The sequence below is a fragment of the Bradyrhizobium sp. A5 genome, assembly GCF_042076515.1.
Taxonomy (GTDB): Bacteria; Pseudomonadota; Alphaproteobacteria; order Rhizobiales; family Xanthobacteraceae; genus Bradyrhizobium; species Bradyrhizobium cosmicum.
Genome location: NZ_CP148990.1, coordinates 5,138,085 through 5,195,755, shown reverse-complemented (window position 1 = coordinate 5,195,755; position 57,671 = coordinate 5,138,085). Strand labels below are relative to the sequence as shown.

General features: G+C 64.9%; 48 protein-coding genes and 2 pseudogenes (2 of these 50 cut by a window edge). 31 read left to right on the top strand and 19 right to left on the bottom strand.

The window, feature by feature from the left end; all coding sequences use genetic code 11:
- Window positions 1-534 carry the 5' portion of a thermonuclease family protein gene (locus tag WHZ77_RS24725; protein ID WP_375310339.1) on the bottom strand. It extends 255 nt beyond the left edge of the window, so 534 of the gene's 789 nt are visible here — the first part of the coding sequence; the start codon lies at window positions 532-534; the stop codon falls past the left edge of the window.
- Window positions 535-737: 203 nt separating this feature from the next.
- Between WHZ77_RS24725 and WHZ77_RS24720 the strand changes: the two genes are divergently transcribed.
- The 4 genes from WHZ77_RS24720 (at window position 738) to WHZ77_RS24705 (ending at window position 5,688) form a co-directional block, all read left to right on the top strand.
- Window positions 738-2,336, top strand: coding sequence for a GMC family oxidoreductase (locus WHZ77_RS24720; protein ID WP_375310338.1), 1,599 nt, complete (start codon window positions 738-740; stop codon window positions 2,334-2,336).
- A 7-nt stretch (window positions 2,337-2,343) separates the two neighbouring features.
- Window positions 2,344-2,793, top strand: a complete 450-nt coding sequence (locus tag WHZ77_RS24715; RefSeq protein WP_375310337.1) for a hypothetical protein — start codon at window positions 2,344-2,346, stop codon at window positions 2,791-2,793.
- 91 nt (window positions 2,794-2,884) lie between these two features.
- Window positions 2,885-3,904, top strand: a complete 1,020-nt coding sequence (locus WHZ77_RS24710; RefSeq protein WP_375310336.1) for a S1C family serine protease — start codon at window positions 2,885-2,887, stop codon at window positions 3,902-3,904.
- Between the two features lie 59 nt (window positions 3,905-3,963).
- The gene (locus tag WHZ77_RS24705; protein WP_375310335.1) at window positions 3,964-5,688 is read left to right on the top strand and encodes an FAD-dependent oxidoreductase; all 1,725 of its coding nucleotides are present in this window, start codon (window positions 3,964-3,966) and stop codon (window positions 5,686-5,688) included.
- A 144-nt stretch (window positions 5,689-5,832) separates the two neighbouring features.
- Here the strand turns inward: WHZ77_RS24705 and WHZ77_RS24700 are convergent, their stop codons facing one another.
- A complete protein-coding gene (locus WHZ77_RS24700) occupies window positions 5,833-9,309 on the bottom strand; it encodes an indolepyruvate ferredoxin oxidoreductase family protein (protein ID WP_375310334.1) in 3,477 nt (1,158 codons plus the stop codon).
- Between the two features lie 151 nt (window positions 9,310-9,460).
- Here WHZ77_RS24700 and WHZ77_RS24695 point away from each other — a divergent pair, with 151 nt between their 5' ends.
- The 3 genes from WHZ77_RS24695 (at window position 9,461) to WHZ77_RS24685 (ending at window position 12,371) form a co-directional block, all read left to right on the top strand.
- Complete coding sequence (locus tag WHZ77_RS24695; protein ID WP_375310333.1) at window positions 9,461-9,598, top strand: hypothetical protein; 138 nt, start codon at window positions 9,461-9,463, stop codon at window positions 9,596-9,598.
- 396 nt (window positions 9,599-9,994) lie between these two features.
- Window positions 9,995-10,693, top strand: a complete 699-nt coding sequence (locus WHZ77_RS24690; protein ID WP_375310332.1) for a cysteine hydrolase family protein — start codon at window positions 9,995-9,997, stop codon at window positions 10,691-10,693.
- 10 nt (window positions 10,694-10,703) lie between these two features.
- On the top strand, window positions 10,704-12,371 hold the full coding sequence (locus tag WHZ77_RS24685; protein WP_375310331.1) for a regulator: 1,668 nt from the start codon (window positions 10,704-10,706) through the stop codon (window positions 12,369-12,371).
- A gap of 77 nt (window positions 12,372-12,448) precedes the next feature.
- On the opposite strand, the gene WHZ77_RS24680 is transcribed toward WHZ77_RS24685, so the two are convergent.
- Window positions 12,449-13,459, bottom strand: coding sequence for an AraC family transcriptional regulator (locus tag WHZ77_RS24680; RefSeq protein ID WP_375310330.1), 1,011 nt, complete (start codon window positions 13,457-13,459; stop codon window positions 12,449-12,451).
- Window positions 13,460-13,621: 162 nt separating this feature from the next.
- Here WHZ77_RS24680 and WHZ77_RS24675 point away from each other — a divergent pair, with 162 nt between their 5' ends.
- Entirely contained in the window at window positions 13,622-15,217 is a 1,596-nt protein-coding gene (locus tag WHZ77_RS24675; protein ID WP_375310329.1) for a hypothetical protein, read from the top strand.
- Window positions 15,218-15,338: 121 nt separating this feature from the next.
- Here the strand turns inward: WHZ77_RS24675 and soxA are convergent, their stop codons facing one another.
- From soxA to WHZ77_RS24640, 7 genes are read right to left on the bottom strand one after another with little or no spacing between them, the layout of a single operon-like run.
- A complete protein-coding gene (soxA, locus tag WHZ77_RS24670; protein ID WP_375310328.1) occupies window positions 15,339-16,118 on the bottom strand; it encodes a sulfur oxidation c-type cytochrome SoxA in 780 nt (259 codons plus the stop codon).
- Window positions 16,115-16,432: a thiosulfate oxidation carrier complex protein SoxZ gene (soxZ, locus tag WHZ77_RS24665; protein ID WP_375310327.1), complete on the bottom strand. Its 318-nt coding sequence runs from the start codon at window positions 16,430-16,432 to the stop codon at window positions 16,115-16,117. Before soxZ ends, soxA begins: the two co-directional genes overlap by 4 nt.
- Window positions 16,432-16,899: a SoxY-related AACIE arm protein gene (locus WHZ77_RS24660; protein ID WP_375310326.1), complete on the bottom strand. Its 468-nt coding sequence runs from the start codon at window positions 16,897-16,899 to the stop codon at window positions 16,432-16,434. Before WHZ77_RS24660 ends, soxZ begins: the two co-directional genes overlap by 1 nt.
- A gap of 8 nt (window positions 16,900-16,907) precedes the next feature.
- Window positions 16,908-17,354, bottom strand: coding sequence for a sulfur oxidation c-type cytochrome SoxX (soxX, locus tag WHZ77_RS24655; RefSeq protein WP_375310325.1), 447 nt, complete (start codon window positions 17,352-17,354; stop codon window positions 16,908-16,910).
- A complete protein-coding gene (locus WHZ77_RS24650; RefSeq protein ID WP_375310324.1) occupies window positions 17,347-18,618 on the bottom strand; it encodes an FCSD flavin-binding domain-containing protein in 1,272 nt (423 codons plus the stop codon). Before WHZ77_RS24650 ends, soxX begins: the two co-directional genes overlap by 8 nt.
- A 52-nt stretch (window positions 18,619-18,670) precedes the next feature.
- Complete coding sequence (locus WHZ77_RS24645; RefSeq protein WP_375310323.1) at window positions 18,671-20,857, bottom strand: molybdopterin cofactor-binding domain-containing protein; 2,187 nt, start codon at window positions 20,855-20,857, stop codon at window positions 18,671-18,673.
- 11 nt (window positions 20,858-20,868) lie between these two features.
- The gene (locus tag WHZ77_RS24640; RefSeq protein ID WP_151642905.1) at window positions 20,869-21,318 is read right to left on the bottom strand and encodes a (2Fe-2S)-binding protein; all 450 of its coding nucleotides are present in this window, start codon (window positions 21,316-21,318) and stop codon (window positions 20,869-20,871) included.
- Window positions 21,319-21,633: 315 nt separating this feature from the next.
- On the opposite strand from WHZ77_RS24640, the gene WHZ77_RS24635 reads away from it, so the two are divergent.
- Entirely contained in the window at window positions 21,634-23,253 is a 1,620-nt protein-coding gene (locus WHZ77_RS24635; RefSeq protein WP_375310322.1) for a B12-binding domain-containing radical SAM protein, read from the top strand.
- A gap of 5 nt (window positions 23,254-23,258) precedes the next feature.
- On the opposite strand, the pseudogene WHZ77_RS24630 reads toward WHZ77_RS24635, so the two are convergent.
- A pseudogene (locus tag WHZ77_RS24630) lies at window positions 23,259-24,646 on the bottom strand (MFS transporter).
- A gap of 171 nt (window positions 24,647-24,817) precedes the next feature.
- Here WHZ77_RS24630 and WHZ77_RS24625 point away from each other — a divergent pair.
- Together WHZ77_RS24625 and WHZ77_RS24620 are read left to right on the top strand one after the other, a co-directional pair.
- Entirely contained in the window at window positions 24,818-25,879 is a 1,062-nt protein-coding gene (locus WHZ77_RS24625; protein WP_375310321.1) for an isocitrate/isopropylmalate dehydrogenase family protein, read from the top strand.
- A 1,745-nt stretch (window positions 25,880-27,624) separates the two neighbouring features.
- Window positions 27,625-27,978, top strand: a complete 354-nt coding sequence (locus WHZ77_RS24620; RefSeq protein WP_375310320.1) for a UBP-type zinc finger domain-containing protein — start codon at window positions 27,625-27,627, stop codon at window positions 27,976-27,978.
- Window positions 27,979-28,310: 332 nt separating this feature from the next.
- Here WHZ77_RS24620 and arr read toward each other — a convergent pair whose 3' ends face one another.
- Together arr and WHZ77_RS24610 are read right to left on the bottom strand one after the other, a co-directional pair.
- A complete protein-coding gene (gene arr / locus WHZ77_RS24615) occupies window positions 28,311-28,724 on the bottom strand; it encodes an NAD(+)--rifampin ADP-ribosyltransferase (protein ID WP_375310319.1) in 414 nt (137 codons plus the stop codon).
- 107 nt (window positions 28,725-28,831) lie between these two features.
- The gene (locus tag WHZ77_RS24610; protein ID WP_375314808.1) at window positions 28,832-29,575 is read right to left on the bottom strand and encodes an SDR family NAD(P)-dependent oxidoreductase; all 744 of its coding nucleotides are present in this window, start codon (window positions 29,573-29,575) and stop codon (window positions 28,832-28,834) included.
- 155 nt (window positions 29,576-29,730) lie between these two features.
- On the opposite strand from WHZ77_RS24610, the gene WHZ77_RS24605 reads away from it, so the two are divergent.
- The 6 genes and pseudogenes from WHZ77_RS24605 to WHZ77_RS24580 all read left to right on the top strand — a co-directional run bounded on the left by WHZ77_RS24605 (window position 29,731) and on the right by WHZ77_RS24580 (window position 37,290).
- Window positions 29,731-30,501 (top strand): methyltransferase domain-containing protein, encoded by a 771-nt coding sequence (locus WHZ77_RS24605; RefSeq protein ID WP_375310318.1) that lies wholly within the window; start codon window positions 29,731-29,733, stop codon window positions 30,499-30,501.
- A gap of 363 nt (window positions 30,502-30,864) precedes the next feature.
- Window positions 30,865-31,878, top strand: a complete 1,014-nt coding sequence (locus WHZ77_RS24600) for a DctP family TRAP transporter solute-binding subunit (RefSeq protein ID WP_375310317.1) — start codon at window positions 30,865-30,867, stop codon at window positions 31,876-31,878.
- Between the two features lie 237 nt (window positions 31,879-32,115).
- Window positions 32,116-32,436: pseudogene (locus WHZ77_RS24595) on the top strand (TRAP transporter small permease); the annotation flags it as partial.
- Window positions 32,437-32,724: 288 nt separating this feature from the next.
- Window positions 32,725-34,011: a TRAP transporter large permease gene (locus WHZ77_RS24590; protein ID WP_375314807.1), complete on the top strand. Its 1,287-nt coding sequence runs from the start codon at window positions 32,725-32,727 to the stop codon at window positions 34,009-34,011.
- 119 nt (window positions 34,012-34,130) lie between these two features.
- Window positions 34,131-35,288, top strand: coding sequence for a diguanylate cyclase domain-containing protein (locus tag WHZ77_RS24585; protein WP_375310316.1), 1,158 nt, complete (start codon window positions 34,131-34,133; stop codon window positions 35,286-35,288).
- Window positions 35,289-35,358: 70 nt separating this feature from the next.
- Window positions 35,359-37,290 carry an alkyl/aryl-sulfatase gene (locus WHZ77_RS24580; RefSeq protein ID WP_375310315.1) on the top strand — a complete coding sequence of 644 codons (1,932 nt, stop codon included), beginning with the start codon at window positions 35,359-35,361 and terminating at the stop codon, window positions 37,288-37,290.
- 67 nt (window positions 37,291-37,357) lie between these two features.
- Here the strand turns inward: WHZ77_RS24580 and WHZ77_RS24575 are convergent, their stop codons facing one another.
- Window positions 37,358-38,428: a glycosyltransferase family 4 protein gene (locus tag WHZ77_RS24575; RefSeq protein ID WP_375310314.1), complete on the bottom strand. Its 1,071-nt coding sequence runs from the start codon at window positions 38,426-38,428 to the stop codon at window positions 37,358-37,360.
- 269 nt (window positions 38,429-38,697) lie between these two features.
- On the opposite strand from WHZ77_RS24575, the gene WHZ77_RS24570 reads away from it, so the two are divergent.
- From WHZ77_RS24570 to WHZ77_RS24555, 4 genes are read left to right on the top strand one after another with little or no spacing between them, the layout of a single operon-like run.
- The gene (locus WHZ77_RS24570; RefSeq protein WP_375310313.1) at window positions 38,698-40,461 is read left to right on the top strand and encodes an ABC transporter ATP-binding protein; all 1,764 of its coding nucleotides are present in this window, start codon (window positions 38,698-38,700) and stop codon (window positions 40,459-40,461) included.
- 56 nt (window positions 40,462-40,517) lie between these two features.
- Entirely contained in the window at window positions 40,518-42,722 is a 2,205-nt protein-coding gene (locus WHZ77_RS24565; RefSeq protein WP_375310312.1) for a glycogen debranching N-terminal domain-containing protein, read from the top strand.
- Between the two features lie 21 nt (window positions 42,723-42,743).
- Window positions 42,744-43,265, top strand: a complete 522-nt coding sequence (locus tag WHZ77_RS24560; protein ID WP_375310311.1) for a PRC-barrel domain-containing protein — start codon at window positions 42,744-42,746, stop codon at window positions 43,263-43,265.
- Between the two features lie 23 nt (window positions 43,266-43,288).
- Entirely contained in the window at window positions 43,289-44,602 is a 1,314-nt protein-coding gene (locus WHZ77_RS24555; RefSeq protein ID WP_375310310.1) for an MFS transporter, read from the top strand.
- Window positions 44,603-44,637: 35 nt separating this feature from the next.
- On the opposite strand, the gene WHZ77_RS24550 is transcribed toward WHZ77_RS24555, so the two are convergent.
- The 4 genes from WHZ77_RS24550 to fixL form a co-directional block, all read right to left on the bottom strand.
- Window positions 44,638-45,336: a helix-turn-helix domain-containing protein gene (locus WHZ77_RS24550; RefSeq protein ID WP_375310309.1), complete on the bottom strand. Its 699-nt coding sequence runs from the start codon at window positions 45,334-45,336 to the stop codon at window positions 44,638-44,640.
- 103 nt (window positions 45,337-45,439) lie between these two features.
- The gene (locus WHZ77_RS24545; RefSeq protein WP_375310308.1) at window positions 45,440-45,826 is read right to left on the bottom strand and encodes a response regulator; all 387 of its coding nucleotides are present in this window, start codon (window positions 45,824-45,826) and stop codon (window positions 45,440-45,442) included.
- Window positions 45,827-45,907: 81 nt separating this feature from the next.
- The gene (fixJ, locus tag WHZ77_RS24540; protein WP_015687710.1) at window positions 45,908-46,525 is read right to left on the bottom strand and encodes a response regulator FixJ; all 618 of its coding nucleotides are present in this window, start codon (window positions 46,523-46,525) and stop codon (window positions 45,908-45,910) included.
- 3 nt (window positions 46,526-46,528) lie between these two features.
- Entirely contained in the window at window positions 46,529-48,046 is a 1,518-nt protein-coding gene (gene fixL / locus WHZ77_RS24535) for a sensor protein FixL (RefSeq protein WP_375310307.1), read from the bottom strand.
- Window positions 48,047-48,254: 208 nt separating this feature from the next.
- Here fixL and WHZ77_RS24530 point away from each other — a divergent pair, with 208 nt between their 5' ends.
- The 10 genes from WHZ77_RS24530 (at window position 48,255) to ccoS (ending at window position 57,658) form a co-directional block, all read left to right on the top strand.
- Entirely contained in the window at window positions 48,255-49,088 is an 834-nt protein-coding gene (locus WHZ77_RS24530) for a universal stress protein (RefSeq protein WP_375310306.1), read from the top strand.
- Between the two features lie 34 nt (window positions 49,089-49,122).
- A complete protein-coding gene (locus WHZ77_RS24525; protein ID WP_375310305.1) occupies window positions 49,123-49,548 on the top strand; it encodes an HPP family protein in 426 nt (141 codons plus the stop codon).
- 210 nt (window positions 49,549-49,758) lie between these two features.
- Window positions 49,759-51,408 (top strand): cytochrome-c oxidase, cbb3-type subunit I, encoded by a 1,650-nt coding sequence (gene ccoN / locus WHZ77_RS24520; protein WP_375310304.1) that lies wholly within the window; start codon window positions 49,759-49,761, stop codon window positions 51,406-51,408.
- 11 nt (window positions 51,409-51,419) lie between these two features.
- Window positions 51,420-52,154, top strand: coding sequence for a cytochrome-c oxidase, cbb3-type subunit II (gene ccoO / locus WHZ77_RS24515; RefSeq protein ID WP_375310303.1), 735 nt, complete (start codon window positions 51,420-51,422; stop codon window positions 52,152-52,154).
- Between the two features lie 13 nt (window positions 52,155-52,167).
- Window positions 52,168-52,332, top strand: coding sequence for a CcoQ/FixQ family Cbb3-type cytochrome c oxidase assembly chaperone (locus WHZ77_RS24510; protein WP_015687703.1), 165 nt, complete (start codon window positions 52,168-52,170; stop codon window positions 52,330-52,332).
- Window positions 52,333-52,338: 6 nt separating this feature from the next.
- Complete coding sequence (gene ccoP, locus WHZ77_RS24505) at window positions 52,339-53,211, top strand: cytochrome-c oxidase, cbb3-type subunit III (RefSeq protein ID WP_375310302.1); 873 nt, start codon at window positions 52,339-52,341, stop codon at window positions 53,209-53,211.
- A gap of 111 nt (window positions 53,212-53,322) precedes the next feature.
- Window positions 53,323-54,789, top strand: a complete 1,467-nt coding sequence (gene ccoG, locus WHZ77_RS24500) for a cytochrome c oxidase accessory protein CcoG (RefSeq protein WP_375310301.1) — start codon at window positions 53,323-53,325, stop codon at window positions 54,787-54,789.
- Window positions 54,790-54,804: 15 nt separating this feature from the next.
- Window positions 54,805-55,290, top strand: a complete 486-nt coding sequence (locus WHZ77_RS24495) for a FixH family protein (protein ID WP_375310300.1) — start codon at window positions 54,805-54,807, stop codon at window positions 55,288-55,290.
- An 11-nt stretch (window positions 55,291-55,301) separates the two neighbouring features.
- Complete coding sequence (locus WHZ77_RS24490; RefSeq protein ID WP_375310299.1) at window positions 55,302-57,491, top strand: cation-translocating P-type ATPase; 2,190 nt, start codon at window positions 55,302-55,304, stop codon at window positions 57,489-57,491.
- A complete protein-coding gene (gene ccoS, locus WHZ77_RS24485) occupies window positions 57,491-57,658 on the top strand; it encodes a cbb3-type cytochrome oxidase assembly protein CcoS (protein WP_015687698.1) in 168 nt (55 codons plus the stop codon). The genes WHZ77_RS24490 and ccoS overlap by 1 nt, the downstream gene beginning before the upstream one ends.
- Here ccoS and WHZ77_RS24480 read toward each other — a convergent pair.
- Window positions 57,655-57,671: the final stretch of an MFS transporter gene (locus tag WHZ77_RS24480; protein ID WP_375310298.1), read on the bottom strand. 1,186 nt of this gene lie beyond the right edge of the window; 17 of the gene's 1,203 nt are visible here — the last part of the coding sequence; its start codon lies off the right edge, out of view; it ends in the stop codon at window positions 57,655-57,657. The genes ccoS and WHZ77_RS24480 overlap by 4 nt on opposite strands.

Sequence of the window (57,671 nt, the reverse complement as noted above, 5' to 3'; positions counted from 1 at the left end):
GCCGAGCAGCGCGCCGTCCTTCTTGCCCATGCGGAATTCTTGCGGTGCAACAAAACAGCCTTTCCAGAGGCCGGCCGATGCCGCCTTGGCTTCGGCGGCTGCCGGCTTGACGTTGGCCTTGATCGGTTCGCGGGCGATGGCGTAGCCGAGCTTGATCAGTTGCTCGTTCAGGGTGACCTTGTCGCCCTCGGCCGTGCAGATCGCGCGATGCCGCTTGCCAAAGCTCTTCTCCGGTCCGACGTCGTCGCAGCGCACGGAGCGCTTGTTGATCAGCTTCGCCAGCTGGTCGCGGGCCTCGATGCCGCAGGTCCAGGGATCGGCGTGATCGTCGATGCAGACCTGGTCCAGCTCGGGCGCGTCGACGCCGTCCAGCCGGTAGGTGACGTCGCCGAGCTGGATGGAATTGGCATCCCGCACGGTCGCGGCCGCGGTCAGGGCGGAGGCCGGTCCCGAAAGCGCCGAAATTCCCGACAGAGCGAGAAATAGAACCAGCGCGAATGCGCGGACGGCGGCAAATGAATTCTCGAAGGGCATAATTTCTCGCTATCGATGGCTCTTGCGCCTCGTTCCTAGCATCCGGGCGTGGCAACACCAATGGTCTGCGCCCTGCGAAGTGCGACATTCCCCGCCTGTGGCTTTACTCAGCCGCGGCTCTGATCCTATCGTTTGCGCAGGCCTTGCGAGCCGTGATGGCCGAATCGCCCGGGAAGCGGCGAGGGCGGGAGGACGATGTTTCGATGAAAGACCCCGTGGACGTCCTGATCATCGGCGCCGGCGCTTCAGGCGCGGCAGTGGCGTGGTCGCTGGCCGAGACCAAGATGCATATCCTGTGTCTGGAGCAGGGCGGCTGGATGAACCCGGCGGAATATCCGAGCACCGGCCGCGATTGGGAGGCCAAATTTTACGGCGAGTGGGCGACCAGCCCGAACATCCGCGGCCGGCCCGAGGACTATCCGATCAACGACGACAATTCGCCGATCAAGGTCGTCAACTACAATGCCGTGGGTGGCTCGACCGTGATGTACACCGCGCACTGGCCGCGGCTGCATCCGTCCGATTTCAAGGTGAAGACGCTCGACGGCGTTGCCGACGACTGGCCGATCGACTATGACGCACTGACGCCGTTCTTCGAAGAGAACGACCGCATCATGGGGACGTCAGGCCTGTCGGGCGACCCGCTGTCGCCGCTGACGCATCCGCCGATGCCGCAGCAGCCGCTCGGATTGTCCGGTGCGATCCTCGGCAAGGCCATGAACAAGCTCGGCTGGCACTGGTGGCCGTCGGACACAACGGTCGCGACGACGGACTACGAGGGCCGCGCGCGCTGCATCAACCTCGGCCATTGCACGCCGGCATGTGCGCAAGGCGCAAAGTCCTCCACCGACATCACCTATTGGCCGCAGGCGGTCCGCGCCGGCGTCGAGCTGCGCACGCATTGCCGGGTGCGCGAGATCACCGCCGACGAGAACGGCATGGCCACGGGCGTGGTCTACTACGACAAGGACGGCGTCGAGCAGTTTCAGCCGGCGCATGTCGTCATCATCGCTTGCAACGGTGTCGGCACGCCGCGTCTGTTGCTGAACTCGGCGTCGAGCCGCTTTCCGAATGGCCTCGCCAATTCGTCGGGCCTCGTCGGCAAGAACCTGATGTTCCATCCCTATGCGCAGATCTACGGCTATGTGAAGGAGCCGACCGACAGCAACCGCGCGCCGCCGACCTGCCTGTGGAGCAAGGAGTGGTACGACACGGACCTGTCGCGCGGCTTCGTGCGCGGCTACGGCGTCCAGTTCGTGCGCGGTGCCGGGCCGGTGTTCGAGGCCGTCGTCAGCGAGCAGAAGGGCATTTTGCCGTGGGGCGCCGATCATCACCGCGTGTTCCGCAAGCTCAACGGCCACCGGCTGGGCTTCTCCGCGATCTGCGAGGATTTGCCGGAGGAGCACAATTGCGTCACGCTCGATCCGATGCTGAAGGACAGCCACGGCATTCCCGCGCCGAAGATCAACTACACGATCAGCGAGAACAGCCAGAAGATGATGGACCACGCGCTCGCGCGCGGCCGCGAGGTCCTGGAAATGGCGGGCGCGACTGACCTCTGCATCAACTCGCCGATCCCATGGGGCGGCTGGCACTTGCTCGGCACTGCGCGCATGGGCACCGACCCCGAACGCTCCGTCGTCAACGAATGGGGCCGCACGCATGACGTGAAGAACCTCTTCATCGTCGACGGTAGCATCTTCGTCACCTCGGGCGGCGTGAACCCGACGTCCACCATCCAGGCCCTCGCGCTCTACATCGCCGACCAGATGAAGCAGCGCCTCGCCAATCTGTTCGATTGAGGCCGTCATGTCCGAAAGCTATCAACTCACGCGCGCCCAACGCGACGACCTTCGCACCATCGCCGCGATGATCGTCCCCGCCAGCGACGAGTACAAGGTGCCGGGCGCCGACGATCCCGCGATCCTGGCCGACATGCTGGCGACGCTCGGCCGCGACACCAAATTGGTAGTCGCTGCGCTGGATCATCTGGCGCGGCTGGCAGGTCAGCCGCTCGCCGCGCTCGATGCCGCCAGGCGCGATGCGGTGGCGCAGGAGTTTCGCAAGAACGGCGGCGCGGCGTCTGCAACGCTCGTTCGCGTCGTCCTTCAATGCTACTACCGCGACGACCGTGTGCTGCGCTCGCTCGGGCTCGAGCTGCGTGCACCGTTCCCGAAGGGCTACGTCCTCCCCGATGGCGATTGGTCGCTGCTCGACCCGGTCAAGGCGAAGGCGGGCACGCTGCGGCGGGCGCCCTAGCCATCTGGGTAGCCCAGCCCTGTGCCCGGGTGGGCCCACTTGCGCAGGCAGGAGCAGGCCACCATCTGTGTGAGCCTCAAGGACTCCTATCATGCTGGATTTCACCTCAGACATCGTCGATGACGCCTCGTCATCGCGGGCGGTGACGGCTGCCCCGGACAATGACCGGGCTCTGCTGGACGCCTATTCCAATGCCGTGATTGACGTCACTGACCGTGTCGGCCCTGCGGTCGTGCGCGTCGAGACCGGACCGAAGGTGCCGAACGGCCGCGAACGCGGTGGGCTCGGCTCCGGCATCGTGATCTCGCCGGACGGGCTCGTGCTCACCAACAGCCACGTGGTCGGCGCCTCCAGGGAGATCCGGCTGCGCGACGTCGAAGGGAATGTCGGCGATGCCCGGGTGCTCGGCGTCGATCCCGATACGGATCTGGCGCTGCTGCGCGCCAACGGCGTTCGCGACTTGCCTTATGCTGCGCTCGGCAACTCCCAAAGCCTGAAGCGCGGCCAGCTCGTGATTGCGATCGGCAATCCGCTCGGCTTTGAATCGACCGTGACCGCCGGCGTGGTCTCGGCGCTCGGACGTTCGATCCGCTCGGTGAGCGGGCGCACCATCGAGGACGTGATCCAGACCGATGCCGCGCTCAATCCCGGCAATTCCGGCGGCCCGCTGGTGTCGTCGAATGCCGAGGTGATCGGCATCAACACCGCGATCATCAGTGGCGCGCAGGGCATCTGCTTCGCGGTTGCCAGCAACACCGCGCAATTCGTGCTGTCGGAGATCATCCGCCACGGCTATGTGCGCCGTGCCTATATCGGCGTCGCCGGACAGACTGCGCCGATCCCGCGGCGGCATGCGGTGCTGGCCGGCGTCGACAACAAGATGGGTGCGCTGCTGGCGCAGATCGAGCCGGACGGGCCGGCGGCGAAGGCGGGCTTGTTGCCCGGCGACGTCGTGATCAGGCTCGACGGCGTCGCGATCAACGGCGTCGACGATCTGATCCGCGTGCTCGACCGTGACCGGATCGGCCGACGGCTCGCCATGGACGTGCTGCGGCTCGGCCGTCTGCGGGCGATCGACATCGATCCGATCGAGCGCAAGCCGGCCCGCTAGCGCTGGGCAGGCGGGGCGAGGTATGACGGTGTCATGCCTTGTCCCGGGAAACCCGCCGTATGATGCCGGCGCACGAGACCTACGACGTCATTGTCATCGGTGCGGGTGCCGGTGGCATGACGGCGGCGTCGGTGGCCGCCGCCGAAGGGCTGCGCGTGCTGGTGATCGAGAAGACCGCCTTCGTCGGCGGGACCACCGCCTGGTCGGGCGGCATGGTCTGGATCCCCGCCAATCCGAAGATGAAAGAGGCGGGACTTTCGGACAGCGTCACGGATGCCGTCCAGTACCTCGCGAGTACCGTGCCGGAGCCCGCCAATGCCGGCTTGCGCGCTGCCTTCCTTGCGCGCGGGCCGGAGGCGGTCGCCTATCTCGAAGCCAACACGGAGGTTCGTCTTCAGCCGGTCAAGGCCTATCCGGACTATTATCCGGAGCGGCTCGGCGCGACATCAGGCGGGCGCGTGCTGGAGCCGGTCGCGTTCGACGGCACCCGGCTCGGCGCGCATTTCGTGCGGCTGCGCGCTCCGCTGCCGGAGTTCACGCTGTTCGGCGGCATGATGGTCAACCGTCTCGATATCCCGCATCTGCGCCGGGTCGGAAAGTCAGTGCGTTCGACCCTGCGCGCGGCGCGTCTGGTCTCTGAATACGCGTTGCAACGGATCCGCAGTCCGCGCGGGACCACGTTGCATCTCGGCAATGCGCTTGTGGCGTGGCTCTATGCGTCGCTGTTGGCGCGGCATGTCGAGATCCTGTTCAGCGCCGACGTCGAGGATCTGTCGATGCAGGGCGATCGCGTCGCTGGCGTGGCGATCCGCCATGGCTCCCGCGATCGCCTGATTGTCGCGCGCCGCGGCGTGGTGGTCGCGACCGGCGGCTTTTCGCACGATGCCGCTTTGCGCAAACGCTATTTCCCCGCGGCAGCCGGTTTCGTCTCGGCGACCAGCACATCCGGCACAGGCGACGGAATTCGGCTTGCGGCAACAGTCGGTGCTGCGCTCAATGCGGATGCGACGAGTCCGGCCTATTGGGTGCCGGCCTCGCTGTTCCGCCGCGCCGACGGCAGTCGCGGTGTCTTCCCGCACACGGTGACGGACCGCGCCAAGCCCGGCGTGATAGCCGTCAATGCCGCGGGCCGGCGCTTCGTCAACGAGGCGCTGTCCCACCACGAGTTCGTGCTTGCCATGCTGCGTGACGGCAAGGGTGAGCCGGACCGTCCGTTCTATCTGGTCTGCGACCGCCAATTTCTGTGGAGCTACGGCCTCGGCCGCATCAAGCCGTTCACGCGCGGGATTCGGCGCTATGTGGCGAGCGGTGAGTTGATTGAGGCTCCGGATATCGCGCAGCTCGCGGCGCAGATCGGCATCAAGCCCGCCGTGCTTGCCGCGACGATCACGACCTACAACGACGACGCGAAGGAGGGCCGCGATCCCGAATTCGGCCGTGGCAGTACCGTCTATCAGCGCCATCTCGGTGATATCAGCCACAAGCCCAACCCCTGCGTCGCGCCGATCGTGCGTGCGCCGTTCTTCGCGATGCGCATCTATCCCGCAGATCTCGGCACCGCGATCGGCATGAAGGTCGACGCCCAGGCCCGCGTGCTGCGCGAGGACGGCACGCCGATCGCCGGCCTCTACGCCTGCGGCAACGACATGGGCTCGATCATGAACGGCAATTATCCGGGGCCGGGCATTACGTTGGGGCCGGCGCTGACGTTCGGGTATATCGCAGGGAGGCATCTGGCGGAGGGCGGGGTAACGACACCGAGTGCTGCGAAGGCATCTGTCTAGTCTAGTCGTTGTCCCCGCTATATCCACGATCTCCGTCATTGCGAGCGTAGCGAAGCAATCCGTAAATCTTTCTGCGTTGGCAGTCTGGATTGCGTCGCAGGGGCTCCTCGCCATGACGAGGAGAGGCCTTTTCTCTCTTAACTGCTACTCCGCCGCGGCCGCGAACTGGCTGTTCTCCAGCTCCGCTTCCAGCCGCGCCTTCTCGGCCGCCGCCAGCTTGATATTGGCTTCCTTGACGTAGCCGAAACCGCGGATCTTTTCCGGCACGCGCGCGAGCCTTGCGAGCAGCGGTATCTGCTCCGCTTTCAGCCCTGCCATCCGCTGGTCGATCATGCCGAGATAATCCGCGACCAGTTTTCGCTCGGTTTTCCGCTCTTCAGTACGGCCGAATGGGTCGAACACGCCACCGCGCAGGAACTTGAGTTTTGCCAGTACGCGGAACGCATGGATCATCCAGCCACCGAATTCTTTCTTCTGGAGATGGCCCGTTACCTTGTCGCGCTGTGCGAAGATCGGCGGCGCTAGATAGAACTTCAGCGAAAAGTCGCCGTCGAACTTCTCCGACACCTTCTTCGCAAAGTTACCGTCGGTGTAGAGCCGCGCGACCTCGTACTCGTCCTTGTAGGACATCAGCTTGAACAGGTTCTTCGCCACGGCCTCGCTCAGCTCCGTCGACGCGGGCGACGCGGAGCTCTCCGCCTTGCGCACCTTGGCGACCGCCGCGAGATAGCGATCTGCATAGGCTTTGTCCTGATAGCCGGTCAGGAACTCCGCGCGGGTGGCGATGATGTCGTCGAGAGACCTCGTCGGCGCACTCGCCCGGCTCTTGAACTGAACCACGCTGCGCACCCGCGACATGTCGTGGGCGGCCAGGCGTCCCCAGGTGAAGGCGAGCTTGTTCATCTCGATCGCGGCGCCGTTGATCTCGATGGCGCGGAGCAGGGCCTCCAGCGACAGCGGAATCGCGCCCTTCTGGAAGGCGAAGCCGAGCATGAAGGGATTGGTTGCGATGCTGTCGCCCATCAGAGCGGCGGCAATGCCTGTCGCGTCGATGATGTCCAGGTTCTTCTCGCCGATCGCGTCGCGCAGCACGGTCTGCATCGTGCCCATCTCGAAATCGAGATCGGGGTTTTGCACGAAGCTCGCGGTCGGCTGCAGGTCGGCGTTGATGTAAGCCTTGGTGACCCCGCGTTCGGCGCGGCTGAGAGCGGAGGGACCTGCCGACACGATCATGTCGCACCCGAGAATGACGTCGGCGCCGCCCGTGGTGATGCGGACGGCGGAGATGTCCTCCGGCTTCGGAGCGATGCGGACATGGCTCATCACCGCGCCGTTCTTCTGCGACAGGCCGGTGAAGTCCAGCGCCGAGCAGCCGCGGCCGTCGACATGGGCAGCCATGCCGAGCAGGGCGCCGATGGTGATGACGCCAGTGCCGCCGATGCCGGTGACGAGGATGTTGTAGGGACCGTCCAACTCGCGCGCCGGCGGCAGCGGCAGGTCGGCGAACAGCTGCCCTGAATCGACTGACGAGGTCTTGATGCGCTTCAGCGTGCCGCCATGCACGGTGACAAAGCTCGGGCAGAAGCCTTCGACGCAGGAGAAGTCCTTGTTGCAGTTCGACTGGTCGATCTGGCGCTTGCGGCCGAACTCGGTTTCCAGTGGCTGCACCGAGACGCAGTTGGAGGCCTGCGAGCAATCACCGCAGCCTTCGCAGACGAGCTCGTTGATGAAGGCGCGCTTGGCGGGATCGGGATAGAGCCCGCGCTTCCGGCGGCGGCGCTTTTCCGCCGCGCAAGTCTGGTCGTAGATGACGACGGTGAGACCCTTGATGTCGCGCAGCTCGCGCTGCACGGCGTCGAGTTCGCGGCGGTGATGGATGGTCGCGCCCTGCGGGAAGTAATTGCCTTCCGGGTACTTGCCCGGATCGTCGGAGACGATCGCGAGCCGCTTGACGCCCTCGGCCCAGACCTGATGCGCGATCTGCGCGACGTTGAAGGCGCCCTCGGCCGGCTGGCCGCCGGTCATCGCGACGGCGTCGTTGTAGAGGATCTTGTAGGTGATGTTGATGCCGGCGGCGGAGGCCGCGCGCAGTGCGAGCAGCCCGGAATGCGTGTAGGTGCCGTCGCCGAGATTCTGGAAGATGTGCTGCTCGGTGGTGAAGGGCGACTGGCCGATCCAGTTCACGCCCTCGGCGCCCATGTGCGAGATCAGATCGGTTCGGCGGGTCGGCATGCTCAGGGCCATGCCGTGGCAGCCGATGCCGGCCATGGCGCGGCTGCCTTCGGGCACTTTCGTCGAAGAGTTGTGAGGGCAGCCCGAGCAGAAGAACGGCGTGCGCGCGAGCTTGATCTGCGTGGTGGCAGTGACGGGGTGGTCGAACGCCTCGAGCCGGGCGAGACGCTGCTCCAGCACCGGGCTGTGATGGCCGAGCCTGCGAAGTCGCGCCACCAGCGCGGATGCAACGATGGTCGGCGTCAGTTCGCCTTCGCTCGGCAGCAGCGGCGCGCCGCTCTCGTCGCGCTTGCCGGTGACGGTCGGGCGCCGGGACGCATCGATGTTGTAGAGGATTCGCATCAGCTGGTCTTCGATGAAGCCGCGCTTCTCCTCGACCACGAGCACGTCCTGCAGACCTTCGGCGAAGCGCTTCGCGCCGCTCTCTTCCAGCGGCCAGGTCATCGCGACCTTGTAGATGCGAAGGCCGAGGTCCTGCGCGTCCTTGTCGGTAATGCCGAGATCGGCCAGCGCCTGGCGCAAATCGAGATAGGCCTTGCCGGTCGCGACGATGCCGAGCCGTGCCGGCCTGGAATCCAGCACGATGCGGTCGAGCTGGTTGGCGCGCGCAAAAGCCTGCACCGCGGCCATCTTCGGGCCGAACAGGCGCCGCTCGGCATCCAGCGGCGGATCGGGCCAGCGGATGTTGAGACCGCCGGGCGGCATCTCGAAATCATCGGGCAGCTTGATCTGGATGCGCTCGGGGTCGCTGTAGATCGAGGCCGAGCTCTCCACGGTCTCGCTGATCGCCTTGAAGCCGACCCAGCAGCCGGAGAAGCGCGACAGCGCGAAGCCGTAGAGGCCGAGATCGAGATAATCCTGCAGCGTCGCCGGATTGATCACGGGGATCAGCGCTGCCGCGAACACCTGCTCGCTCTGATGCGCCAGCGTCGAGGACTGGCAGCCATGGTCGTCACCCGCGAGCGCCAGCACGCCGCCATTGAGCGAGGTGCCGGCCGCATTTGCGTGCTTGAGCGCATCGACCGAGCGGTCGACGCCGGGGCCTTTGCCGTACCAGATGCCAAACACGCCATCGACCTTGGCGCCGGGAAACAGGCCGACCTGCTGGCTGCCCCAGACGGCGGTCGCGGCCAGATCCTCGTTGAGGCCGGGCACGAAGGCGATGTCGTGCTGCTGGAGGTGCGACTTCGCGCGCCACAACGCGTGGTCGTACATGCCGAGCGGGGAACCGCGATAGCCGGAGATGAAGCCGCCGGTGTTGAGCCCCTGGAGCCGGTCGCGTTCGCGCTGCAGCATGGGCAATCGAACCAGGGCCTGCGTGCCGGACAGGAAGATCCGCTTCGATTCGAGCCGGTATTTGTCGTCCAGCTCGACCTGCATCAGCGTCATTTCGGAAGTCCTTGTCTTTCGTTCGGCGTGGGGTTTGCGCTGCGGGAGGGATTGCGGCTGCGCGACGCGAATTACGACAGTCAAGAGCATGGGCCAGCGAAGTCAATACGGCTAGCCGCATCCGTGGCGCTACCGCCAGTCATGGCTTCCAGTGGATCAGGTTGATCCGGTGCCGCTGTTCGTCGCGCTCTCCGGCAACCGCCGCACCGAGAGTGCATGGGTGAAGACGCCCGTGTTCGATAAGTGGGGCGCGGCGGTGGCGAAGATGCTGCTGAACAGGCGACGCTGAAGGATCCGTATGCGCCGCACGAGGAGGTGTATCGGCAACTGTATGGGGCGGGGCGGTAGAGGTAAGGCGTCGCAGCACACTCTCCTCGTCATTCCGGGGCGCGCGTAGCGCGAGCCCGGAATCCATCGGGCCACGAGCCATGACGTGAAATGGATTCCGGGCTCGACGCTTGCACGTCGCCCCGGAATGACGGCGAGTGACACGCCGCCTCGCCGCCCATCCTTTAAGCAAATGCACGTCGCAAAGCCGTCGCACAGGGAATAAGCAGCGACCGGTTACGGGCGTAAGTTTTTGAGCACGCAACGAATTCCCTCACGCCCTATGCTCCAAAGCTATTGTACACAATGGCACGGCGTTTGCAGAACTCCCGGAGAGTTCTCGCGGGGGCCTTGAGTCATGTTGAACTCAACCAAGCCGACACCGGGCGTCATCAGCGCCGAGCCCGAGCCGATCAAGCTCGATTGGGCGAGTACCGCGCTCGTGATCATCGACATGCAGCGCGATTTCATGGAGCCCGGCGGGTTCGGCGAGACCCTCGGCAATGACGTCAGCCAGCTTGCGCGCGCCGTGAAGCCGATCGGTGCGCTGCTGAACGCGGCGCGCGACAGCGGCATGCTGGTGGTCCACACCCGCGAGGGGCATCTGCCTGATCTTTCCGATGCGCCGCTGGCAAAAGTCGAGCGCGGCGCGCCGAGCCTTCGCATCGGAGATCCCGGCCCGATGGGGCGCATTCTCATTCGCGGCGAGGCCGGTCACGACATCATTCCAGAACTCTATCCGCTCGACAGCGAAGTCGTGATCGACAAGCCCGGCAAGGGTGCGTTCTACGCCACCGAACTCACCGATGTGCTGGAGAAATACGGCATCGAGAATCTTCTGGTGTGTGGCGTCACCACGGAGGTCTGCGTCAACACCACGGTGCGCGAAGCCAATGACCGCGGCTATCGCTGCGTCGTCATCTCGGACGGCTGCGCATCCTACTTCCCCGAATTTCACGAGATGGGCCTGAAGATGATCAAGGCCCAGGGCGGCATCTTCGGCTGGGTCGCGGACTCAGCCGCGGTTTTGGAGGCAATGAAGGTTTCGGCCACATAGGGGAAATATCATGAGCGCATTGACGGGGACGGCTGGCAAATCTGAGAGCAATACGTCCGAGTTCAAGCCGGCACTATGGACACCGGGCGACTGGAACGCATTTTTCGGTTTCGGCACCAACATTCTCGTCAACATGCTGGTGCTCACGGGGCTGTTGCGCTTCGTCTTGAAGATGCCGGATAGTCTGGTGTTCGGCCGCATCCTGCCCGCGCTCGGGCTGATGATGTGCCTGTCGACCTTCTACTACGCGTATCTCGCCTATCGACTAGCGCAGAAGACCGGCCGCACCGACGTCTGCGCGCTGCCCTCCGGCGTCAGCGTGCCGCACATGTTCATCGTCACCTTCGTGATCATGCTGCCGATCACGATCAAGACCGGTGATCCGCTGAAGGGCTGGTCGGCCGGCCTCGTCTGGGTGTTCTTCCAGAGCTTCATTCTCATGATCGGTGGCTTCATCGCGCCGTTCATTCGCAGGATCACGCCGCGCGCGGCGCTGCTCGGCACGCTCGCAGGCGTCTCCGTCACCTTCATCTCGATGCGGCCCGCACTCGAAATGTACATGACGCCGCAGATCGGCCTGGTCTGCTTCGCCATCATCCTGGTGAGCTGGTTCGGCGGCGTGAGATATTGGCGCGGCATTCCCGCCGGTCTTGTCGCGATCGCGGTCGGCATGGTCATCGCCTGGGGCTCGAACCTGTTCGGCCTCGGTCTTGGCGGCTTGAGCGTCAAGGGCGTCGGTGACGCCTTCGCAAACTTCGGCTTCTCGGTGCCGATCCCGGCGGTGGGTTACGTCTTCTCCGGCTTCGAATTCCTCGGCATCATCCTGGTCACCGCCATTCCCTTCGGCATCTACGACCTCGTCGAGGCCATGGACAATGTCGAGAGCGCGGAAGCGGCCGGCGACGAATATCCGACCACGCGCGTGCTGACCGCCGACGGCGTCGTCAGCCTGATCGGCTGCCTGATGGGCAACCCCTTCATCAACGCCGTCTATATCGGTCATCCCGGCTGGAAGGCGATGGGTGGCCGCATCGGCTATTCGGCTGCGACCGGCATCATGGTGGTCGTGTTGGCGTGGTTCGGCATCATCTCGGTACTGCTGGCACTCGTGCCCGTCGTCGCGATCTCGCCGATCCTGCTCTATATCGGCATGCTGATCGGCGCGCAGGCGTTCCAGACGACACCGGTCAAGCACGCGCCGGCGATCGTGCTGGCCCTGACGCCGCATCTGGCCGCCTGGGCCAAGCTCCAGATCGATACGATGCTGGGCTCGACCATGATGGCGGCGACCTCGGTCGGTGGTCTCGCCGCCGACAAGGCCGACGCGGTCAAGGCCGCGGCGATCGCAGCGCTGCCGCAGCAGGGCGTGTTCTATCGCGGACTCGAAGTCATGGGCGGCGGCTCCATCCTCGGCGGCCTGATCCTCGGCGCGATCGGAGTGTTCATCATCGAGCGCGACTTCGAGAAGGCATCAAGCTTCGCCCTGGTCGGCGCCGTGCTCACCTACTTCGGCTTCATGCACGGTGAAGCCGTCGGCATCGGCGGCGGCTTCGGCGTCACGCCCGCGGTGGCACTCGCCTATGCGGCGATGGCGGCCGGCCTGTTCGCGGCCAGCAAGCTCGGCGCCACCGAGCACTATGCCGCGCATCCGGAGCTGCACGCCGCACCGGCGGAGTAGGCTGGGCGAGGCCTGTCGATCGCGGTCGGGCGACGAGGAGTCGTCCGGCCGTTTGCTTTTCGGCTCTGCGGGGTAACTCAGCCGAGCCGGCCGATCCACTCGCGGAATAGCTCCGGGCCGGCTTCGACTGCTGCTGCAAGATCTTGCAGCCGGGCGTCGCGCGCGGCGCGCGGCGAGTAGCCGAAGCGTTGCCGGAAGCTGCGGCTGAAATGGGCCTGGCTCAGGAAGCCGAATTCGGCGGCGATCTCTGCATTCCAGCGATCCTCGCCCGAGTCGTCGAGCAGCACATGGATCGCCTCGAGCCGTCGTCCGCGGATGTAGTCGGCGACGCCTGCGAGTGGCGCAAAGACGCGATAGAGCACTGAGCGCGACACACCGATCTCGCGGCAGATGGTCGCCACCGACAGGTCGCTGTGGCCCAAATTCTGGTCGATGAAACGGCTGGCGCGATGCAGGATCCCGACGTCACGCCGGTCAAGTCCTTGCTCGCGCGGCCGCGCGGCCACGCCAAAGCATCCGCGCAGCAGCCCGAGCGTCGTTCGGACCGCTTCGGGCGCGTCGGTCTCGTCCATCGCCGGAAGCCTTCGCCGCAGCAGCGTCATCTGGTCGGCGAGAACCCGGCCCGCGGCACCATCAAGAACGAGCCCGTGCAGATCGAGGCCATCGGGCGCGGCGCTGACGATAGGATCACGCTCGACGTCCAGGCTGATGGTGTCGGTCGCCGTTGCGATGCCGTCGAAGGGCCGCGTCAGATCCAGCACTAGCACTTGACCGGGGCCGGCCGAAATCGGCTCGCCGTCGACCTCGCCGCTCCAGGCGCCGCGCCGGAGCAGCAAGAGCGCGAATGAATTGCGGCCGTCGGCCTTTGCCAGCGCGGCGGAGCGGGTGAAGCGCACCGGTCCCATCCGGGTGGCCGCGGCGACCAGGCCTCCGAGCAGCCACGCCTCGGCATGGACTTCGAAATCATCCCGATCCGTGCCGTCGGGGAGTGACACTTCATAGTGCGTGAGAATCGCGCGGTAGCGGTCGAGGCGCTCGGCGGAAGGCAGCTCCGCAGTATCAAAGCGCAGATACGGAATTCTCGTCATGCCAGGCCGCTCCCTCCGGCAGTTGGTCTGCAAATTGGGACGATCAGGCAAGTTTCCGCACCGTCGAACCGCAGTCTCCGGACACGAATATTCATATTATTGCGCGCGGGCCAGACGTGTGTTTCGCGGCTCCACAATTTGCAATGACGTGAAGGCAGAGCGATGAAGACGCTGGGGATCGGTTTTGCGGCGCGGCTGGCCGAGGGAAGGATCGGCGAGACGACGGCACGGACGGGGAGAGGTGCGGCGTGGCGCCGAACGCGGCCAGCCTCGATCTGCGTAGCGGCGGCGATCGTGCTTGGCGCCTTGCTCGATGCTCGATCCGCGCAGGCACAGTTCGTCTGCGTCGACTCCAGCAACGGCACCGGCGGCGCGGGTGCCGGCTCCGCCGGAAGCACGGCTTGCGGCACCGGCAGCACGGCCGGCGGCGCATCAGCCTCGTCCTACGGCGCGTCCAGCAACGCCTTTGGCAATTTCAGCCTTGCTGCCGGCGCCTTGAGCCAGGCGACCAACGAGCAAACCGTCGCGGTGGGCTATGGCGCCACCGCGGCCGGCCGGTACACCTCCGCCACCGGGGCGCAGAGCGCCGCCAGCGGCTACGAGAGCTCAGCTTACGGCTATGTGAGCAATGCGAGCGGCGACTTCGCCGTGGCCGTTGGCTCCAACAGCAGTGCCGCCGGCTGGATGTCCTCGGCGGTGGGGACCAGCTCCCATGCCTCCGCCGACTACGCGACCGCAGCCGGCGGCTGGAGCACTGCGACCGGCATGTCCAGCTCGGCCTACGGCACGAGCAGCTACGCGGCCGGCGATAGTTCGCTGGCGGTCGGCGCCTGGGCGGTTGCTAATGTAGGCAGCACGAACGGGACGGCTGTCGGCTCCAACAGTGTGGTCACCGGCGCCAACAGCACCGCGGTCGGCGCGAGCAATAGCGTCACCGGCAACAGCAGCGGCGCGTTCGGCACCGGCCAGGTCGTCCGCGGCAATGGCAGCTTCGTGCTGGGCGCCAACAACACGGTCAACGGCGCCATCCTGGCCGGCCGCGGCGACAACATCAACGTGGTCGGCTCCAACAACGCTGTGGCCGCAACGGCGAGCGCCGCTGGGTCCTCGGTGTTCGGCTCCGGCAACGCCGTCAATGCGCCCAATGCGCTGGTCATGGCGAACGCGGCGACCGTGTCCGGCTCAGGCGCCATCGCAATCGGCAGCACCGTATCGGTTGCCGGCGCCAATGCCGTTGCCGTCGGCAACAATGCCAGCGCGGATTTCGCCAACTCTGCCGCCATCGGCAATGGCGCTACAGCGACGCGCGCTAACCAGCAGACGTTCGGCACGGCGAGCAACACCTACACCATGGCCGGCATCACCTCGTCGGCAAGCAAGGCCGCGCAAAGCGGCGCGACACAGCTTGTAACGTCCGATGGCGCCGGCAACCTCGCGACCACGACCCTCGGCGCGCTCGGTATAGCCTCGACGGGTGATCTCAGCGCCATCAACGGTCGTCTCGACGACCTCAACAGCCGGACCAGCAAGGCGACCAGCGGCGTCGCCATGGCTTTTGCGATGGCCGGCGTGCCGACGCTGCTGCCGAACGAGCGCTTCGCCATGTCGATGAACTACGGAACCTTCGAGCGAGCCAACGGTCTGGCGTTCAACGCGGCAGTTCGCCTCAACGGAAACATGCAGTTCAACGGCGGCATCGGCTATGGGCCCGACGAGAAGGTCGCCGGCGGGCGGGTCAGCCTGCGCATTGGCTGGTGATGCCGGCGCAATCGTATCCGCGCACGAGCTCCGCGAAACGAGCGATCGCGGGCGGACGATCATCCGCCCTTGACGTCGCCTGCCAGCGACCGTGCCGAGCCTGTCTAGCCCCAATCGACCATCAGGGCCGGACGGCCGGCGTTTCCATCGGCAAGCCGCGCGCCCGCGACATCAAATAGAGCTCGAGCGCGACCAGTTCGGGCGAGCCGTAATCAAAGGCCTGGGCGCGAACGCCGGTCACGCAGCTGCGCAAGCGCCGTTCCAGCGATCCCAGCGTCTGCCATTCCAGCCGGTAGAGCGGATAGCCGGTCGGCTGCGCCTGCGTGATCGGTGCGCCGGCGAGGCGCTTGTCGAAATTGTCGTCGTGGCAATTGGCGCAGGCGAGGTTGAGCTGACCCTCGCGCTGCATGAAGAGGTCGCGGCCCTGCGCAACGAACGGTTTCAATTCGGGGGCATCGCCAGCCGTGATCGCGACGCCGCGGGACTGGTGGGCGACGAAGGCGGACAGTGCCAAGAGGTCGCGGCTCTCGTAAGGCAGCGGCGCTGCCTGCTGATGATCAGCGCGGCAGAGATTGATGCGCTGGTCGAGCGTGACGGGGCGGCTGAGCGGTTTGTCGAAGGCGGGGTAGCGCGCCGCGACGCCCTTCATGCTGGTGCGCGCGTCGCCATGGCAGTCGGCACAGGATTTGTCGGCGCCGCCGGTCTTCCTTCCCCACAGTGCTTCGCCGTCGAGCACGAACAGCATGCCCGGATTGGACGTGTCGTCGTCCTGCATGGCGCGCGTCTCGGACCCCATGAAGGAATAGCCGGAGCGGCGCGCCTCGGGCGGGATTTCGCCGGCGAGCAGGGCGGGGGTCACGGTCAGCAGTGCCGCCGCCGCTATCGCGCGCCAAAAAATCATTCGACCGTGATCGATGTCGATGCGGTGGATGAATAGCCGTTGTCGCCGATCCATTCGAACTCGAACTTGCCGCTCTCGTGCACAACTGTGAAGAAGGACAGATATGGGTTGGCGGCGATCGCCGGAAACAGATCGGCACGAAAGATCTCGGTGCCGTTGTAGCGGCAGGTAAAGCTGGTGATGATGTCGCGCGGCACCAGCGCGCCGTCCATGGTGTGGCGAAAGCCGGTTTCCATGATGTGCGAGGTCAGCATGCGGATCTCGATGACGTCGCCGCGCCTCGCCTTGGCGGGAACGTTGATGAGGGCGGCCATCAGTTCACCTCCTCGGTGCAGGCGGCCAGGGTCACGACCACGTCGGCTGTTACCTGCCAGAACGTGTCGTCGGAGAGCCGGGCGATCGCCACCACCTTCTGGGTGTCGGCGAGCCGGATCCTGGTCGAGACCTGGGCACGTCCGGAGGAGGGGTTGAGATAGAAATTGCCGATGTTCGGCTGCGGGTTCTTCTCGTTGAAGACGTGGATGCTCTTGACGTAGTCGGTCGCCGTCATCGGGCTCGCGACGCTCACCGTCATCGGCACCGTGTTGCCGTTCTCGACCAGCGGCGGAATATCGAGCTTCACCTTGCCGTTGCGGATCGACGCTTCACCGACGACATTCCGGATTGCGGTGCTGAGCATTGCCGGTGTCGCGTCGAGCGGCCGCAGCGTGACGATCGGGATCGTCCCGACCACCGTCACGCTCCCGGCAAGGCTCAAGAATTGTCGTCGCGTGGCTGGCATGAACAGTCCTAGTCCCGAAGCGTTGCAAGAAAGGCCACGATGTCCTCGATTTCCGCAGCCGACAATATCGGCTTGCCGTCGAAATTGCGCCCGACGCGGACGAGGCCGGCGTTGCGATAATAGGACGGCATCATCGTCTCCGCGTTGAAGCGCGAGGCGTCAACCAGCCGAAGCCGCAACTGGCTCGCCGTCCAGCGGTTCCCGGTGCCGGCAAGATCGGGCGCGAGGTCGCCCTGGAACCGCGCTTCCGGAAACGGGCCGGAATGGCAGAGGATACAGGTCGTCGTGCGCGCCAGCACCAATGCGCGGCCGCGTGCGGCATCACCGGTCGAGCCTGTGAGCGACTCTGCGATGCCGTCGCCGGCGATCCTGTAAGGCACAAGCTCGTTCGCGTTCGCAGCGCAGGCAACACTGGCGGCAATCAGCGCTGCGATATGGACGGATGCTCTAGCCAAAAGTGTCCGCCGTGATGGTGTGAAACCAGCGCTCGGCCTCCGCCGCCTCGCGGGCGCGCGTTTCGCGCGGCGCATCGACCGGGCTGGTCGCGCCGCCCTCGACCTCGGCAAAGATATCGCCTTTGGGCTGGTAGTTGCCTGCAAGCGAGAAGCCGTAACCGGGGGCGACGATGTTGTAGCAGACGCCGTTCAGGCGCGGCGTTTCCGGTGCACGGCCCGCGAGCAGGCTGACGATGGTGGCCGCGCAGGCCTTGCCTTGCGCGCTCGCGGCGGAGGCCGATTTGGGGATGCCGCCGCCGAGACAGGCGTCGCCGATGACGTGGATGTTGGGGACGAGTTTTGACTCGAAGGTCACAGGATCAATCGGGCACCAGCCGGTCGCATCCGCAGCGCCCGCGACCTCGGCGATGTGCCCGGCACGCTGCGGCGGGATGACATTGGCGACGTCGGGCGTGTAGTTGCCGAACTCGGTGATGATGGTCCGGGTCGAAGGATCGACCGAGGTGACACGACCGCCCTGCGACAGTCCCACGCGCTCGATCATGTCGCCGTAGAGCTCTTTCCAGGCCTGCTCGAACAGCCGCTGCTGCGAAAAACTGTCCTTGGCATCGAGGATCAGCACCTTCGAGCGCGGCTTCTTCATTTTCAGGTAGTGGGCGATCAGGCTGGCGCGCTCGTAAGGTGCCGGCGGACAGCGTGAGGGATTGGCAGGGATCGCGATGGCGACCGTGCCGCCATCGTCCATCGCCTCCAGTTGCCGGCGCAGCAGCAGTGTCTGCGGGCCGGCCTTCCAGGCGTGCGGCATCTTCTCCGAGGTGGTCCCGTCGTAGCCGGGCAGGGCTTCGAAGTTGAAGTCGATGCCGGGAGAGAGCACGAGACGGTCGTAGGGCAGTGCAACGCCATCAGCCGTCATGACGCTGCGCTGCTGCGATCCGATCGTGGTCACGGCCTCGCCGATCACGATGATGCCCTCCGCGGCGAGCCTGTCATAGTCAAACTGTTGGGCGTGAATATCGCGCAAGCCAGCGACCACCTCGTTGCTGAAAGGGCAGGAGGTGAAGACCGCGTTGGGTTCGATCAGGATGACCTGCAAGTTGGCCTGCGCACGCTTGAGCGCACGCGCACAGGCTGCGCCGCCAAAGCCGCCGCCGACCACGACGATGCGGCCCGCCGATTGTGCGCGCAGGATCGAAGGTGTGGCGAGCGATGTGGCTACAGCGGTGATGCCGAGGAGGGCATTCCGCCGTGTCACCGGCACATTCATGAGCGTTGTCCAGAAAATGCCGCGGCGGCCGATGTGGCCGCCGCGGCGTCTCTTAGGCGAAGGTGATGTTCTGGTCGCGCAGCGGCACCGAGCGGATGCGCTTGCCCGTCGCCGCGAAATAGGCGTTGAGCACCGCAGGTGCCGCTACTCCGATGGTCGGCTCGCCGACGCCGCCCCAGAATCCGCCGCTCGGCACCATCACCGATTCCACCTTCGGCATCTCGTTGATGCGCATCGAATTGTAGGTGTCGAAGTTGGTTTGCTCGATCTTGCCGTCCTTGACGGTGCAGCCGCCGTAGAACAGCCCGGATAGGCCGTAGACGAAGGAGCCGGCGATCTGCCGCTCCACCTGCGCCGGGTTGACGACGTAGCCCGGATCAGTGGAGGCGACGATGCGATGCACCTTGATCTTGTTGCCGTCGGTCACCGAGATTTCGGCGGCGCCGGCCACATAGCTGCCATAGCCCATGACCTGCGCGATGCCGCGATAGATGCCTTTCGGCGCCGGTGTGGTCCAGCCGATCTTCTCGGCCACGGCATTGAGCACCGCCAGATGCTTGGGATGGTTGCCCATCAGCTTGCGGCGGAATTCGAGCGGGTCCTGACCTGCGGCCTGGGCCAGTTCGTCCATGAAGCATTCCATGTAGATCGCGTTGTGGTTGACGTTCACGCCGCGCCAGAAGCCGGGCGGAACGTGCGGGTTGCGCATCGCATGCTCGACCAGGAGATTGGGCACCGAGTAACCGAACGCGGCCTCGCCGGACTGGGCGACGCCCTGGAATGCGGCCGGATCCATGCCGTTCTGCAGCGCTTCGGGACGCAGCGAGAACAGGATCGACTGTCCGGACAGGCGGTAGTGCAACGCGACCAGATTGTTGTTGGCGTCGAATGCGCCGGTCATCTTGCACTGGGTGATCGGGTGATACCTGCCGTGCGCCATGTCCTCTTCGCGCGACCACACCAGCTTGATCGGCGTGCCCGGCATCTGCTTGGCGATCATGACCGCCTGGCGGACATAGTCGGTCTGACCGCGCCGGCCGAAGCCGCCGCCGGGCATCACCTTGTGCACGTCGCACTTCTCTGCCGGCAGGCCCGAGGCTTCGAGCGTGGCCGCGAAGGCCGCCTCGCCATTCTGCGTGCCGCACCAGACCTCGCACTTGTCCGCCGTGTAGAGCGCAGTAGCGTTCATCGGCTCCATGGTGGCGTGGTTCTGGTAGGGGTAGCTGTAGACGGCCTCGACCTTCTTGGCGGCGCCGGCGATCGCCGCTTTCGCGTCACCGTTCTTGTTGCCGACATAGGCCGGCTGGTCGTTGTCGAGGCCCTCGGCCAGCCACTTCGCGATCGACTCGCTGGAGACCTTGGCGTTGTCGCCTTCGTCCCAGACGATCGGCAGCGCGTCGAGCGCGGTCTTGGCGTGCCACCAGGTGTCGGCAACGACCGCGACCGCGGTATCGCCGACCTTGACGACCTTCTTGACGCCCTTCATGCCGGCGACCTTCGCTTCGTCATAGCTCTTCAGCTTGCCGCCGAACACCGGGCAGTCCTTGATCGCGGCGTTCAGCATGCCCGGCAGCTTGACGTCGATGCCGTAGACCATCGTGCCGGTGGTCTTGTCGGCGGTGTCGAGCCGCAGCAGACCCTTGCCGATGATTGTCCAGTCCTTGGGATCCTTGAGCTTGACCTCGGCCGGCGGTGTCAGCTTGGCGGCCGCTTCGGCGACCTTGCCGTAAGTCGTCGTCTTGCCCGATGCCTTGTGCGTGATGATGCCCCTGGCGACGGTGCATTCGGAGGCCGGCACCTTCCACTCGTTCGCGGCAGCCTCGATCAGCATCATGCGCGCGGTGGCGCCGCCCTTGCGGACATAGTCTTGCGAAGAGCGGATGCCGCGGCTGCCGCCGGTCGAGAAATCGCCCCAGACCCGCTTGCGGGCGACGCTCTGGCCGGGTGTCGGATATTCGGTCGTCACCTTCGACCAGTCGCATTCGAGTTCTTCGGCGACGAGCTGAGCGAGGCCGGTGAGCGAGCCCTGGCCCATCTCGGAGCGAGCAATGCGGATCACCACGGTGTCGTCGGGCCGGACCACGACCCAGGCGTTGACCTCGGGCGAGCCGTCGGCCGCGCGGACCACGGCGGGTCCGCCGAAGGGCAGGTCGAGGCCGATTGCGAGGCCGGTGCCAACAGCGGCGGTGCCGACGACGAAGGCGCGGCGGTTCATCCTGGGAGAGATGTGCTTGTTCATGTGACGGCTCCTTATGCGCTGGCGATCGTGTGGATCGCTTCGCGCACCTGCTGGAAGGTGCCGCAGCGGCAGATATTGGTGATGGCCTCGTCGATGTCGGCGTCGGTCGGCTTCGGCTTCTCATTGAGGAGCGCCGCCACGGCCATGATCATGCCGCTCTGGCAATAGCCGCATTGCGGAACGTCCTTGGCGATCCAGGCTGCCTGCACCTTGTGCAGCGTGTCGCCGGACGCGAGCCCCTCGATCGTGGTGATCTTCTTGCCCTCGGCCTCGCCGACCGAAATGCCGCAGGAGCGGGTGGCGACGCCGTCCATGTGAACGGTGCAGGCGCCGCATTGTGCAATGCCGCAGCCATATTTGGTTCCGGTCAGGCCGGCATTCTCACGGATCGCCCAGAGCAGCGGCGTATCCGGCTCGACGTCGAGCGTGAAGGTTTTTCCGTTGATTGTTAGGTTTGCCATCGCAAGTCCCCTGATTGGCCCAATCCACCGAATGGACTCAGGGGCGCAATGTGTCCGGCATATTGGAACTGTTCAAATCAATAGTCCGCGGGGTGGCTATCGAAGATTCGCGTGGCTGAGGGAAGATTATGGGGATTGCGGTGTATGGCCTCGCCCGGGGCTCGAAGGGATGTGCGACCTCTCTCCGGGCGCCAATGCCCGGCTTGGGACGACGTCCGGGGTGTTCCGCTGCGTTGCGGCGACAGATTGTCCGGATTTGCCGGGGTGCAAGAACGAAACGCTTTGCTACACTGCAGCCGAGTCAGAAGGAGTTCCATGAACGTGGCGAGCCCTTGCAATGTGCTGATGCTCTATCCGCTGTTCACGGCGGAATCTTTCTGGAGCTTTGGCGAGTCCTGCAAATTGATGGGCGTGAAGCGCCCCGCCGCGCCCCTCGGCCTGATCACGGTCGCCGCGATGTTGCCCGAGGACTGGACTGTCCGGCTGATCGATTGCAACACGGCGTCCTTCGGTGAGGACGATCTCGCCTGGGCCGACGTCGTCTTCACCGGCGGGATGATGCCGCAGCAAGCCGACACGCTGCGCCTGATCGACCAGTGCCGCGCCGCGGGCAAGCCGGTGGTGGTCGGCGGCCCCGATCCCACCTCCAGCCCGCACGTCTACGAGAAGGCGGACTTCCGGGTGCTCGGCGAGGCCGAAAGCGTCATCGACGAATTCATCGCGGCCTGGGAGGGCGGTGCACGCGCCGGCGTTTTCATCGCGCCGAAGTTCCAGGCCGACGTCACCACGACGCCGGTGCCGCGGTTCGACCTGCTCAAATTCGAGGACTATCTCTATCTCGGTGTGCAGTATTCGCGCGGCTGCCCGTTCACCTGCGAGTTCTGCGACATCATCGAGCTCTACGGACGCGTGCCGCGCACCAAGACGAACGAGCAGACGCTGGCCGAGCTCGAGAGACTCTACCAGATGGGCTATCGCGGCCATCTCGACTTCGTCGACGACAATTTCATCGGCAACAAGAAGTCGCTGCGGCTGTTCCTACCGCAGCTGGCCGAATGGCAGCGTGCGCACGGCTACCCCTTCGAATTGTCGACTGAAGCCTCGGTCAATCTCGCCGACGATCCAGAATTGCTCGACCTGATGGGGGCCGCCAATTTCTTCGCTGTCTTCGTCGGTATCGAAAGTCCGGATCCCGCAACCTTGGTCTCGATGCGGAAGAAGCAGAACACACGGCGCAATATCGCCGAGAGCATCCACAAGATCTACGCCGCCGGAATGCTGGTCACCGCGGGTTTCATCGTCGGCTTCGACAACGAGAAGTTCTCTATGGCCGATGCCATGATCGACTTCATCGAGGAGGCCGCGATCCCGGTCGCGATGGTCGGCCTGCTCTATGCGTTGCCGAACACGCAGCTCACGCGGCGTCTCGCCAAGGAAGGCCGGCTGCACGCGGGCCACGATATTGCCCCGGCCACGGGCGGCGATCAGTGCACCGGCGGTATCAATTTCGATCCGGTCCGGCCGTTGCGCGATATCCTGACCGACTACAAGACGGTGCTGGAGCGTATCTACAGCCCCGCGGCCTATGCCGGCCGTGTCGATAAGTTGATGACGCTGCTCGATCGCTCCAGGCAGCGCGACGAGCTCGTCGAGGGTGATATTCGCTCCAAGATCGGCGCGATGGAGACCGTGCACCGCGTGGTCACCGCGCTTCCCGAGGCGCGCGGGCCGCTGTGGCAAACCTTCATGAACTGCGCCAAGCGCGACACGTCATCGGCGCGCATCGCGGTGCAGATGATCGCGGCCTATGCGCATCTCGGGCCGTTCTCGCGCAAGGTCATCGAGGCCATCGACGTGCGTTTGGCCGAGTTGGACGATCAGACCGTGATCCCGGCGGCGACGATCGACGTGGCGGCGGCCCGGCATCTGGCCTGAGAGCCTTACTTCACGGCCAGCCGTAGGAAGCTCATCACGCTGCCGAGCGCGGCAAAGCCGGCGCCGAGCGCGAGCGCCACTGTTGCACCCTCGTGGCCGGCGAGGCCGAAGCATGCCGCTGCGAGTGCCGCGCCCGTCGTCTGTCCCGTCAGGCGCGCGGTGGCGACGATGCCGGAAGCGCTGCCGCTGCGGTGGGGCGGTGCGCTCGACATCACCGCCTTCATGTTGGCGCCTGGAAGAAGCCGAACCCCATGCCGCAGATCACCATCCGCCAGATGATGTCGGGGATGGTCGGATTGGCCGGAAGCATCGCGAGCAGCGCCATGCCGAGGCCGAGCAGCACGAGGCCGATGCCACCGAGCAGGCCGACGGCATAGCGGTCCGAGAGGCGCCCGGCGATCGGCGCCATGATGCCGACCACCAGCGGCCACGGCGTCATGAAGAATCCTGTCTCGACCTGCGAGCGGCCCAGCACGTCCTCGAAATAGAACGGCAGCGAGACGAAGGCGAGGCCTTGAACCGCGAAGGAGCACACCGCGGTCGCCGCCGACAGTGCGAACATCGGCCGGCTGAACAAATCGATCGGAAGCATCGGCGCGGGATGGTCGGCATGGCGGCGCGTCAGGATGAAGCCGAGCACGAGAGCCGCGACCAGCTCGATGCCCACGATAACAGGCGACAGATTGTGCGCGGCGCTGCCGATGCCGGTGATGAACAGGCCGAGGCAGGCCGACGCCAGCAGCGCGCCGAGAAAATCGAAGCCGTGATCGGCGCGCGGCGTCTTCGGCAGCATCGCAAAGCCGATGCCGGTGGCGACGAGGCCGAACGGGATGTTGACGGCGAACAGCCACGGCCACGGGCCGAGCGCGAGAATGGCCGAAGCGACCGAAGGCCCGAAGGTGAACGCGGTCGCGACCACCAGCGCGTTGTGGCCGAAGCCGCGGCCGAGCATCCGTCCGGGATAGACGAAGCGCACCAGCGCCGTGTTGACGCTCATGATGCCGCTGGCCCCCAGGCCCTGCAGCGTGCGTGCGACCAGCAGGCTGTCGAGCGACCATGCCACCGCGCAGAACAGCGAGGCGATGGTGAACAGGATCAGGCCGCCGAGATAGATGCGCTGGTGCCCGACGATCTCGCCGAGCGCGCCGAGCGGCAGCAGCGTCGCCACCAGTGCGATCTGGTAGACGTTGACCACCCAGACCGACTGCTCCGGGCTGACATGCAGGTCGGCGGCAATGGCGGGCAGGGCGATGTTGGCGATCGCGGTGTCGAGCGAGGCCATCGCCAGCGCGGTGAAGATGGCCGCGATCGCCCAGCGTCGCTGCGCGGGCGGCAGGCCATCGGCAACGGTGTGGTCGAGCTCGCGCGCGGCGGCAGGTAACGTGATTGTCATTGCGTTCGCGCATTGCTCCGGCGGCGTGGCGATAGCGGGCTTTGGCATGTACTACGGCGGGGCCTGCTTCCACAGGCATATGCTTGCATGCTGTGTATGCGCGAAGGTCGGGCGATGCGGCCCGGTGCTGACGTATGATCGCGCCAGCTGCTGCAATTTTGGGGAAACGCCATGCAACTCGTCGTTCTGCCCGGTGACGGCATTGGACCAGAGATCACGACCGCGACATCGGGCGTGCTGCGCGCGGCCTCCGAGCGCTTCCAGCTCAATCTGCGGCTGGAGGAGCACGCGGTCGGCCATGCGAGCCTCGAGCAATTCGGCACGACCGTGCGCCCCGAGCTGCTCGACATCGTCCGCGCCGCCGACGGCCTGATCCTCGGGCCGACCGCGACCTTCGACTTCAAGGACGAGGCGCATGGCGAGATCAATCCGTCCAGGCATTTCCGCAAGAGCCTCGACCTCTACGCCAATGTCAGGCCCGCGCGCACCTATGCCGGGAGGCCCGGCCGGCTCGGCGACTTCGACCTCGTCGTGGTGCGCGAGAACACGGAAGGCTTCTATGCCGACCGCAACATGGAGCAGGGCAATGGCGAGATGCTGGTCACGCCTGACGTGGTGATCTCGCTGCGCCGGATCACGCGGCTGTGCTGCGAGCGCATCGCGCATGCCGCCTGCCGTCTGGCGATGAAGCGGCGCAAGCATCTCACCATCGTGCACAAGGCCAATGTGCTCAAAATCGGCGACGGCATGTTCCTCGACATCTGCCGCGCCGTGGCCAAGGACTATCCCGGCCTCGCGGTCGACGACATCCTCGTCGATGCCATGATGGCGCATGTAGTGCGCAGCCCCGATCGGTTCGACGTCATCGTCGCCACCAACATGTTCGGCGACATCCTGTCCGATCTCACCGCGGAGCTGTCAGGCAGCCTCGGCCTCGGCGGCTCGCTCAATGTCGGCGACCGCCACGCGATGGCGCAGGCCGCGCACGGCTCGGCGCCCGACATTGCCGGCCAGGACGTCGCCAATCCGGTCTCGCTGATCCTGTCGACGGCGCTGCTGCTGGCTTGGCATGGCGAGACAAGCGGCGCGGTGCGCTACGAGGAGGCCGCGCGTGCGATCGAGGCGGCAGTGGCGAGGGCGATCGGCGAGGGCAGGGCGACGCGCGATGTCGGGGGGAAGCTCGGCACGATCGCGGCGGGGGCGGCGATTGCGGAGATCTTGCAGGCGGAGTGAGCGGGCTCTACCGGTCCTTCTGCCTTTTTTCTTGGGGCTCAAAACAAAAAAGTCGAAAACAACCCCATGCACAGTAGAAGGCCCCTTGATCGACAAGGGGTTTTCGAGCCGCGCCGCGACGGCGTGCGTGACCGTGATCACGTTGACCCGTCGGGCAAAACACTGGCATGATGCTATCGTAGCGACAACCCGCAAGCAGCGTGCCAAGAACCGTTCTGACCTTCTTGCGCGGCGACCGACAGAGAATGGGTGGCAGAGAAAACCCGCGGTTAGCGTCCTTCAATCAGATCTGCTGCCAAACTTCGCAACTCTGCGGGCGTGCTCCCATAGCTCGACGTCACTAAAATCCGTCAGCTGCTCAGCGCGTCGCTTTGCGGCGTCATCGTCGACGCACTCAAGGTCGACGGCTTTAATGTGGTGGCGGTCTCGGGAGATAAGGTAGGCCTTATAGTGTGACATAGCCGATGCTCCATGATCAGGCGGGAGCATGCAGCACTCTCTGTCACCGATAACAGCCAACAACGGACGGTGATGAGGTCAATGTGCTCCGACTTTGTGTTCAGAACGCGACCCAGCACTCTTATACCACAACAAGTCCGCAATGGCGGCCGACCTCGGCCTTCCGAACTTCGTGCTTGAGAACCTAGGCCGAGTCGTGCGGAGCGTGGCATAACGCTGGATCAGGGCGGCCCGATTAGACGCTTGGCCAGTCGTGAGGTCTCTCGTCCTTGGTTCTTTCCTCGGCCAGGAGTCGTAACAGCGTTTGGTGCCGCGCTTCGTCGCGTGACGGGTCACCTTCACTAACGGCGATCAGCTTCTCATAACGTCTGATGTTTTCGTGGTTTATGTAGCTCTGCATTTGCGCCCTCCGACGGCTGAGTAGCGTGGTGCGCTGAGGCGAATACTAGCTACCCATTGCGCACGCGGTGCAAGGCCTATTGTTGGGCGAGGCGAGAATGCCTCAACGGCGCTGTCCCTTGATGGGCGAATACCCTTGATCCGGCCTTTCGGCCTTTCGACCGCCGAACTCCCCAACATGGCCAAAGGGCACATCGCCGCTTGATGATTGCGGCCTGGCTAGAACGGGTACCACGTCCGGAGTCGGCCCCCTGCCGACTCCTCCGGGCGAGCTGGCGCTGTCCGCTCCGGAGACCGGAGGGCCGTAGAGCATGAGAGACAATTCGATTTATGCCGTTTTCGAGCAAGCTAAGTCGTTGATTTGACTCACATCGAAATCGCAGAAGTCGAAAGATTCACATCCTCGTAGGATGGGTGGAGCATTTGCGAAACCCATCACGTTTCACGGTGGATGCTGTCGATGGGTTTCGCTGCGCTCGACCCATCCTACGCGCTATCGTGGCGCGGATCGCGAAACGTCCAGTATGTAGAGTGGGCAAAGCGAAGCGTACCCACCATTCGCAGTGAGAGGATGATAAAATGGTGGGCATGGCGCGCAAGGAGCGCGCCTTTGCCCACCCTACGGCACTGCATCTGGGTCGCGATTGTTGGGGATTGGAATGTGCCGATTCTTCGTCGCGAAGCGATGCCGCTTGTCACGCCTTCGCATCGCAGCCGCAACTTTGTGTGAACGCGCCCCGCAATTGCCCTTCAAGAGGTTCCGTGCTGTCGCGGCGTTGACCCGTCGGGCAAAACACTGGCAAAATGCCATCATGGCGGGGATCGGGGACGAGATCGCGGCGTGAATACATCTGTCTTGACCGCGAGCACTTCCAGTGAGTTGACCTATGACGTCTGAGAGGGATGGCATCAACCTCGCAGCCAAGCCAACCGGAACGGGTTGTGTGGAATGCTCGGCTGCGGGCGGCTGGTGGTTTCATCTTCGCAGATGTGCCGAATGCGGTCACATCGGCTGCTGTGATACGTCACCAAATCAGCACGCATCGAAACACAACGCGGCGACAGGCCATCCCATCATCACGAGCTTCGAGCCGGGCGAACGATGGTTCTACGACTATCGCACGGGAGAGGCTTTCGCCGGCCCAAAGCTTCAAGGCCCTCACGCGCATCCGTTGGACCAGCCGGTGCCCGGACCGGCCGGGGCGGTGCCTCCGGACTGGCAAACGCTGCTCCATGAATAGGCTGTAGCTCCTTGGCTCCTCGCCCCGCGATCTTGCGATGAGCGAAAACTCACTATGCCATAATGGCTCGGACTGGTCTCCACGTCTCGGGGCTATAGCCGTCGAGCTTGCGCGCGACCAATCATGGACCAGTCGCAAAGCTCATTCATGGTCCTTGGATGCATGCCGCGATGGGTTTTCGTTGATGATCAGGGTTCGTATTCGTGGACAGCAGCAGGATTCAAAGCCGCTGCAGTACAAATCAGCCCCGCTCTACAGCAGCCTCACCCTCGATGGGTTTCGCGGCGCTCGACCGATTCTCCGGGCTACCGCACAATCTTTCGGATCATGCCTTAGTCGATAATGTTGTTACCCTCCGCTTTCAGGCGGGCAACATTGTCCCTCATCTGTTGCAGCCTCTCAGGCGCGTGGCCTTGCCACTGCGTCACTTCGGCGATGACCCGCAATGGATCACGGGAGCGATATGACAGCGTCGGATTACCGGGAAGCTTCTTATCCGTCACGTTCGGATCGTCCATGATCGGTCCGGTCGGCTCCACGACGTAAATTCGTCCGCGTGCGGTGCCTGTGGCCAGTTCTGCGCCCCAGATCGCCGCATCCAGTGTGGCCGCGAAATAAACCCAGGACAGCGGCTTCACGTCGGTGAAGTTGGATTGATAGCCAACGATGATCAGATCGCCGGGTTTCAAATAGGCACGTGTGCCGTGGAAGAAGGATTGCGCGAACGTGTTTGCGGCAGATGGCATAAGATCCTGCGAATGCGGAGGCAGCCCCTCACCCCAACCCTCTCCCCGCTAGAACGCGTAAGAACGGGGCGAGGGGGGCGCAACGAGCGCGTGGCGTGAGCGAAGATCTAGAACTGATACCGCCTCAACCCCCCGTCCACCGGGATCACCGTCCCCGTAATGTACCGCGCCACCGGGGACGCCAGAAACACCGCGAGCGCCGCCAGATCCTCCGGCTCGCCCCAATAGCCGACCGGGATCTCCTCTTCCGCAAAACGCTCGCGATAGTCCGGCGGATAGTTGCGGCGGATCTGCTCGCTCATGATGCGGCCGGGCGGGATGCAGTTAATGGTGATGCCGTGCTCGCCGATCTCGCGCGACAGGCCCTTGGCCCAGGCGTGCACGGCGGCCTTGGCGGCGAAGGCGGCGTTGAGGCCTTCCGGCTCGGACTTGCCGGTGATGTTGACGATGCGGCCCCATTTGCGTTCGATCATCTGCGGCAGCAGCGCATGCGCGATGCGGCGGTAGCTGGTGAAGTTCAGCGCAATCGCCTCGTCCCATTGACTGTCGGGCGCGTCGACCGGCAGCGGGCGGCTGCCGCCGGCATTGTTGACGAGGATGTCGACATGGCCGAGCTGCTTGACCGCGAAGGCCGCGATGTTCTCCGCGGCGTCCTTGGCCATCACGTCCTGCTCGAACGGCGTGATCAAGCCGCCTCCAACCTCCTTCGCCAGCTCGGCAAGCAGATCAGTCCGCCGCGCCACGCCGACGACCCGCACGCCTTCGGCGGCCAGGCCCTTGGCGATGGCACGACCGATGCCGATGCTCGCGCCTGTCACGACGGCGGTTTTCGATTTGAGCCCGAGGTCCATGGTCACACGCTTTCTTGTTTTGGTTTTTTGATTCTGGTGTTCGTTTGCTGTTCGTTTCCTGCCTGTCCGGGGTGCGGCGATTTGCCCGACCGGGACGAGCAGTGGTAACCAAGAGCTCTCGCGAAGGAAACACGAAAAAGAAAAGGCGCTGAACGATGGTCTGGGATCCGCAGCAATATCTGAAGTTCTCCGGCCACCGGCTCCGGCCCGCTGTCGACCTGCTGATGCGGATTCCGGATTTCGGCCCGCGCACGATCGCCGACCTCGGCGCCGGCGCCGGCAATGTCACCAGGCTGATCAAGGAACGCTGGCCGGATGCGACCGTCACCGGTGTCGAGGGCTCGGCCGAGATGGTTGCCGCCGGCCGCAAGGCGGCGCCAGACGTGGAATGGTCACATGAAGACCTCGGCCATTGGCGTCCCGCACAGCAATACGACGTCGTCTATTCCAATGCCGCACTGCACTGGCTGCCCAATCATGCGGCATTGTTTCCGTCGGTGATGGAGACGGTGACGCCGGGCGGCGTGCTCGCGGTGCAGATGCCGCGCAACTTCCTTGCGCCCTCGCATGTGCTGATCGGCGAGACCGCGCTGAACGGTCCCTGGCGGTCCAAGGTCGAACATCTCGTCACCCCGCCGCCGGTCGAGGGGCCGGCCTTCTATCACGACCTTCTTGCGCCGCTCTCGCAGCACGTCGACATCTGGGAGACCGAGTATCTCCAGGTGCTCGAAGGCGAGAACCCCGTGAAGGAATGGACCAAGGGGACCTGGCTGACGCGCTATCTCGACATCCTGCAGGGCGAGGAAAAGGCCGCCTTCGAGGCCGCCTATGGGATGCGCGTTGCAAAGGCCTATCCGAAGAATGAAGCGGGGCAGACGCTGTTCCCGTTCCGGCGCCTGTTCATGGTTGCCCAGCGCAGGGGCTGATCGCGCTGCCTCTTGGGCCAGCCTGAGCGCGCGCCTCATCCTTCGAGACGCCCGCCGCTGGCGGGCTCCTCAGGATGAGGCTGATCGGCATCGAAGCCCGCTGAAACTGCTGCGCCGCACTCTGCCCTCATCCTGAGGAGCCCGCGAAGCGGGCGTCTCGAAGGATGGCTGCAGGATAGCTGCTTCAATGCGATCGCCTGTCGGGATGACAGCGGCGAGCGGCTTGCGCATTTGGTCACCGTCAAGATAGCTTGCCTGCGGCAAATTGGGCTTAGGTCTAGTTGTTCGGGTGGTGGATTGCTGCCACTACTGACGGCGTAAAACAAAAAGACCCGGTTTCAGGGGTTATTGGGGAGGTCCTTCATGCGCAAGCTGCTTCTCGCGGTCGCTGCGGCCGCGTTCGCTCTCGTCCCTGCCTTGCTTCCTGATCTGGCCCAGGCTCAGAGCCCGATCGTCATCAAGTTCAGCCACGTCGTCGCCAACGACACCCCGAAGGGCAAGGGCGCGCTGAAGTTCAAGGAACTCGCCGAGAAGTACACCGACGGCAAGGTCAAGGTCGAAGTCTATCCGAACTCCTCGCTCTACAAGGACAAGGAGGAGATCGAGGCGCTCCAGCTCGGCTCGGTGCAGATGCTGGCGCCTTCGACCGCGAAGTTCGCGCCGCTCGGGATCAAGGAATTCGAGGCGCTCGACCTGCCCTGGCTGTTCAAGGACGACGCGACCTATTCCAGCGCGATGAAGGGCACGATCGGCAAGTGGCTGTTCCAGAAGCTGGAGGCCAAGGGCATCACCGGTCTCGGCTATTGGGACAACGGCTTCCACATGGTGTCGTCGAACCGTCCGCTGACGAAGCCGGAGGACTTCAAGGGCCTGAAATTCCGCATCTCCGGATCGAAGATCGCCGACCAGTATTTCCGCCTGATGGGCTCGATCCCGCAGATCATGGCGTTCTCGGAAGTCTACCAGGCGCTGCAGACCGGCGTGGTCGACGGCTGCGAGAACACCGCGTCCAACTATCTGACGCAGAAGTTCTACGAGGTGCAGAAGGACATCACCGTGTCCTATCACGCGCATCTGCAATACGCCGTCATCGTCAACTCGAAATTCTGGTCCGGCCTGCCGCCCGACATTCGTGCCCAGCTCGAGAAGGCGATGAACGAGGCGACCGACTACACCAACCTGATCGCGCACCAGGAGAACGAGGACGCGCTGGCCGAGATCAAGAAGGCGGGCAAGACCAAGCTGCATTATCTGACTGACGCCGATCGCAAAGCGTGGCAGGAGGCGATGCGGCCGACTTATACATGGGCGAAGGGCCGGGTCGGGCAGGAAGTGCTCGATCTCGTCGCCAAGGAACTCGACGTCAAGATGAACTGACGCGTTTTCCGGGGAGAACAATACGAACGGTCGGGAGTGTGTGCACTCCCGACCGTTTCGCATCGATGGGGGGACTTTGACTTGCTTCGCGTGCTGAACCGTGGGCTCGAACATCTCGAAGAGTGGCTGATCGCGACGCTCATCGCGGCTGCCACTGGCCTGATCTTCATCGCCGTGGTGCACCGTTACGGTGCGGGCGAATCGATCGTCCTCTCCAGATGGGCGGCCGCGCACGGGATGACCTGGCTCGCGACGCTGTCGATGGCCGTGTTCAAGTTCCTGTCCGAGCTCGACATGTCCTGGGCGCAGGAACTCTGCATCTACATGTTCATCTGGATGGCGAAGTTCGGCGCCGCCTATGGCGTGCGCACCGGCATCCATGTCGGTGTCGACCTGCTCGTCAACCGGTTGCCCGAACATTCGCGCAAGCACGTGATCCTGTTCTCGCTGCTCTGCGGCGCGCTGTTCACCGGCATGATCGCCGCCTTCGGCGCCTCCTTCGTGCGCGAGATGTTCCATACCGGCCAGCAGTCCAACGACCTGGAAGCGCCGATGTGGTTCATCTATCTGGCGATCCCGCTCGGCTCCGGCCTGATGTGCTTCCGCTTCCTCCAGGTCTCGTGGTCCTACTACTGGACTGGCCATTTGCCGCATCATGACGAGGCGCATGTCGAGGGTGTCGAGGTCGATGGCTCACCTGCGCTGCATCCGCAGCCCGCCGGCGCCGCAACCAGGGCCGCCGCGCGAAAGGTTTCGCCGCTGGGTGTCATCCTGATCATGGCGCCGATCCTGATCTTCGCCATGTGCCTGGCCGAGAAGTTCGGCGTGCTTGCGCTCCCGCAGTGGATGCGCGCCGCGACGGTGTTCGCGCTGCTGATCGCGCTGATGCTCACCGGCATCCCGGTCTCGATCGCGCTCGGCCTCACCGTGATGACGTTCCTGTTCACGCTGACCACGGTGCCGATCGAAGCGGTCTCGATGAAGCTCTTCACGGGCATCGAGGGTTTTGAGATCATGGCGATCCCGTTCTTCATCCTCGCCGGCAATTTCCTCACCCATGGCGGCGTCGCGCGGCGCATGATCAATTTCGCGACCTCGCTGATCGGTCACTGGCATGGCGGCCTCGGCCTTGCCGGCATCGTCGCCTGCGCGATGTTCGCGCTGGTCTGCGGCTCGAGCGTCGCGACCGTGGCCGCGATCGGCGCCATCGTGCTGCCGGAGATGGTGCGGCACGGCTACCCCATGCACTTCGGCGCAGGCATCATCACGGTGGCCGGCTCGCTCGGCATCCTGATGCTGCCGTCGATCCCGAAGATCGTCTACGCGGTTTCCACCAACACCTCGATCGGCGCGCTGTTCGTTGCGGGCCTGTTGCCCGGCATCCTGCTGACGACGATGCTCTGCATCGTCACCTGGTGGCTCGCGCGCAATCGGAACTATCCGCGGTTGCCGAAGGCGAGCTGGGGCGAGACCGTTCGCACCTTCCGCGAGAGCATCTGGGGCCTGATGCTGGTCGTCATCATCATCGGCGGCATCTACAGCGGCCTGTTCACCGCCACCGAGGCGGCGGCGATGGCCGCGGTCTACTCCTTCGTCATCGCCGTGTTCGTCTACAAGGCAATCAAGATCGTGGACGTGCCGCGCGTGCTGCTGCGTGCCGCCAACACCAGCGCGATGCTGCTCTACATCGTGACCAACGCGGTGCTGTTCTCCTTCGTGCTCTCCAACGAGAACCTGCCGTCGACCCTGGCGGACTGGATCGCGGCGCAGAATCTCGGCTGGGTCGGCTTCCTGCTGGTGGTCAACGTTCTGCTGCTGCTCGCCGGCAACTTCATGGAGCCGAACTCGATCATCCTGATCATGGCGCCGATCCTGGCGCCGGCGGCCAAGAAGCTCGGCATCGACCTCGTGCATTTCGGCATCGTGATGGACGTCAACATGGAGGTCGGCCTCTGCCATCCGCCTGTCGGCCTCAACCTCTATGTCGCCTCCATGATAGCGCGAATGCGAATCACGGAGCTCGCTGTGGCGGTGATGCCATGGCTCCTCACCATGCTCGGTTTTCTCGTCATCGTGACCTACTGGCCCGATCTGACGCTGTGGCTGCCGCGGGTGCTGGGAATGCACCAGTGAGGGCGGCCGGACGGCACATGGCTAACGCGCGGTAAACCCGCGCGCTCAAATGCCGGTGTGGTGCGTTGCACGCATTTTTACGGATATGCGGTAGGACCATGCCAGCGGATGGGGCTGGCATGTTGTTCAATAGAATGGAGACCGGACGGGCGTCGATTTCCGACGCCGTCTATATGGAGGTCATCACGGGCCTTCACGGCACGACGATGCCCACCATTCTCGCGGCTGCCTGCCAGGCGATGGTCGGCGCCATCATGACCTACGAGACCGGCGACACCGCGACGGCGGTGTTGACCGTTGCCGGGATCGTGGTGGCCATTGTCCGCCTGTTCGAGATTGTCGCATTCCGTCGTCGCCTCGCGCGTCCGCCGCAGCTCGGCCGGGCCGAAGCCGCGCGCTGGGAGCGGCGCTACATTGCCGGCACGGTCGCGACGGCCCTGGTGCTTGGCGTGTTTGCCGCGCGCAGCATCGTGCTGGGCGACGCGCTGTGTTCCGTGATGGCGATCGGCATCGGCTTCGGTTTTGGCGCCGGTGTGGTGGCGCGGCTGGCGCTGCGTCCCGTCGCGGCGCTGCTCGATCTCGTCGCGATCGCAGCGCCAGCCGCGATCGTGACGTTCATGCAGCCCGACCTCCGCCATGTCGGGCTCGGGCTCCTCATCCTGATGTATGTGGCCGCGAGCTTCGAGATGGTGCGGCTGAGCTTCAACGCCTCGATCAACCAGATTACGCTCAAGCGGCAATTCGAGCAGCTGTCGCGTATCGACCCGATGACCGGCGTGTCCAATCGTTCGGTGCTGGCCGCGGACTTGCCGCCGATGCTGACGGCCGGGATGGTTGCCGTTCATACGCTCGATCTCGACCGCTTCAAGGAGGCCAATGACCGCTTCGGCCATCCCGTCGGCGACGCGCTGCTGAGGCAGGTCGCCGGGCGGCTCAAGGCGCTGGCCGCGCGTGACGATCTCGTGGTCCGGATGGGCGGTGACGAGTTCATCCTGGTGCAGCGCGCGGCGGCCGATGCGGAATCGATGGCACGGCGGATCGTGCAAGCGATCGGCGCGGCCTACAATGTCGACGGACAGGTGATCACGCTCGGCGTCAGCGTCGGCGTTGCCGTCGCGCCGGAGGATGGGCGCACCGCGGAGGCGCTGTTGTCGCGCTCCGACCGGGCGATGTACCGCGCCAAGCAGGACGGCGGCGGCTACGTGCTGGCGCGAGAGCTGCGAATGGCAGGCACGACCGCATCTGACCAGCCGGTTGCCGCAGGGGTGGCCGCGTAAGGACCTGTTGGAACCGCAATCGAGATGCGGTTAGATGCCTCCCTAAGCAAGACGAGCCGGGGAGGGCCTTATGAGCAGCATCGATGCCGACACGCCGAAGGACGCAACGCCGTCCGTCATCGCGCAGCAAGCGGCGATGCTGAATGCGCTGCCGTTTTCCGACACGCGGGATTTCGATGATGCCGCGCGTGGCTTCCTCGGCACGATCGAGAACGCGGAGATCACCAACCCGCAGGGGCGGACGGTCTGGAGCCTGAAGCCCTACGGCTTCCTGTCCACTGAAGAGGCGCCGCCGACGGTCAATCCGAGCCTGTGGCGGCAGTCGCGGCTCAACATGCAGCACGGGCTGTTCGAGGTCGTGCCCGGCGTCTACCAGGTGCGCGGGCTCGACATCGCCAACATGACGCTGATCGAGGGCGACAGCGGCGTCATCGTCGTGGACACCCTGACCTCGATCGAGGGGGCGCGTGCCGCGCTCGACCTCTATTTCAGGCACCGGGGCCTGCGGCCGGTTGCAGCCGTGATCTTCACCCATACCCACACCGACCATTGGGGCGGTGCGCGCGGCGTGCTGGAGGAGGATGCGCTCGCCACCGGGCGCGTGCCGATCATCGCGCCGAACCTGTTCATGGAGCACGCGGTGTCCGAGAACATCATCGCGGGACCGGCGATGCTGCGCCGAGCGCAATACCAATTCGGCCCGTTCCTGGCAAAGGGAGCGCGAGGGCAGGTCGATTGCGGCCTCGGCAAGTCGATGGCAGCGGGCTCGGTCGCGCTGCTGCGACCGACCGACCTGATCATGGCGACCGGCGACCGGCGCGTGATCGACGGCGTTGAGTTCGAATTCCAGATGGCGCCGAACAGCGAAGCCCCGGCGGAGATGCATTTCTTCATCCCGCGCTACAAGCTGCTGAACCTCGCCGAGAATTGCACCCACAATTTCCACAATCTGCTGCCGTTCCGCGGCGCCGACGTGCGCGATGCGCTGGCCTGGTCGAAGTACCTCAACGAGGCCCTACAGCTCTGGGACGGCAAGGCGGAGGCGATGTGCGGCCAGCATCACTGGCCGGTGTGGGGACGCGAGCGCATCGGCACCATGATCCGGCAGCAGCGCGACCTCTACAAGTTCGCGCATGACCAGACCATCCGCCTGATGAACCACGGCCTCACCGCCACCGAGATCGCCGAGACGATCCGGCTGCCGAAGAGCCTGGAGGGCGCCTGGCATGGCCGCGGCTATTACGGCCACATCCGCCATAATGTGAAGGCGATCTACCAGAAATATCTCGGATGGTACGACGCCAATCCGGTCAATCTCGATCCGCTGCCGCCGGCCGAGTCGGGCAGGAAATATGTCGAGTACATGGGCGGCGCCGACGCCATTCTCGCGCGGGCGCGTGCCGACTTCGACAAGGGCGAGTTTCGTTTCGTCGCCCAGGCGCTCGGTCATCTCGTTTTCGCCGAGCCGGACAATGCGGCAGCGCGTGCGTTGCTCGCCGACACGCTGGAGCAGCTCGGCTATGCCGCCGAGAGCGCGACCTGGCGCAATGCCTATCTATTCGGCGCGCAGGAACTTCGTCAGGGCATGCCGAAGACGCCGCAGCGTCCGCCGATGCCGCGCGAGACGCTGGCTGCACTGCGCACTTCACAGCTCTGGGACGTGCTTGGCATCCGCCTCAACGGCCCGAAGGCGGAAGGAAAGCACATCGTGCTGAACTGGAGCTTTTCGGATACGGGCGAGACGTTCGTGCTCAATCTGGAGAATTGCGCGCTGACCTACACCGAAGGCGTGCAAATGGAGGGCGCCGATGCCAGCTTCACGCTCGCGCGCGCGACACTCGATGAGGTGATCGCGAAGCTGACGAGTTTTCCGGAGGCGGTGGCTGCCGGCAAGGTCAAGCTCGCGGGAAACCCGATGAAGCTGGCGGAGCTGATGGGCCTGTTGGACGAGTTCCCGCGGATGTTCGAGATCGTGGAACCGAAGCGGGCGGTGGTGGTGTAGGGCGACGCTGCCGCAACATGCTCGGTGTCGTCCCGGCGAAGGCCGGGACGACACCGTCTTTTGTCAGCTACTCCGCGCTGCTCACCAGCTTGATCCGCGGCGCTTGCTTCTCGATCAGGCTGCGATAGGCCGCGAGATAATCCAGCGCCATCCGCCGCGCCGTGAACCGCGTTTCGAACTGCTTGCGGACCGCGGCGCGGTCCAGCTGCGGAAGCCGCTTGACAACGCCGGCCGCGCTGATGATGTCCTCGACGATGAAGCCGGTCAGGCCCTCGTCGATGATCTCCGGCACCGAGCCGCGGTTGAAGGCGATCACCGGCGTGCCGCATGCCATGGCTTCGATCATCACCAGGCCGAACGGCTCCGGCCAGTCGATCGGCAGCAGCAGGCCGAGCGCGCCGCTCAGGAAGTCGGACTTTTCGTGGTCGCCGATCTCACCGATGAAGTCCACCAGCGGATTGCCGGCGATCATCGGCTTGATCAGCTCGTCGTAATAATCCTGATCGGCGCGATCGACCTTGGCCGCGATCTTCAGCGGGATGCCACATTGCATCGCGATCTTGATGGCGCGATCGACGCCTTTCTCGGGCGCGATGCGGCCGAGCACGGCGAGATATTCCTGCTTTGCCGGCTTTGGCGTCAGCAAATTCTCCGGCAGGCCGTGGTGGATGGTCCGCACCCAGTTCGCCTGCGGCACCGGACGGCGCTGCGCATTCGAGATCGAGATGACGGGGACCTTGGAGAAGGTGTTGAACACCGGCTGATGCTCGGGAAGATCGAGCCGGCCGTGCAGCGTGGTCAGGAACGGTGTCGGCTGCCGATGGAACAGCGACCATGGGTAATAGTCGAGATGGAAGTGGAGGAAGTCGAACTCCTCGTCGTCACATTTCTGCCGCACGCGCTCCAGCATCACCATGTGCAGCGCATTGGGATCGCGCACGGAACCGTCGAGGCGAAGCGCCCGCGGCCACGTTGCGTCCAGCTTCGCCGATGTCTGTGAATCGCCGCTGGCGAACAGCGTCACGTCGTGTCCAAGGGCCACCAACTCTTCCGTCAACCAGTGCACCACCCGTTCGGTGCCGCCATAGAGCTTGGGTGGAACCGCCTCCGTCAACGGAGCTACCTGCGCGATGCGCATCTCGCCATCTCCTCTGCGATCATGATCGTTAAACACCCAGCCTCGGCACCGGCATGCCAATAGGGGAACGTTCTCGCATGTGCGAAGTTCCTCCTAGTGAACGTTACTTCTTCGACACACAGCGGCGTGGTCGCGATGATGCCATCAGCTCTTCTCACATCGTCCGCATCCGCATGTCGTGATGGTCTTGCCCGGGAACCGAGGCGAAGCGGTCGATGTTCAGTCGATCACTAACAAAATTAGAAACATCACGACGGGGTCGCAGTCACATGGATCATCTTTCTGGATACGCGCGCAGGCCATTTGCCTTTGTCTTGCGCTATCTGCGGCAACATCTGGCCACGCACCTGGTGATCCTGATCGCTGTCGTTGCAGCCGTTGCCTGCTCAGTGGGCACACAATATGGCGTCAAATCGTTGGTCGATGCTCTGTCGGCGGGGCCATCGCATGGTGGCGGCGTATGGCTGGCACTCATTCTGCTTATGTCGCTGATCGCCGCGGACAACTTCCTGTGGCGGATCGCGAGCTGGACAGCGAGCTTTACCTTTGTTCGCGTCACGGGCGATTTGCGCCGTGACATCTTCCGTCATCTGACCGGGCATTCACCAAGCTATTTCTCGGACCGGATGCCGGGCATGTTGACCAGCCGCATTACGGCCACATCGAATGCCGTGTTCACGGTCGAAAACATGTTCGTCTGGAATGTGTTGCCACCGTGCATCGCCACAGTTGCGGCCGTCGCCTTGATTGGAACCGTCAGTCCCTATATGGCGCTTGGCCTGATTGTGATCGCGGGCGGCATGGTGGCCGTCATGTTCCGTCTCGCCGCAGCCGGCAAGCCCCTCCATGACGACTTCGCCGACAAGGCCGCTGTCGTCGACGGCGAGATGATCGACGTCATCAGCAATATGCCGCTGGTCCGCGCCTTCTGCGGCATCGGCCACGAGCACGAGCGGTTCGACGCCACGGTGAACCGGGAACTCACGGCGCGAAGCCGCAGCCTGCGCTATCTGGAGAAACTGCGCCTGCTGCATGCCGCCGTGACCGTGCTGCTGACGATCGCCTTGATGGCCTGGGCGGTCACGCTCTGGCAAAAGGGCGAGGCGACCACCGGCGACGTCGTGCTGGTCTGTACGCTCGGCATCTCGATCCTGAGCGCGACGCGCGACCTTGCCGTGGCGCTGGTCGATGTCACCCAGCATGTCGCGCGCCTGACCGAGGCGATCGCGACGCTGCTGGTGCCGCATGAGCTGCGCGATCATCCGGGGGCGGAGCCGCTGGTCAAGAGCGGCGCGGCGATTGCGTTCAACAATGTCACCTTCGGCTATCCCGGCAACGAGAAGATCTTCGAGCGGTTCAGCCTGCGGCTGCAGCCCGGCCAGCGCGTCGGCCTGGTCGGCCAGTCCGGCGGCGGCAAGTCCACGCTGTTCACGCTGCTCCAGCGCTTCTACGACGTCGACGAGGGCAGCGTTACCGTCGACGGCCAGGACATCTCCATGGTCACCCAGCTCAGCCTGCGGGAAGCCATCTCCGTGGTGCCGCAGGACATCTCGCTGTTCCATCGCTCCATTCGCGAGAACATTCGCTATGGCAGGCCCAATGCGACCGACGACGAGGTGCTGCGCGCGGCGATTGCGGCGCGCTGCGATTTCATCGACAGCCTGCCGGAAGGCCTCGACACCATGGTCGGCGACCGCGGTGTCAAGATGTCCGGCGGCCAGCGCCAGCGAATCGCGATCGCGCGCGCCTTCCTCAAGGACGCGCCGATCCTGTTGCTGGACGAGGCGACTGCCGCGCTCGATAGCGAATCGGAGGAAGCAATCCGCGAGGCGTTGTCGCGCCTGATGCGCGGCCGGACCGTGATCGCGATCGCGCATCGGTTGGCAACGCTGCGGAATTTCGACCGCGTGGTCGTACTGAAGGGTGGTAAGATCATCGAGGACGGCTCGCCCGAGCGTCTGATGCAGGGCCATGGGCCGTATCGTGAGCTGGTCACGCAGGAAATGAGCCGGCTCGCGCAAGCAGCCGCGTAAATCAACAGTCGCATTCGAGTCGTTTGCGTCTCGACACCAGCGCAGGGGAGCAGCCCATGGCGGCCGAAGCCGTAACACAACTCGTCTCGGTGACCCGGACTTCGGAACAGGTCGCCGAGCAGCCTTTCTACATTCCGATGACGGGGCCATCGGCGCGACCGCGGCGCTCGCTCAAGCATGACGATACCTTCATCGTGCTCGACAGCCACGGCGACATCGGCGCCTCCGCCGGCGGGCCCGATGGTTTGTTCAACCATGACACGCGCTACCTCGCGCGGCTCGAGCTCGTGCTGGACGATCTCCAGCCGCTGCTGCTCGGCTCGAATCTGCGCGACGACAATTCGGGGCTGACCGTCGACCTCACCAACCCGGATATCTATCGCGGTGGCAGCCTGGTGCTGCAGAAGGATCTGCTGCACATCGTGCGCACGATCTTCCTGTGGCGCGGAACGGCCTATCAGCGCATCGGCGTGCAGAACCATGGCGATCGGCGCGCCAGCTTCGAACTGACGCTGCTGTTCGGCAATGACTTTGCCGATCTGTTCGAGGTCCGCGGAGAACGACGCTCGCGCCGCGGAACCGGCACGAGCAAGCAGCTTGGGCCGACTGACGTGTTGTTCGAATACCGCGGCCTCGACGATGCCCAGCGCACCACCGGTCTGCATTTCGACCCGCGGCCGACGCGACTGTCGGTGAATGCGGCGACCTGGCAGCTCGAGCTCGATCCGCACGAGTCGAAATCGCTGTTCGTGGCGGCGTCCTGCAACCGGCCGATCGCTGAGAGGCCGGCGCGCTTCTTCAGGGGCCTGCTGGCCCATCGCCGCGAGATGAGGCAATCGACGATGGGGGCGGCCAGCATCGAGACCTCCAACGACATCTTCAACGAGGTGCTGTGTCAGGCCATGGCTGACCTCAATATGCTGATGACGGAGACGCCGCAGGGCCGTTATCCCTATGCCGGTATTCCCTGGTACTCGACGACGTTCGGGCGCGACGGCCTCATCACCGCGCTGCAAATGCTGTGGGTCGACCCGCGCATCGCCAAAGGCGTGTTGCGGCGGCTGGCGCATTTCCAGGCCAAAGAGGTCGATCCGCTGGCCGATGCTGCGCCCGGAAAAATCCTGCACGAGATGCGCGGCGGCGAGATGGCCGCGCTGCGCGAGGTGCCGTTCGCGCAATATTACGGCAGCGTGGACTCGACCGCCTTGTTCGTGCTGCTGGCAGGGCGCTATTTCGAGCGCACCGGCGACGAGAAGACACTCATCGAGCTGTGGCCGGCGATCGAGGCGGGGCTTGCCTGGATCGACGGTCCCGGCGACCCCGATCAGGACGGCTTTGTCGAATATCAGCGCGCGACCGAAAAGGGGCTGGCCAACCAGGGCTGGAAGGACTCCTACGACGCGATCTTCCACGCCGACGGCCAGCTTGCGGAGGGCAATCTCGCGCTGGCGGAGGTGCAAGGTTACGTCTTTGTCGCAAAGCAGCTTGCCGCGCGTTGCGCGTTGCGGCTGGGCAAGCCCGAGCTTGCCAGGAAGCTCGAGGCGGAAGCCAAGTCACTGGCCGAGCGGTTCGAGAAGGCATTCTGGTGCGAGGAGCTCGGCACCTATGCGCTCGCGCTCGATGGCAAGAAGCGGCCCTGCAAGGTGCGGACCTCGAATGCCGGGCAGGTGCTGTTCAGCGGCATGATCCGCGAGGATCGCGCACGTCTGGTCGCCGCCGATCTGATGGGGCCGCATTTCTTCTCGGGCTGGGGCATCCGCACCGTCGCGCAGGGCGAGGTGCGCTACAATCCGATGTCCTATCATGACGGGTCGATCTGGCCGCATGACAACGCGCTGATTGCGCTCGGGCTCGCGCGCTACGGGCTGAAGCATTCGGTCGCGCATGTCTTCAAGGGCCTGTTCGACGCGGCCACTTACATGGACCTGCGGCGGCTGCCGGAATTGTTCTGCGGCTTCCGGCGCGAGAAGCGACGCGGCCCGACGCTCTATCCGGTCGCCTGCGCGCCACAGGCCTGGGCCAGCGCGACGCCGTTCACGCTGCTGGAGGCGGCGCTCGGCATCGAGTTCGACGTCGGCCGCGGCGAGATCCGGTTGCGCAATCCGCATCTGCCGCCGTTCCTGAACGAGGTGATCTTGCGCGATCTGCGCCTCGGCGAGTCCAGCGTGGATCTGCGCGTCAGCCGCCACGGCGACGACGTGGCGCTGGAGGTCTTGCGCACGCGCGGCCAGATCCAGGTGTCGATCGTGCTGGCGCGCTAGCGGCGCCGGCGAGGAGGGTTCATGCGTAGCGCCGGATGGTTGTCCCTGAGCGTCGCGATCGTCGCGGGATTGACGGTCGCGATGTCGCGTGCCGCCGAGGAGCCGCCCGCGGCCTCGAGCGAAGTGAATGCGCCGGCGACGGCGGCGCCGCCGGCCTCGACGGTTCCGGTCACGCCGAAGGACGCCGCGCCGCCGCCGTCGGTGACGATCATCGGCGCCAGCGATGCGCATGGCGTGCTCGGCCGCGACGTGCTCAGCGCGGCGAACGAGGACATGGGCCGGATCGTCGACGTCATCGTCGACCGGAGCGGGCACGTGCGTGCTGCCGTGATCGATTTCGGCGGCTTCCTCGGCGTCGGTAGCCGCAAGATCGTGGTCGACTGGAACGCGATGCGGTTCGGCAAGATTGTCAACAAGAAGGACAGCATCACGCTGGAACTGACGAAGGCGCAGGTCGCGGCCGCGCCGGAGTACAAGGAAGACACGCCGATGGTCGTGCTCGGGGCGTCCGGAAGCCTGCAGCCGCTGCAAGCTGTTCAGTGAGGCGCGGGGAGGGATGGCCGCCGGTGATGTTGTCGAGAAAGCCGAACCATGCAGATCGCGAGAGTCGCGTTGAACAGGACAATTCAGCCGCGCCATCGCCAGCGGGTATTCCGGCCCCGTCGCGCCAGAGCCTGCGCGGTCTCGACTGGTTCATCTTCTTCCTCGCCGACGTGCAGACCGGCTTCGGCCCCTTCATCGCGGTCTATCTCACGACGCAGAAATGGACCCAGGTCGAGATCGGCCTCGTGCTGTCCATCGGCGGCATCGTCGCCCTGATCGGGCAGATGCCGGGCGGTGCGATCATCGACGCGGCGAAATCCGAGCGGCTGGTCGCCGGACTTGCGATCGCCGCCATCGGCTGCTGCGCGCTGGCCTATGCGGCGATGCCGATCTTCCCGGTGGTGATGGCCGCGGCCACGCTGCATGCGGCGGCGAGCTGCGTGCTCGGGCCGGCGATCGCGGCGATCAGTCTCGGCCTCGTCGGGCCAATGGCGATCGGCGAGCGGCTCGGCCGTAACGCCCGGTTCGCCTCCCTCGGCAACGGCGTCGCGGCGGCGGTGATGGGCACGGCAGGTTACCTGCTGTCGAGCCGCTCGGTGTTCCTGGTCACCTTCCTGCTTGCGATCCCGACCCTGATCGCGCTGTCACGTATTCGCGAGGAGGAGGTCGATATCGCGCGTTGTCACGGCGAGATGCCGCGCGAGGCCAGGGATCGCGGTGACACCAATATCTGGCACCTGATCCGGCAGAGGCCGCTGATCGTCTTTGCTCTGAGCGTCCTGCTGTTGCAACTCGCGAACGCCGCGATGATGCCGCTGATGGCGAGCGCGGTGACGGCGCGGTCGAGCCAATGGGCGACGGTCCTCGTCGCCTTCTGCATCGTCGTGCCGCAGGCCATCGTGGCGCTGCTGTCGCCGACCGTCGGACGCAAGGCGCAGGCATGGGGCAGGCGGCCATTGCTGTTGATCGGGTTCGCCGCGCTGACGATCCGCGGCCTGCTGTTCGCGACGGTGCGGGATCCCTATCTGCTGGTCGCGGTGCAGGTGTTCGACGGCATCACGGCGGCGGTGTTCGCGGTGATGATTCCGCTGATCGTGGCCGACGTCGCCTTCGGCAGCGGGCACTTCAACCTTGCGCAGGGCATCGTCGGCACCGCGACCGGCATCGGTGCGTCGCTGAGCACGGCGCTCGGCGGCTATGTCAGCGACAGGTTCGGCAATGCCACGGCGTTCATCGGACTTTCCGGCGTCGCCGCGACCGGGCTTCTGCTGATCCTGCTGGTGATGCCGGAGACCCGGCGCATGGGCATGATCGCCGCAAAAGAAATGGCCGGCTGAACGAATTCAGCCGGCCATAAGTGGGGGAGGAAAGATCAGGCGTCGAGATTGTGCAGGCGGGCGCGATTGCGCAGCACGATCTGGCGGGCACCGGAGAAGCCGAGAATGCCCTGGGCGTGAAGCTGGGACAGCGCGCGCGACACGGTCTCGAGCGTGAGGCCGAGATAGTCGCCGATGTCGCGGCGGCACATCGGCAGCGCCATCATGCCGGCAACGGCGAGGCGGCGGTCCATTTCGAGCAGGAAGGTCGCGACACGCTCCATCGCGGTCTTGCGGCCCAGCAGCAGCATGTGGTCTTCGGCGTGGCGAAGCTCGCCGGCGGTCATGGCCCAGAGCTTGCGGGCAACCTGCACGTCGGTGCCGGCGGCCTTTTCGAGGCTGGCTCGCTTCACGAGGCGCACGGTGGTGTCGATGATGGCTTCAGCGGCAAGACGGTGGGCGGGGCCGGACTCGAGGCCGAACACGTCACCGGGAAGGTGGAAGGAGCCGATCTGGCGGCGGCCGTCGGAGAGGAGCTTGTAGCTACGGACGGCACCGGTGACGACCTGGTAGACGTATTCGGACGGCTCATCCTCGCCGTAAATCTCCTCTTCCTTGCGGTAGGAGAACTCGGTGGCGACGACGCCGATATGGCCCGCGATTGCGCCGAATTGGTCCGAGACGGGATGGGCGGGAGCAATTTTGCCACCGATCTGGGTGTTGATCGCCTGGGTGTTGAGCGTCTGGGTCAGCATCTGCGCCATCTCCGTTGTGATGGCGCTTTGGTACGCGGTATCGGGCGGCCGGAAAATTTCGCGAGATATCTTAAGGGGGTTTACCTACGTAGAATCCCGTAGGTCAGTGCCCGGCCCTGTCCTGGATGACATGGCGGATGCGCTTGACCAGGTTCTCGTCGAGAAGCGGCTTCAAAACCACGTCTTTGACCCCCGCAGCCGCCGCACGGGCCGAGATATTGCCGTCCGGATAGCCGGTGATCAGGATCACCGGGGTCTCACCGTCGGACTGGCGCAGGCGGCCGGCGAGTTCGAGGCCGTTGATGTCGGGCATCTTGTAGTCGATGACGTAGCAATCCGCGCCGTGCGCGCCGCTCGCATTGAGCAGCGCCGTGGCATTCCTGAAGGTCCGCACGGCAAAGCCGTCGGTTTCAAGCAGGAAGCGCAGAGATCCCAGGACGGCGTCATCGTCATCGACCACGTAAATTGTGGGCTTTGAGGATGGCGCCATCGGGAGCTGCCCAGGAAATGAGCTGATCTCAATCATGTCTGATCAGCTAGCACGGGCGGCGAGAACGCATCTTGACTTGCCTCAATCCTTCAGCATGCCGGCGCGCATCGCCAGCCGCACCAGCTCCGAGAGGCTGTTGGCCTGCATCTTGGTCATCACATTGGCCCGGTAGACCTCGATGGTGCGCGGGCTGATGTCGTATTCCCGGGCGATCAGCTTGTTGGAGAGGCCCGCGATCAGCCCCTCCATCACCTGGCGCTCCCTGGGGCTCAAGGAGGCGACCCGGGCTGCGATGTCCTGGGCAATGGATTCGCTCTTGGCCGCCGGCTCGGCCTGGCGGATCGCGGATTCGATCATGGTGACGAGGCGGTCGTCCTCGAAAGGTTTTTCCAGAAAGTCGAGGGCGCCCAGCTTCATGGCCTCGACCGCGAGCGGCACGTCGCCATGACCGGTCATGATCAGGATCGGAAACGGGCTGTGCTGCGTCTTCATGCGCTTCAGCAGCTCGATCCCGTCGATGCCCGGCATGCGCACGTCGGAGACGACGCAGCCGAAGGCGAGGCCGGGCAGGGCGTCGAGGAAGCTCTGCGCATTGTCGAACAGCGTGACGCCGAAGCCGGAGGAATCCAGCAGGAAGTTCAGCGAATCCCGCATCGCCTCGTCGTCGTCGATGACGTAGATATGTCCCTTGGTCGTCATGGATCAGGTCTCGTCGGCTGCCGGCAGGGTGAAGCGGAATGTCGCCCCGCCCGATGCGTTGCTCTCGGCCCACATCCGGCCGCCGTGAGCTTCGATGATCGAGCGGCTGATGGACAATCCCACGCCCATGCCGGTGTCCTTGGTGGTGAAGAAAGTCTGAAACAGGTTTGGCATGACGTCGTCCTGGAAGCCGGAGCCGGTGTCGGACACCTCCACCTCGATCATGTCGTCCCCTACGCGGGTGTTGGCGACGACGAGCTCGCGCCGCTGCGATTGCGCCATCGCTTCCAGTGCGTTGCGGAACAGGTTGACCAGCACCTGCTGGATCTGCACCCGGTCGGCAAGCACGAGATCGGCATCCGGATCGAGGCTGAAACGGAGTTGAACGCTCTGCTCGCGCGCGCCGGCAAGGCCGAGGGCGCCGGCTTCCTCGATCAGCTTCGACAGGCTCTCGACCCGCTTCTCGGATTCCCCGCGCGCAACGAAATCGCGCAGCCGCCGGATGATCTGGCCGGCGCGCACGGCCTGCTCGGCGGCGCGATCCATGGCGCTCTCGATCTTGGCGATGTTCGGATCAGTGCTGCCGGACAGCAACCGCCGCGACCCCTTCATGTAGTTGCTGATCGCGGCCAGCGGCTGGTTGAGCTCGTGGGCGAGCGCGGACGCCATCTCGCCCATGGCGCTCAGCCTGGAGACGTGGACCAGCTCCGACTGCAGCTCCTGGAGCCGCGCCTGGGTCTGCTGATGCTCGGTCAGATCGCGGACGAAGCCGGTGAAATAGGGCTCGCCGCCGGACTGCATCTCGCCGATCGACAGGTGCATCGGAAAGGTGGTCCCGTCGCGGCGTCTGCCGGTCACGATGCGGCCGATGCCGATGATGTGCGGATCGTGGGTGACGCGGTAGCGCGCGATGTAGCCGTCGTGACGGGAGCGGTCGGGCTCCGGCATCAGAATGCTGACGTTCTGGCCGATCGCCTCGTGCTCGGGCCAGCCGAACAGACGCTCGGCGGCGGTGCTGAACAGCTGGATCACGCCCCGGCCGTCGATGACGATCATGGCGTCCGGAATGGTTTGGAGGATCGAGCGCAGGTGCGATTCGCGGGTGCGCAGTGCCTCCTCGACCTGCTTCTCCTCGTCGATGTCGAGGAAAATGCCGCTGAGGTGACAGGCGGCGCCGGCCTCGTCCCGAATAAGACCGGCCCGGGCGCGAATCCACTTTCCCCTGCCGTGGCCGCCTGCGACCCTGAAGGACACGTCAAAACTGCCGCCATGCTCGCAGACGCGCTTGATCGCGCGCTCGACCCACTCGCGGTCGTTGGGCTCGAGGCGCGCCAGGAACAGCTCGTAGCTGTCCGGCTCGTCCGGCTCGACGCCAAACAGGGCCCTGGACGTGTCGGACCATTCCAATTCCATCGTCCTGAGATCGAGATCCCAGGTGCCGACGCCAAACCCCTCGATTCGAACGCGGAAATGCTCGCCCAGACCGTCATCATTCGGATGTGTAACGCGGTTCGGCGACAAGCGGTGGCTCCCGTCTTCATGCGGTGGCCCGGATGCCGTTACCGCTGACGCAATGTCGCCCAAGGCCGGGCCTGAGGCAAGTTCGGATGTCGTATTCCATCGGCGGAGGCCCCCGCCGCACGGTGCCCGGGGCGTTTGATCTATCTCATCCTGCGGAGCGTCGACAGGGCTACAGTTTCATGGAAGCGTAATGCCCCGGAGAGTTTCAATGACATATGCGACCGTGATGGTCAGCCTGGCGCTCGATCAGCCCAACGATTCGCGTCTACTGGTCGCAGGCGAGCTTGCCGAGCGATTCGAGGCGGCTATCGTCGGGGTCGCCGCGGCGCAGTTCGCGCCGCCGCTGTATTTCACCGATGGTGCCGCGGCTCAGGGACTGATCGACCGGGAGGAAGCCTCCATCAAGAGGCGCCTGGCCGAACTGGAGGCGCAATTCCGTACCGCGATCAAAAATCGCGGCGGCCATGTGGAATGGCGCAGTGCCATGGATTTCCCGGAACGGTTTACGCTCACCCAGGCGCGTTGCGCCGACATCATCGTCAGCGGCGGGCAGAGCCCGGCCTTCTCCGACGCATTCGCGCTCGCGAGCCCCAAGGATCTGGTGATGCAGTCCGGCCGGCCGATCCTGGTCGTGCCCGACGGCGTCAACTGGCTCGATCTGCGCAGTGCCCTCGTGGCGTGGAAGGATACGCCGGAGGCGCGGCGGGCACTGGCCGACGCGCTGCCGATGCTGCGCAAGGCAAGGGATGTCGCCGTCGTCGCGATTCCCGAGGGCGACGACGACCGTCCCGTCGCCGTCGCCGGTGTGACCGACGTGACGGCTTGGCTTGCCCGCCACGGCGTTACCGCGACCGCGCGCGTTTGCGAGGCGGCCCGGAACGAAACCGTCGCCGGGCAATTGGAGAAAGTTGCCGGCGATGTCGGCGCAAGCCTGATCGTTGCCGGTGCCTATGGTCATTCGCGCTTCCGCGAAATGATTCTCGGCGGTGTTACCCAATATCTGGTCACGCAATCCGCCCGCTGCGTGCTGCTGTCGCACTGACGGCCGGCTGGAAGCGAATCGAAGAGGACGCGCCGTGTACAAGTTTCTCGAGCAGACCGTCGACGGTTACATGACGCGCAACGTCAAGACGGTTCAGCGCGACCTCGACATGCTCGCGCTCAGCGAGATGTTCGAGGACGACGATTTCAACAGCTACCCGGTCGAGGACGACGGGCAGGTGGTCGGCATCGTCACCAAATTCGACATCCTGAATTGCTTCGCCTTCACGCCGAGCCAGATGCTGCCGCGCTATCCCGACCTGATGGGCCGCAAGGTCGGCGACGTCATGACGCCGGAGTTCATCTATGTCAGCCCCGACACGAGGTTGACGCGGGTGCTCCAGATCATGGTCGAGCACCGCATCAGGAGCATCATCGTGCTCGACGGCGCGCAGAAACTGGTCGGAATCATCGCCCGCGAGGACGTCATCTCGGCGCTGAAGGCGACGGCGCGCGACTGACGAATCATCCCTGGATCCTGCGACCGGGGCCTCCGTGTTTCCACGGAGGCGACGCCTTGCCGCGCGCGTAGTGCGCGGTGCAAGCGATTGATATCGTTTTCCGATCTTCTCGCCCTCGCATTAACAGAAATCCATCTGTCTTGATTTCAATCAATTCCCCGCGAGGGTGAATGTGGTTTCTGGCCCCGTGTTCTTTCAGAGAGAATCCGCATGAGCCAGCCCTCCATCTCAAAATCCATGACCATCGGTGAAAGCGGCCTGGCTGTCGTGTTCGCAGTCACCGCCTTCCTTTGCGTGATCGCCGCAGCCAAGGCGCTGGACGCGCCCTTTGCCTTCCACGCCGCGCTCGGCGCGGCGGCAAGCATCGCTGCGGTGTTCTTCGTCATCAATAATTACTACGACCGCCCGGCGGTGCTGCCGCCCGCGGAGATCAATGGCCGGCCCAACTACAACATGGGGCCAATCAAGTTTTCGTCCTTCATGGCGATGTTCTGGGGCATTGCCGGCTTCCTGGTCGGCCTCATCATCGCCTCGCAGTTGGCCTGGCCCGCGCTGAACTTCGATCTACCCTGGATCCAGTTCGGACGGTTGCGGCCGCTGCACACGTCGGCGGTGATCTTCGCCTTCGGCGGCAACGTCCTGATCGCGACATCTTTCTACGTGGTGCAGAAGAGCTGCCATGTGCGGCTTGCGGGTTATCTGGCGCCCTGGTTCGTCGTGCTCGGCTACAATTTCTTCATCCTGATCGCCGGCACCGGCTATCTGCTCGGCGTGACGCAGTCCAAGGAATATGCCGAGCCGGAATGGTATGCCGACCTCTGGCTGACCATCGTCTGGGTGACCTATCTGCTCGTATTCCTTGTGACCATCATCAAGCGCAAGGAGCCGCACATCTTCGTCGCGAACTGGTTCTATCTCGCCTTCATCGTGACGATCGCGGTCCTGCATCTCGGCAACAATCCGGCGCTTCCCGTTTCGGTGTTCGGCTCGAAGTCCTACATCGCCTGGGGCGGCATCCAGGACGCCATGTTCCAGTGGTGGTACGGCCACAACGCGGTCGGCTTCTTCCTGACCGCCGGCTTCCTCGCCATCATGTACTATTTCATCCCCAAGCGCGCGGAGCGGCCGGTCTATTCCTACCGGCTGTCGATCATCCACTTCTGGGCGCTGATCTTCCTCTACATCTGGGCGGGTCCCCACCATCTGCACTACACGGCGCTGCCTGACTGGACGCAGACGCTCGGCATGACCTTCTCGATCATGCTGTGGATGCCCTCCTGGGGCGGCATGATCAACGGCCTGATGACGCTGTCGGGCGCCTGGGACAAGCTGCGCACCGACCCCGTGCTGCGCATGTTGGTCGTCTCCGTCGCCTTCTACGGCATGTCGACCTTCGAAGGCCCGATGATGTCGATCAAGGTGGTCAACTCGCTCAGCCACTACACCGACTGGACCATCGGCCACGTGCATTCCGGCGCGCTCGGTTGGGTCGGCTTCGTCTCCTTTGGCGCGCTGTACTGCCTGGTGCCGTGGGTCTGGAATCGCAAGGGGCTCTACAGCCTCAAGCTCGTCAACTGGCACTTCTGGATCGCCACCCTCGGCATCGTTCTCTACATCTCCGCGATGTGGGTGTCCGGCATCCTCCAGGGCCTGATGTGGCGCGCCTACACCTCGCTCGGCTTCCTCGAATATTCCTTCATCGAGACCGTCGAGGCGATGCACCCCTTCTACATCATCCGCGCCGCCGGCGGCGGGCTGTTCCTGATCGGCGCGCTGATCATGGCCTATAATCTCTGGATGACCGTTCGCGTCGGCGAAGCGGAAGTCCAGATGCCCGTCGCTCTTCAGCCGGCGGAATGAGGAGCTCCACAATGTCGTTCTGGACACGCCACCAAATCTTCGAAAAGAACTCGATCATCCTGGTCGTCGGCATCCTGCTGGTGATCGCGATCGGCGGTCTCGTCGAGATCACCCCGCTGTTCTATCTCAAGAGCACGATCGAGGTGGTCGACGGGGTCAGGCCCTACACGCCGCTGGAACTCGCCGGACGCAACGTCTACGTCCGCGAGGGCTGCTATCTCTGCCATTCGCAGATGATCCGGCCCCTCCGCGACGAGGTCGAGCGCTACGGCCACTTCTCGCTCGCCGCCGAGAGCATGTTCGACCACCCGTTCCAGTGGGGCTCGAAGCGCACCGGTCCCGACCTTGCCCGCGTCGGCGCCAAATATTCCGACGACTGGCACGTCACCCATCTGACCAACCCGCGCGCGATCGTGCCGCAATCGGTGATGCCGGGCTATCCCTTCCTGGCTCAGACGGAAGTCGATCCGGATACGATCGCCGATCACATGCGGACGCTGCGGACGGTCGGCGTGCCCTATACCGACGACCAGATCGCCAACGCGGGCGCCGACATGAAGGCCCAGGCCGATCCGGACAACGCTGGCTCCGACGCCTTCACCAAGCGCTACGCCAAGGCCGTCGTGCGCAACTTCGACGGCAAGACCGGGACGCCGACCGAGATGGACGCACTGATCGCGTACCTGCAGATGCTCGGCACCCTGGTCGACTTCAAGATCTACAACGAGAAAGCCAATCTTCGCTGAGAAGGCACGAACGATGAAAGCCATCCTGACACTCGACAATCTCGCGTCCGGTCTCGTGACCACGATCTGGACGCCGGTGTTCGTCGCGATCTTTCTCGCGATCATCGCCTACGCATTCTGGCCCCGTAACAAGGCTGCCTTCGACGAAGCAGCACACCTGCCGTTGCGGGAGGAGTAAGAGATCATGACCGACCATAGCGAAATCGATCCCGTCACGGGCAGGGCCACGACCGGGCATGAGTGGGACGGCATCAAGGAGCTCAACACGCCGCTGCCGCGCTGGTGGGTGATCTGCTTCTACCTCACCATCGTCTGGGCCGTCGGCTACTGGATCGTCTACCCGGCCTGGCCGCTGATCTCCAGCAATACCACCGGCCTGTTCGGCTATTCGTCGCGCGCCGACGTCGCCGTCGAGCTCGCCAACCTCGACAAGATCAGGGGCGACAAGATGGTGGCTCTCGGTGCCGCCTCGCTCGCCGACATCGAGAAGGACCCGGCCTTGCTGGCGCTCGCCCGCGCCAAGGGCAAGACCGTGTTCGGCGACAATTGCGCGCCGTGCCACGGCTCCGGCGCCGCCGGTGCCAAGGGCTACCCGAACCTGAACGACGATGACTGGCTGTGGGGCGGCACGCTCGACCAGATCATGCAGACCATCCAGTTCGGCGCGCGCTCGGGTCATGCCAAGACGCATGAGGGCCAGATGCTCGCCTTCGGCAAGGACGGCGTGCTGAAGCCGGACGAGATCGTCACGGTCGCCAACTATGTCCGCGCCTTGTCGGGCCTTCCGACCCGCAAGGGCTATGACGCGGCAAAGGGCGAGAAGATCTTCGCGGAGAACTGCGTCGCCTGCCACGGCGACGGCGGCAAGGGCAACCAGGAGATGGGCGCGCCGAACCTGACCGACAAAATCTGGCTTTACGGCTCGGACGAGGCGACCCTGATCGAGACCATCAGCCAGGGTCGCGCCGGCGTCATGCCGGCCTGGGAAGGGCGGCTCGACCCCGCCACGATCAAGGCGATGGCGGTCTACGTCCACTCGCTGGGCGGTGGAAAATAGCCGACTGGTCACAAGCGGGGGCGAACAAAACCGCCCCCGTTTGAGCTGGATCAACTGACGCGGCGGTGTCGGGTCTAGGTTTAATCGCACCTTTTCGAGAAGTTCCAGGCGATGAACAAGACCGTGAACCCCAAAGACCTCGCATCCGACGACGACAACGGGCCACTCTACGTGGCCCACAAGAAGGTTTATCCCCAGAGCGTCTCGGGGACCTTCCGCCGGATCAAATGGGCCCTGATGGCGGTCTGCCTCGGCATCTACTACTTCCTGCCTTTCGTGCGCTGGAACCGCGGCCTCGGCGCGCCCAGCCAGGCGGTGCTGATCGATCTCCCCAACAGCCGCTTCTATTTCTTCTTCATCGAGCTATGGCCGCAGGAGATCTACTACTTCACCGGCCTCCTGATCGTGGCGGCGGTTGCGCTGTTCCTGATGAACTCGGTCGGCGGCCGCATCTGGTGCGGCTACCTCTGCCCGCAGACGGTGTGGACCGATGTGTTCTACGCCGTCGAGCGTCTGGTCGAAGGCGACCGGCGCGAGCGGATGAAGAAGGACAAGTCGTCCGACCCGATGAACCTCGAGCGGATTTCCGAGATCGTGCTCAAGCATTCGATCTGGCTCATGATCGCCTGGTGGACCGGTGGCGCCTGGGTGCTCTATTTCTATGACGCGCCGACGCTGGTGAAGGACCTCGTCACCTTTCAGGGGCCGATGATCGCCTATATCTGGATCGGCATCCTCACCGCGACCACCTATCTGCTCGCCGGCTACATGCGCGAGCAGGTCTGCACCTACATGTGTCCCTGGCCGCGGATCCAGGCCGCGCTCACCGACGAATGGGCGCTCAACGTCACCTACCGCTACGACCGCGGCGAGAAGCGCACCTCGGTCAAGAAGGCGGCCGAGTTGCGCGCGCACGGCGAACAGGTGGGCGATTGCGTCGACTGCTTTCAATGCGTCGCGGTCTGTCCGACCGGCATCGACATCCGCAACGGGCCGCAGCTCGAATGCATCCAGTGCGGGCTCTGCATCGACGCCTGCGACAACGTGATGACGAAGATCGGCCGGCCGAAGCGGCTGATCGGCTACGACAACGACATCAACATCCACCGCCGCCAGGAAGGCAAGGCACCGGTCTACAAGATCGTGCGCGCTCGAACCGTGGCCTACAGCGCGATCATTGCGGCCGTCGGCGGTTTCATGGTCTATACGCTCGCAACCCGCAGCTTGCTCGACGTCAACGTGCTGCACGATCGCAACCCGGTCGCGGTCAAGCTCAGCGACGGCTCGATCCGCAATGCCTATACGGTGCGGCTGCTCAACAAGAGCGGCTACGACCGCGTCATCGCGATCGACGCCAGCGGTCCCGCCAATTTGACCATCCACGTCGTCGGCGCCGATTCGGTGACGCCGGATCGGCCGATGATCGTCATCCCCCGCGATTCCACCAGCGAACTGCGCCTGCTCGTCACCGCGCCGGCGGAGAGCAATCCGGAGAAGTCGATTCCGGTTCGCTTCCACGTCACCGATATCGGCCTTGGCGAAGCTGCCAGCGCCACCGACAATTTCGTCGCGCCGTAGGACCAGGAGACTGCCATGGCAACCAAGCCGCTGACCGGAACCAAGGTGTTCCTGATGCTGGTCGCCTTCTTCGGCGTCGTGATCGGCGTCAACGTGACCATGATGAAGCTCGCGATCGCGACGCTGCCCGGCACCGATGTCGACAGTCCCTATGCCGCAGGTCTCGCCTATGACCGCGAGATCTCGGCGGCGCAGGACCAGGCTGCGCGCAAATGGCAGGTCAGTGCCCATATCGAGCGCCGCACCGACGGCGGCGCCGCGCTTCAGGTCGACGCGCGCGATGCCAGCGGCCGGCCGGTGACCGGCTTGAAATTCGGTGGCCGCCTGGAACGGCCGACCGACAAGCGCGCCGATCTCCAGGTCGAGCTCTCCGAAGCCGGCATCGGCATCTATCGCGGCAATGCCGCTGCCGTCGCGCCCGGCCAGTGGGATCTGGTGATCGAGGGCGAGGCGCGCGGGACGCGCGTGTTCATGTCGCGCAACCGCGTGATCCTGAACTGAAGGACATCGTTATGCACGTCACGCGGGATTTTTCGCATTACGTCCGCGCCGCGGGCGAGGGCGTCCAGCACATCGATCTCGCGGTCGAGGGCGTTCACTGCGCCGGCTGCATGGCCAAGATCGAGCGCGGACTGTCGGCGATGCCCGATGTCACGCTGGCGCGCGTGAACCTCACCGACCGCCGCGTCGCGCTGGAATGGAAGGCGGGCACGCTCGATCCGGCTCGCTTCATCGACCGCCTCGAGGAACTCGGCTACAAGGCCTATCCCTACGAGACCGAAAGCGCGGAAGTGGCCGAGGTTGCCGAGTCGCGCTTCCTGCTGCGCTGCCTCGGCGTCGCCGCGTTCGCCACCATGAACGTGATGATGCTGTCGATCCCGGTATGGTCGGGCAACGTCTCGGACATGCTGCCGGAACAGCGCGACTTCTTCCACTGGCTCTCGGCGCTGATCGCGTTGCCGGCGGCGGCCTATGCCGGCCAGCCGTTCTTCCGTTCGGCCTGGCGCGCGCTGTCGGCGAAGACGACCAACATGGACGTGCCGATCTCGATCGGCGTGATCCTCGCACTCGGCATGTCGGTGGTCGAGACCATCCACCACGCCGAGCACGCCTATTTCGATGCGGCGATCATGCTGCTGACGTTCCTGCTGGTCGGTCGCTTCCTCGACCAGAACATGCGGCGGCGGACGCGGGCGGTTGCCGGCAATCTCGCCGCGCTCAAGGCCGAGACCGCGGCTAAGTTCGTCGGGCCTGACGAGATCTCTCAAGTGCCGGTCGCCGCAATCCATCCCGGCGACATCGTGCTGCTGCGGCCCGGCGAGCGCTGCGCGGTCGACGGCACGGTGATCGAGGGGCGTTCCGAGATCGACCAAAGCCTGATCACGGGCGAGACGCTCTACGTCACCGCGGAGCAGGGCACGCCGGTCTATGCCGGATCGATGAACATCTCCGGCACGCTACGGGTGCGGGTCTCGGCGGCGTCGGAGGCGACGCTGCTCGCCGAGATCACGCGGCTGCTCGACAATGCGCTGCAGGCGCGCTCGCGCTACATGCGGCTCGCCGATCGCGCCTCGCGGCTCTACGCGCCGGTGGTGCATGCGACCGCGCTCATCACCATTCTCGGCTGGGTCATCGCCGGTGCGTCCTGGCACGATGCGATCGTGACCGGCGTTGCCGTGCTGATCATCACCTGTCCCTGCGCGCTCGGCCTTGCCATCCCGACCGTGCAGACGATCGCCTCGGGGGCGATGTTCAAGTCCGGCGTGCTGCTCAATTCTGGCGATGCCATCGAGCGCCTCGCCGAAGCCGATCACGTCATCTTCGACAAGACCGGCACGCTGACGCTGCCGAATCTCGAAGTCACGAACGCGGCCGGCATTCCCGCCGGCATCTTCGATCTCGCCGGCCGGCTCGCGCTGTCGAGCCATCATCCGGTGGCCGCCGCGGTCGCGAAGGCCGCCGGCGCGAAATCGCCTGTTGTCGGTGCCGTCGAAGAGGCCGGGCAAGGCGTGCGCGCAACTCTGGACGGCGTCGAGATCCGTCTCGGTCGGCCGTCCTTCTGCGGCGCGGAGGCGTTGGTCAGCGGCGCCAATCTCGATCCCGAAGCCTCGATCGTCGCCTTCAGCAAGGGGCCCGAAAAATTCATCCTGTCGGTGCGTCAGGGCCTGCGGCCGGACGCGCAGGCCGTGATTGCGGCGCTGAAGGCGCGCAACATCGGTGTCGAGATTCTCTCCGGAGACCGCGAGCCGGCGGTGAAGGCGGCAGCGCATGCGCTCGGCGTTCCCGAATGGCGCGCAGGCGTGACGCCCGCCGACAAGATCGCGCGGATCGAGGAGTTGAAGCAGCGCGGCGCGAAGGTGCTGATGGTCGGAGACGGCATGAACGACGCGCCTTCGCTGGCGGCGGCCCATGTCTCGATGTCGCCGATCTCGGCCGCGCATCTCAGCCAGGCCACCGCCGATCTGGTCTTCCTCGGCCGGCCGCTGGCCCCCGTCGTCGCGGCCATCGACGCTTCGCGCAAGGCGCTGCATCTGATGCGGCAGAACCTCTGGCTCGCGATCGGCTATAATGTCCTCGCCGTGCCGGTCGCCATCAGCGGCGTGGTGACGCCCCTGATCGCCGCCGCCGCGATGAGCGGCTCCTCGATCCTGGTCATGTTGAATTCGCTGCGGGCTCGCAGCCGCGCGCGGGAGATCGTGTGATGGAAATCCTGGTCATCCTGGTCCCGCTCGCGCTGATGCTCGGTCTTGCCGGCCTTGCCGCCTTCCTCTGGTCGCTCCGCAGCGGCCAGTACGACGATCTCGACGGCGCCGCCTGGCGTGCCATCGCCGACGACGAGCCGCCGCAGGAAGCGCCGGTCAAGCGTTAACGCTTCAAATTGA

Excerpts from the sequence above, each read along its gene's own strand:
- WHZ77_RS24710 (WP_375310336.1), top strand. The coding sequence starts at position 2,885 with ATGCTGGATTTCACCTCAGACATCGTCGATGACGCCTCGTCATCGCGG.
- fixJ (WP_015687710.1), bottom strand. The coding sequence starts at position 46,525 with ATGACGACCAAGGGACATATCTACGTCATCGACGACGACGAGGCGATG.
- WHZ77_RS24650 (WP_375310324.1), bottom strand. The coding sequence starts at position 18,618 with ATGAATGTGCCGGTGACACGGCGGAATGCCCTCCTCGGCATCACCGCT.
- WHZ77_RS24685 (WP_375310331.1), top strand. The coding sequence starts at position 10,704 with ATGAGCGCATTGACGGGGACGGCTGGCAAATCTGAGAGCAATACGTCC.
- WHZ77_RS24705 (WP_375310335.1), top strand. The coding sequence starts at position 3,964 with ATGATGCCGGCGCACGAGACCTACGACGTCATTGTCATCGGTGCGGGT.
- WHZ77_RS24560 (WP_375310311.1), top strand. The coding sequence starts at position 42,744 with ATGCGTAGCGCCGGATGGTTGTCCCTGAGCGTCGCGATCGTCGCGGGA.
- WHZ77_RS24660 (WP_375310326.1), bottom strand. The coding sequence starts at position 16,899 with ATGCCAGCCACGCGACGACAATTCTTGAGCCTTGCCGGGAGCGTGACG.
- WHZ77_RS24645 (WP_375310323.1), bottom strand. The coding sequence starts at position 20,857 with ATGAACAAGCACATCTCTCCCAGGATGAACCGCCGCGCCTTCGTCGTC.
- WHZ77_RS24675 (WP_375310329.1), top strand. The coding sequence starts at position 13,622 with ATGAAGACGCTGGGGATCGGTTTTGCGGCGCGGCTGGCCGAGGGAAGG.
- WHZ77_RS24575 (WP_375310314.1), bottom strand. The coding sequence starts at position 38,428 with ATGCGCATCGCGCAGGTAGCTCCGTTGACGGAGGCGGTTCCACCCAAG.
- WHZ77_RS24610 (WP_375314808.1), bottom strand. The coding sequence starts at position 29,575 with ATGGACCTCGGGCTCAAATCGAAAACCGCCGTCGTGACAGGCGCGAGC.
- WHZ77_RS24585 (WP_375310316.1), top strand. The coding sequence starts at position 34,131 with ATGTTGTTCAATAGAATGGAGACCGGACGGGCGTCGATTTCCGACGCC.
- ccoP (WP_375310302.1), top strand. The coding sequence starts at position 52,339 with ATGACCGACCATAGCGAAATCGATCCCGTCACGGGCAGGGCCACGACC.
- WHZ77_RS24640 (WP_151642905.1), bottom strand. The coding sequence starts at position 21,318 with ATGGCAAACCTAACAATCAACGGAAAAACCTTCACGCTCGACGTCGAG.
- ccoN (WP_375310304.1), top strand. The coding sequence starts at position 49,759 with ATGAGCCAGCCCTCCATCTCAAAATCCATGACCATCGGTGAAAGCGGC.
- WHZ77_RS24580 (WP_375310315.1), top strand. The coding sequence starts at position 35,359 with ATGAGCAGCATCGATGCCGACACGCCGAAGGACGCAACGCCGTCCGTC.
- WHZ77_RS24600 (WP_375310317.1), top strand. The coding sequence starts at position 30,865 with ATGCGCAAGCTGCTTCTCGCGGTCGCTGCGGCCGCGTTCGCTCTCGTC.
- ccoS (WP_015687698.1), top strand. The coding sequence starts at position 57,491 with ATGGAAATCCTGGTCATCCTGGTCCCGCTCGCGCTGATGCTCGGTCTT.
- WHZ77_RS24490 (WP_375310299.1), top strand. The coding sequence starts at position 55,302 with ATGCACGTCACGCGGGATTTTTCGCATTACGTCCGCGCCGCGGGCGAG.
- WHZ77_RS24530 (WP_375310306.1), top strand. The coding sequence starts at position 48,255 with ATGACATATGCGACCGTGATGGTCAGCCTGGCGCTCGATCAGCCCAAC.
- WHZ77_RS24550 (WP_375310309.1), bottom strand. The coding sequence starts at position 45,336 with ATGCTGACCCAGACGCTCAACACCCAGGCGATCAACACCCAGATCGGT.
- soxA (WP_375310328.1), bottom strand. The coding sequence starts at position 16,118 with ATGATTTTTTGGCGCGCGATAGCGGCGGCGGCACTGCTGACCGTGACC.
- WHZ77_RS24620 (WP_375310320.1), top strand. The coding sequence starts at position 27,625 with ATGACGTCTGAGAGGGATGGCATCAACCTCGCAGCCAAGCCAACCGGA.
- WHZ77_RS24690 (WP_375310332.1), top strand. The coding sequence starts at position 9,995 with ATGTTGAACTCAACCAAGCCGACACCGGGCGTCATCAGCGCCGAGCCC.
- ccoO (WP_375310303.1), top strand. The coding sequence starts at position 51,420 with ATGTCGTTCTGGACACGCCACCAAATCTTCGAAAAGAACTCGATCATC.
- WHZ77_RS24720 (WP_375310338.1), top strand. The coding sequence starts at position 738 with ATGAAAGACCCCGTGGACGTCCTGATCATCGGCGCCGGCGCTTCAGGC.
- WHZ77_RS24700 (WP_375310334.1), bottom strand. The coding sequence starts at position 9,309 with ATGACGCTGATGCAGGTCGAGCTGGACGACAAATACCGGCTCGAATCG.
- WHZ77_RS24590 (WP_375314807.1), top strand. The coding sequence starts at position 32,725 with ATGCGCGCCGCGACGGTGTTCGCGCTGCTGATCGCGCTGATGCTCACC.
- WHZ77_RS24715 (WP_375310337.1), top strand. The coding sequence starts at position 2,344 with ATGTCCGAAAGCTATCAACTCACGCGCGCCCAACGCGACGACCTTCGC.
- WHZ77_RS24545 (WP_375310308.1), bottom strand. The coding sequence starts at position 45,826 with ATGGCGCCATCCTCAAAGCCCACAATTTACGTGGTCGATGACGATGAC.
- WHZ77_RS24605 (WP_375310318.1), top strand. The coding sequence starts at position 29,731 with ATGGTCTGGGATCCGCAGCAATATCTGAAGTTCTCCGGCCACCGGCTC.
- WHZ77_RS24565 (WP_375310312.1), top strand. The coding sequence starts at position 40,518 with ATGGCGGCCGAAGCCGTAACACAACTCGTCTCGGTGACCCGGACTTCG.
- WHZ77_RS24570 (WP_375310313.1), top strand. The coding sequence starts at position 38,698 with ATGGATCATCTTTCTGGATACGCGCGCAGGCCATTTGCCTTTGTCTTG.
- WHZ77_RS24635 (WP_375310322.1), top strand. The coding sequence starts at position 21,634 with ATGAACGTGGCGAGCCCTTGCAATGTGCTGATGCTCTATCCGCTGTTC.
- WHZ77_RS24625 (WP_375310321.1), top strand. The coding sequence starts at position 24,818 with ATGCAACTCGTCGTTCTGCCCGGTGACGGCATTGGACCAGAGATCACG.
- ccoG (WP_375310301.1), top strand. The coding sequence starts at position 53,323 with ATGAACAAGACCGTGAACCCCAAAGACCTCGCATCCGACGACGACAAC.
- WHZ77_RS24680 (WP_375310330.1), bottom strand. The coding sequence starts at position 13,459 with ATGACGAGAATTCCGTATCTGCGCTTTGATACTGCGGAGCTGCCTTCC.
- WHZ77_RS24510 (WP_015687703.1), top strand. The coding sequence starts at position 52,168 with ATGAAAGCCATCCTGACACTCGACAATCTCGCGTCCGGTCTCGTGACC.
- arr (WP_375310319.1), bottom strand. The coding sequence starts at position 28,724 with ATGCCATCTGCCGCAAACACGTTCGCGCAATCCTTCTTCCACGGCACA.
- soxZ (WP_375310327.1), bottom strand. The coding sequence starts at position 16,432 with ATGGCCGCCCTCATCAACGTTCCCGCCAAGGCGAGGCGCGGCGACGTC.
- WHZ77_RS24495 (WP_375310300.1), top strand. The coding sequence starts at position 54,805 with ATGGCAACCAAGCCGCTGACCGGAACCAAGGTGTTCCTGATGCTGGTC.